General features: G+C 74.0%; 52 protein-coding genes and 1 pseudogene (1 of these 53 running past the window's edge). 29 read left to right on the forward strand and 24 right to left on the reverse strand.

Annotation, left to right across the window (positions count from 1 at the left end; translation table 11 throughout):
• Window positions 1–141: 141 nt before the first annotated feature.
• Window positions 142–504: a hypothetical protein gene (locus ACWEO5_RS08395; protein ID WP_452161327.1), complete on the reverse strand. Its 363-nt coding sequence runs from the start codon at window positions 502–504 to the stop codon at window positions 142–144.
• A gap of 317 nt (window positions 505–821) precedes the next feature.
• Window positions 822–1,157: pseudogene (locus tag ACWEO5_RS08400) on the reverse strand (transposase); the annotation flags it as partial.
• Between the two features lie 151 nt (window positions 1,158–1,308).
• Here ACWEO5_RS08400 and ACWEO5_RS08405 point away from each other — a divergent pair.
• From ACWEO5_RS08405 to ACWEO5_RS08430, 6 genes are all read left to right on the forward strand, one after another.
• Window positions 1,309–2,064, forward strand: coding sequence for a maleylpyruvate isomerase family mycothiol-dependent enzyme (locus ACWEO5_RS08405; RefSeq protein WP_452161329.1), 756 nt, complete (start codon window positions 1,309–1,311; stop codon window positions 2,062–2,064).
• Window positions 2,065–2,137: 73 nt separating this feature from the next.
• Window positions 2,138–2,968, forward strand: a complete 831-nt coding sequence (locus ACWEO5_RS08410; protein WP_452161331.1) for an inositol monophosphatase family protein — start codon at window positions 2,138–2,140, stop codon at window positions 2,966–2,968.
• A gap of 146 nt (window positions 2,969–3,114) precedes the next feature.
• Window positions 3,115–4,734 (forward strand): AMP-binding protein, encoded by a 1,620-nt coding sequence (locus tag ACWEO5_RS08415; RefSeq protein ID WP_452161333.1) that lies wholly within the window; start codon window positions 3,115–3,117, stop codon window positions 4,732–4,734.
• A gap of 200 nt (window positions 4,735–4,934) precedes the next feature.
• Entirely contained in the window at window positions 4,935–7,460 is a 2,526-nt protein-coding gene (locus ACWEO5_RS08420) for a SpoIIE family protein phosphatase (protein WP_452161335.1), read from the forward strand.
• 84 nt (window positions 7,461–7,544) lie between these two features.
• The gene (locus ACWEO5_RS08425; RefSeq protein ID WP_452161337.1) at window positions 7,545–8,186 is read left to right on the forward strand and encodes a hypothetical protein; all 642 of its coding nucleotides are present in this window, start codon (window positions 7,545–7,547) and stop codon (window positions 8,184–8,186) included.
• Between the two features lie 97 nt (window positions 8,187–8,283).
• Window positions 8,284–9,690 carry an MFS transporter gene (locus ACWEO5_RS08430; protein ID WP_452161339.1) on the forward strand — a complete coding sequence of 469 codons (1,407 nt, stop codon included), beginning with the start codon at window positions 8,284–8,286 and terminating at the stop codon, window positions 9,688–9,690.
• 181 nt (window positions 9,691–9,871) lie between these two features.
• On the opposite strand, the gene ACWEO5_RS08435 is transcribed toward ACWEO5_RS08430, so the two are convergent.
• Window positions 9,872–11,533, reverse strand: a complete 1,662-nt coding sequence (locus ACWEO5_RS08435; RefSeq protein ID WP_452161341.1) for an FAD-dependent oxidoreductase — start codon at window positions 11,531–11,533, stop codon at window positions 9,872–9,874.
• A gap of 238 nt (window positions 11,534–11,771) precedes the next feature.
• On the opposite strand from ACWEO5_RS08435, the gene ACWEO5_RS08440 reads away from it, so the two are divergent.
• From ACWEO5_RS08440 to ACWEO5_RS08475, 8 genes are all read left to right on the forward strand, one after another.
• Window positions 11,772–12,905 (forward strand): SchA/CurD-like domain-containing protein, encoded by a 1,134-nt coding sequence (locus tag ACWEO5_RS08440; RefSeq protein ID WP_452161343.1) that lies wholly within the window; start codon window positions 11,772–11,774, stop codon window positions 12,903–12,905.
• Between the two features lie 45 nt (window positions 12,906–12,950).
• Window positions 12,951–13,379: a cupin domain-containing protein gene (locus ACWEO5_RS08445; protein WP_452161345.1), complete on the forward strand. Its 429-nt coding sequence runs from the start codon at window positions 12,951–12,953 to the stop codon at window positions 13,377–13,379.
• Window positions 13,376–14,641 carry a beta-ketoacyl-[acyl-carrier-protein] synthase family protein gene (locus ACWEO5_RS08450; protein ID WP_344550336.1) on the forward strand — a complete coding sequence of 422 codons (1,266 nt, stop codon included), beginning with the start codon at window positions 13,376–13,378 and terminating at the stop codon, window positions 14,639–14,641. The genes ACWEO5_RS08445 and ACWEO5_RS08450 overlap by 4 nt, the downstream gene beginning before the upstream one ends.
• Window positions 14,638–15,858 (forward strand): beta-ketoacyl synthase N-terminal-like domain-containing protein, encoded by a 1,221-nt coding sequence (locus tag ACWEO5_RS08455; protein WP_452161348.1) that lies wholly within the window; start codon window positions 14,638–14,640, stop codon window positions 15,856–15,858. The genes ACWEO5_RS08450 and ACWEO5_RS08455 overlap by 4 nt, the downstream gene beginning before the upstream one ends.
• A 28-nt stretch (window positions 15,859–15,886) precedes the next feature.
• Window positions 15,887–16,141 carry an acyl carrier protein gene (locus ACWEO5_RS08460; protein ID WP_344550333.1) on the forward strand — a complete coding sequence of 85 codons (255 nt, stop codon included), beginning with the start codon at window positions 15,887–15,889 and terminating at the stop codon, window positions 16,139–16,141.
• A gap of 1 nt (window position 16,142) precedes the next feature.
• Window positions 16,143–16,601, forward strand: coding sequence for an SRPBCC family protein (locus tag ACWEO5_RS08465; RefSeq protein ID WP_344550332.1), 459 nt, complete (start codon window positions 16,143–16,145; stop codon window positions 16,599–16,601).
• A gap of 5 nt (window positions 16,602–16,606) precedes the next feature.
• Window positions 16,607–16,927: a TcmI family type II polyketide cyclase gene (locus tag ACWEO5_RS08470; RefSeq protein ID WP_452161449.1), complete on the forward strand. Its 321-nt coding sequence runs from the start codon at window positions 16,607–16,609 to the stop codon at window positions 16,925–16,927.
• Window positions 16,928–17,152: 225 nt separating this feature from the next.
• Complete coding sequence (locus ACWEO5_RS08475) at window positions 17,153–17,743, forward strand: carboxyl transferase domain-containing protein (RefSeq protein ID WP_452161351.1); 591 nt, start codon at window positions 17,153–17,155, stop codon at window positions 17,741–17,743.
• Between the two features lie 76 nt (window positions 17,744–17,819).
• Here ACWEO5_RS08475 and ACWEO5_RS08480 read toward each other — a convergent pair whose 3' ends face one another.
• Entirely contained in the window at window positions 17,820–18,920 is a 1,101-nt protein-coding gene (locus ACWEO5_RS08480) for a methyltransferase (protein ID WP_452161353.1), read from the reverse strand.
• Between the two features lie 44 nt (window positions 18,921–18,964).
• Complete coding sequence (locus tag ACWEO5_RS08485; protein ID WP_452161355.1) at window positions 18,965–20,077, reverse strand: right-handed parallel beta-helix repeat-containing protein; 1,113 nt, start codon at window positions 20,075–20,077, stop codon at window positions 18,965–18,967.
• Window positions 20,078–20,312: 235 nt separating this feature from the next.
• On the opposite strand from ACWEO5_RS08485, the gene ACWEO5_RS08490 reads away from it, so the two are divergent.
• Window positions 20,313–20,585 carry a hypothetical protein gene (locus ACWEO5_RS08490; RefSeq protein ID WP_452161357.1) on the forward strand — a complete coding sequence of 91 codons (273 nt, stop codon included), beginning with the start codon at window positions 20,313–20,315 and terminating at the stop codon, window positions 20,583–20,585.
• 91 nt (window positions 20,586–20,676) lie between these two features.
• Here ACWEO5_RS08490 and ACWEO5_RS08495 read toward each other — a convergent pair whose 3' ends face one another.
• Window positions 20,677–21,258, reverse strand: coding sequence for a hypothetical protein (locus tag ACWEO5_RS08495; RefSeq protein WP_452161359.1), 582 nt, complete (start codon window positions 21,256–21,258; stop codon window positions 20,677–20,679).
• A 392-nt stretch (window positions 21,259–21,650) separates the two neighbouring features.
• On the opposite strand from ACWEO5_RS08495, the gene ACWEO5_RS08500 reads away from it, so the two are divergent.
• Window positions 21,651–23,333, forward strand: a complete 1,683-nt coding sequence (locus tag ACWEO5_RS08500; RefSeq protein ID WP_452161361.1) for an alpha/beta hydrolase — start codon at window positions 21,651–21,653, stop codon at window positions 23,331–23,333.
• A 7-nt stretch (window positions 23,334–23,340) separates the two neighbouring features.
• Here the strand turns inward: ACWEO5_RS08500 and ACWEO5_RS08505 are convergent, their stop codons facing one another.
• The 4 genes from ACWEO5_RS08505 to ACWEO5_RS08520 all read right to left on the reverse strand — a co-directional run bounded on the left by ACWEO5_RS08505 (window position 23,341) and on the right by ACWEO5_RS08520 (window position 27,065).
• On the reverse strand, window positions 23,341–24,963 hold the full coding sequence (locus ACWEO5_RS08505) for an MFS transporter (RefSeq protein ID WP_452161363.1): 1,623 nt from the start codon (window positions 24,961–24,963) through the stop codon (window positions 23,341–23,343).
• Window positions 24,960–25,514 carry a TetR/AcrR family transcriptional regulator gene (locus ACWEO5_RS08510; RefSeq protein ID WP_030461201.1) on the reverse strand — a complete coding sequence of 185 codons (555 nt, stop codon included), beginning with the start codon at window positions 25,512–25,514 and terminating at the stop codon, window positions 24,960–24,962. The genes ACWEO5_RS08505 and ACWEO5_RS08510 overlap by 4 nt, the downstream gene beginning before the upstream one ends.
• Window positions 25,515–25,682: 168 nt before the next feature.
• The gene (locus tag ACWEO5_RS08515) at window positions 25,683–26,078 is read right to left on the reverse strand and encodes a cell division protein SepF (RefSeq protein ID WP_344550320.1); all 396 of its coding nucleotides are present in this window, start codon (window positions 26,076–26,078) and stop codon (window positions 25,683–25,685) included.
• A 459-nt stretch (window positions 26,079–26,537) separates the two neighbouring features.
• The gene (locus ACWEO5_RS08520; RefSeq protein ID WP_452161366.1) at window positions 26,538–27,065 is read right to left on the reverse strand and encodes a DinB family protein; all 528 of its coding nucleotides are present in this window, start codon (window positions 27,063–27,065) and stop codon (window positions 26,538–26,540) included.
• Window positions 27,066–27,264: 199 nt separating this feature from the next.
• Between ACWEO5_RS08520 and ACWEO5_RS08525 the strand changes: the two genes are divergently transcribed.
• Window positions 27,265–27,621 carry a YrdB family protein gene (locus ACWEO5_RS08525; protein WP_452161368.1) on the forward strand — a complete coding sequence of 119 codons (357 nt, stop codon included), beginning with the start codon at window positions 27,265–27,267 and terminating at the stop codon, window positions 27,619–27,621.
• 366 nt (window positions 27,622–27,987) lie between these two features.
• Here ACWEO5_RS08525 and ACWEO5_RS08530 read toward each other — a convergent pair whose 3' ends face one another.
• Both ACWEO5_RS08530 and ACWEO5_RS08535 read right to left on the reverse strand, forming a co-directional pair.
• Window positions 27,988–28,686 carry a TVP38/TMEM64 family protein gene (locus ACWEO5_RS08530; protein WP_452161370.1) on the reverse strand — a complete coding sequence of 233 codons (699 nt, stop codon included), beginning with the start codon at window positions 28,684–28,686 and terminating at the stop codon, window positions 27,988–27,990.
• A 145-nt stretch (window positions 28,687–28,831) separates the two neighbouring features.
• A complete protein-coding gene (locus ACWEO5_RS08535) occupies window positions 28,832–29,734 on the reverse strand; it encodes a deoxyribonuclease IV (protein WP_452161372.1) in 903 nt (300 codons plus the stop codon).
• Window positions 29,735–29,943: 209 nt separating this feature from the next.
• Between ACWEO5_RS08535 and ACWEO5_RS08540 the strand changes: the two genes are divergently transcribed.
• Entirely contained in the window at window positions 29,944–30,588 is a 645-nt protein-coding gene (locus ACWEO5_RS08540; protein WP_452161374.1) for a class I SAM-dependent methyltransferase, read from the forward strand.
• 259 nt (window positions 30,589–30,847) lie between these two features.
• Here ACWEO5_RS08540 and ACWEO5_RS08545 read toward each other — a convergent pair whose 3' ends face one another.
• On the reverse strand, window positions 30,848–32,044 hold the full coding sequence (locus ACWEO5_RS08545) for an MFS transporter (RefSeq protein WP_452161376.1): 1,197 nt from the start codon (window positions 32,042–32,044) through the stop codon (window positions 30,848–30,850).
• An 84-nt stretch (window positions 32,045–32,128) separates the two neighbouring features.
• Here ACWEO5_RS08545 and ACWEO5_RS08550 point away from each other — a divergent pair, with 84 nt between their 5' ends.
• From ACWEO5_RS08550 to ACWEO5_RS08565, 4 genes are all read left to right on the forward strand, one after another.
• Window positions 32,129–33,493: an ROK family transcriptional regulator gene (locus ACWEO5_RS08550; protein WP_452161378.1), complete on the forward strand. Its 1,365-nt coding sequence runs from the start codon at window positions 32,129–32,131 to the stop codon at window positions 33,491–33,493.
• A 202-nt stretch (window positions 33,494–33,695) separates the two neighbouring features.
• Window positions 33,696–34,109 (forward strand): TOBE domain-containing protein, encoded by a 414-nt coding sequence (locus tag ACWEO5_RS08555; RefSeq protein WP_344550307.1) that lies wholly within the window; start codon window positions 33,696–33,698, stop codon window positions 34,107–34,109.
• 230 nt (window positions 34,110–34,339) lie between these two features.
• Entirely contained in the window at window positions 34,340–35,041 is a 702-nt protein-coding gene (locus ACWEO5_RS08560) for a glycerophosphodiester phosphodiesterase (protein WP_452161380.1), read from the forward strand.
• Between the two features lie 479 nt (window positions 35,042–35,520).
• Window positions 35,521–36,642 carry an AI-2E family transporter gene (locus tag ACWEO5_RS08565; protein WP_452161382.1) on the forward strand — a complete coding sequence of 374 codons (1,122 nt, stop codon included), beginning with the start codon at window positions 35,521–35,523 and terminating at the stop codon, window positions 36,640–36,642.
• 90 nt (window positions 36,643–36,732) lie between these two features.
• On the opposite strand, the gene ACWEO5_RS08570 is transcribed toward ACWEO5_RS08565, so the two are convergent.
• Entirely contained in the window at window positions 36,733–37,686 is a 954-nt protein-coding gene (locus ACWEO5_RS08570; RefSeq protein WP_452161384.1) for an alpha/beta hydrolase, read from the reverse strand.
• 187 nt (window positions 37,687–37,873) lie between these two features.
• On the opposite strand from ACWEO5_RS08570, the gene ACWEO5_RS08575 reads away from it, so the two are divergent.
• The gene (locus tag ACWEO5_RS08575; RefSeq protein WP_452161386.1) at window positions 37,874–38,719 is read left to right on the forward strand and encodes a spermidine synthase; all 846 of its coding nucleotides are present in this window, start codon (window positions 37,874–37,876) and stop codon (window positions 38,717–38,719) included.
• An 83-nt stretch (window positions 38,720–38,802) separates the two neighbouring features.
• Here the strand turns inward: ACWEO5_RS08575 and ACWEO5_RS08580 are convergent, their stop codons facing one another.
• Entirely contained in the window at window positions 38,803–39,810 is a 1,008-nt protein-coding gene (locus ACWEO5_RS08580) for a GNAT family N-acetyltransferase (protein WP_452161388.1), read from the reverse strand.
• Window positions 39,811–40,472: 662 nt separating this feature from the next.
• Window positions 40,473–40,688: a heavy-metal-associated domain-containing protein gene (locus ACWEO5_RS08585; RefSeq protein ID WP_452161390.1), complete on the reverse strand. Its 216-nt coding sequence runs from the start codon at window positions 40,686–40,688 to the stop codon at window positions 40,473–40,475.
• A gap of 375 nt (window positions 40,689–41,063) precedes the next feature.
• Here ACWEO5_RS08585 and ACWEO5_RS08590 point away from each other — a divergent pair, with 375 nt between their 5' ends.
• Complete coding sequence (locus ACWEO5_RS08590; protein WP_452161392.1) at window positions 41,064–42,401, forward strand: MATE family efflux transporter; 1,338 nt, start codon at window positions 41,064–41,066, stop codon at window positions 42,399–42,401.
• Here ACWEO5_RS08590 and ACWEO5_RS08595 read toward each other — a convergent pair.
• Complete coding sequence (locus ACWEO5_RS08595; RefSeq protein WP_452161394.1) at window positions 42,370–42,993, reverse strand: GNAT family N-acetyltransferase; 624 nt, start codon at window positions 42,991–42,993, stop codon at window positions 42,370–42,372. The two genes, ACWEO5_RS08590 and ACWEO5_RS08595, sit on opposite strands and share 32 nt — an antisense overlap.
• 375 nt (window positions 42,994–43,368) lie before the next feature.
• Here ACWEO5_RS08595 and ACWEO5_RS08600 point away from each other — a divergent pair, with 375 nt between their 5' ends.
• Entirely contained in the window at window positions 43,369–45,591 is a 2,223-nt protein-coding gene (locus tag ACWEO5_RS08600; RefSeq protein ID WP_452161396.1) for an NB-ARC domain-containing protein, read from the forward strand.
• Between the two features lie 109 nt (window positions 45,592–45,700).
• Here ACWEO5_RS08600 and ACWEO5_RS08605 read toward each other — a convergent pair whose 3' ends face one another.
• Window positions 45,701–47,425, reverse strand: a complete 1,725-nt coding sequence (locus ACWEO5_RS08605) for a hypothetical protein (RefSeq protein ID WP_452161398.1) — start codon at window positions 47,423–47,425, stop codon at window positions 45,701–45,703.
• 255 nt (window positions 47,426–47,680) lie between these two features.
• A complete protein-coding gene (locus tag ACWEO5_RS08610) occupies window positions 47,681–48,085 on the reverse strand; it encodes an SAV_915 family protein (protein WP_452161400.1) in 405 nt (134 codons plus the stop codon).
• Between the two features lie 266 nt (window positions 48,086–48,351).
• Here ACWEO5_RS08610 and ACWEO5_RS08615 point away from each other — a divergent pair, with 266 nt between their 5' ends.
• Complete coding sequence (locus ACWEO5_RS08615; RefSeq protein WP_452161402.1) at window positions 48,352–49,068, forward strand: carbon-nitrogen hydrolase family protein; 717 nt, start codon at window positions 48,352–48,354, stop codon at window positions 49,066–49,068.
• 29 nt (window positions 49,069–49,097) lie between these two features.
• On the opposite strand, the gene ACWEO5_RS08620 is transcribed toward ACWEO5_RS08615, so the two are convergent.
• On the reverse strand, window positions 49,098–49,592 hold the full coding sequence (locus ACWEO5_RS08620) for a DUF5709 domain-containing protein (RefSeq protein ID WP_452161404.1): 495 nt from the start codon (window positions 49,590–49,592) through the stop codon (window positions 49,098–49,100).
• 494 nt (window positions 49,593–50,086) lie between these two features.
• Between ACWEO5_RS08620 and ACWEO5_RS08625 the strand changes: the two genes are divergently transcribed.
• The gene (locus ACWEO5_RS08625; RefSeq protein ID WP_452161406.1) at window positions 50,087–53,002 is read left to right on the forward strand and encodes an AAA family ATPase; all 2,916 of its coding nucleotides are present in this window, start codon (window positions 50,087–50,089) and stop codon (window positions 53,000–53,002) included.
• A gap of 439 nt (window positions 53,003–53,441) precedes the next feature.
• On the opposite strand, the gene ACWEO5_RS08630 is transcribed toward ACWEO5_RS08625, so the two are convergent.
• Window positions 53,442–53,714, reverse strand: a complete 273-nt coding sequence (locus ACWEO5_RS08630) for a hypothetical protein (RefSeq protein WP_452161408.1) — start codon at window positions 53,712–53,714, stop codon at window positions 53,442–53,444.
• Between the two features lie 14 nt (window positions 53,715–53,728).
• A complete protein-coding gene (locus ACWEO5_RS08635) occupies window positions 53,729–53,887 on the reverse strand; it encodes a hypothetical protein (RefSeq protein ID WP_344550288.1) in 159 nt (52 codons plus the stop codon).
• A 250-nt stretch (window positions 53,888–54,137) separates the two neighbouring features.
• On the opposite strand from ACWEO5_RS08635, the gene ACWEO5_RS08640 reads away from it, so the two are divergent.
• The gene (locus ACWEO5_RS08640) at window positions 54,138–54,425 is read left to right on the forward strand and encodes a hypothetical protein (RefSeq protein ID WP_452161410.1); all 288 of its coding nucleotides are present in this window, start codon (window positions 54,138–54,140) and stop codon (window positions 54,423–54,425) included.
• A gap of 88 nt (window positions 54,426–54,513) precedes the next feature.
• Here the strand turns inward: ACWEO5_RS08640 and ACWEO5_RS08645 are convergent, their stop codons facing one another.
• Complete coding sequence (locus ACWEO5_RS08645; RefSeq protein ID WP_452161412.1) at window positions 54,514–55,743, reverse strand: glutathionylspermidine synthase family protein; 1,230 nt, start codon at window positions 55,741–55,743, stop codon at window positions 54,514–54,516.
• A gap of 5 nt (window positions 55,744–55,748) precedes the next feature.
• The gene (locus ACWEO5_RS08650; RefSeq protein WP_452161414.1) at window positions 55,749–56,087 is read right to left on the reverse strand and encodes a hypothetical protein; all 339 of its coding nucleotides are present in this window, start codon (window positions 56,085–56,087) and stop codon (window positions 55,749–55,751) included.
• Between the two features lie 146 nt (window positions 56,088–56,233).
• Here ACWEO5_RS08650 and ACWEO5_RS08655 point away from each other — a divergent pair, with 146 nt between their 5' ends.
• Window positions 56,234–56,408: the beginning of a DUF350 domain-containing protein gene (locus ACWEO5_RS08655; protein WP_033256358.1), read on the forward strand. Its footprint extends 248 nt past the window's final position; only the first 175 of its 423 coding nucleotides appear in the window; its start codon is at window positions 56,234–56,236; its stop codon lies off the right edge, out of view.

Consider the following 56,408-nt stretch of genomic DNA (forward strand, 5'->3'; position numbering starts at 1 on the left):
ATGGCGGCGATCTTCGCGGACACCCGACCGCGAAGATCACAGCCACTGGATCACGCCACGCAGTTGATCAATTACCCCACACTTTCTGAGGCGCCCCGCCCGCCCCCGTCGGCCCCGCCCGCCCCGGACGGGGCCGCGCCCTCAGGCGCGGTCCGGGCCGTCCGAGGCGCCCTCCGGGCGGTGCCCGATGGCGGTCCAGTCGAACTCCGCCCGCCACGCCGTCCGGCCGGTCGACCAGCCGACCAGCGCGTCCACCACCTTGGCGAGGGAGAGCGTCAGGGTCCGGTAGTGCTCGGCGGGGACGCCGTCGCGGTACTCCAGCTCGTACACGCCGTTCTCCTGCAGGCGCACCCGCACGTACCAGTCGCCGGCCGGCTCGTCCGCGCCGAACCGTTCGACGGTCAGCCGGGACTCGCCGCGCTGCATGTTCGCCACCAGGCGGCTCAGGGCCGCCGGCCCGGGGTCGCGCATCGACAGGCCGCGCTCGGTCATCGCGTGAAGCATGCGTGGAGCATGCCGCACCTCACCGACGGGCGGGGCGCCGGGGTGCCCCGAGACCCCGCGCGTCGGCCGGCGGCCGGTCGGGGATCGACGACCGGTTCGGCGCTGTCCCGAGAGACGTGCAACTCCCTTCACGATCCCGCGAGTTCGTCAGGCGGACGGTGCGGGTGGCGCTCAGGGCCCGCACCGCGATCGCCACGTTGACCGCCGCCGCCGCGTGAGCCCCCCGGCCCCGTGCCGCCCTCTTGAGTCCCGCCCGACTGCCCGCCCGCAGACCCGGGCCGGACCCGGCCGGGGCGCCCAGCGGGTCACCGGACGCCGCGGCCGCGCTGCCGCGAGTCGTCGATCACCGTCCGGGACCAGTCCAACTCGCCCGCCCGGTACGACTCGTCCAGCAGCATCCGCTGCAGCCGGTCCCAGATCCCGGCCTCCTGCCAGTCCCGCAGCCGCCGCCAGCAGGTCATGCCCGACCCGAAGCCCAGCTCCTGCGGCAGCCACTCCCACTGGATCCCGGTGTGCAGCACGAACAGGATCCCCTGCAGGCAGCCGCGGTCCTTCGCCGACGGACGCCCGAGCCCCTGCCGCCGCACCGGCAGCAGCGGCTCGATCCGCTCCCACAAGTCGTCCGACACCAACCACGGCGGTCTCTTCCCCACGCACACCCCAACGAGCCGACCGCCGAACGGACATGGCCGGCCCCCCGCTCGGCCCAGCGGCCCGCGCCGCGCAACCCCGCCCGGCCCCCGCCGCCCCACCCGCTGAATATCCGCTTCCACTCGCCAGAAGCTTGATGATAGACAGTCAATCGTGTCCGCCGATCTCGACTTCCCGACCCTGCTGGGCCTGCTCGACGACCGCTCCGCGGCCTTCCGGGGCGTGCTCGCCGTCGCCCCCGACCTCGGCGCCGAGGTCCCGACCTGCCCCGGGTGGACGCTGCACGAGCTGGCCCAGCACCTCGGCCGGGGCCAGCTCTTCTGGGCCGCGATCGTCGCCGCGGGTCCCGCCGAGACGCCCCCGCCCCGGCCGGTCGAGGTGGCGCCCGCCGAGCGGGAGGCCCTGGTGGCCTGGTTCGCCGCCGCCACCGAGCAGCTCCTCGGGGCGCTCCGCACGGCGGGCCCGGGCGCCCCCTGCTGGGCGTGGTGGGAGCTCGCCCAGTCCCCGCGGGACACCACGGCCGCCGCCCGCCGCCGCCTCGACGAGACCGCCGTGCACACCTACGACGCCCAGCTCGCCGCCGGTCTGCCCGCCGCCGTCCCGGCCGAGGTCGCGCTCGACTCCGTCGAGGAGTTCCTGCTCACCTGCTGCTCCACCACCGTCCCCTGGCCGCACGCCCCCGCAACCCTCGCCTTCCGGGCCACCGAGGGCCCCAGCTGGCACCTCACCCTCTCCCCGGCCGGTGTCCGCGCGACCCGCACCGCCCCCGCCGCCCCGGACGCCACCCTCCGCGGCAGCGCCGCCGAACTGCTCGCGGTCCTCCACGGCCGCACCCCGATCGACGACCTCCGCCCCGAGGGCGACGCCGTGCTCCTCCACCAGCTCTACGACTGGGACCCGAACGCCTGATCCGGCCCCGCCCGTGCCCGCGCCCGCCCCGCCCGTGCCCGCCCACCCGTTCCACCCACCGGAAGGCCCGCCCGTGACCGACGCCGACCTCGCCCGCCGGGCAGCCGAACTCGGGGCGCGGGTGGTCCGCGACCGCCCCTGGGAGGACGTCGCCCGGCAGGACAAGGGCGGCGACGACTTCGCCACCGCCGTGGACGTCGAGGCCGAGCGGGCCGTCCTCGGCCTGCTCCGCCGGGAGCGGCCCGAGGACGCGTTCACGGGGGAGGAGAGCGGCAGCTCCGGCGCCGCGGGCGCGGCCCGCCGGTGGCTGGTGGATCCGCTGTGCGGGACGCTCAACTTCGCCGTGGGCACCCACCTGGTGGCGGTCAACGTCGCCCTGCGCGAGCACGGCCGGACCACCGCCGCGGCCACCGCCGACCCGTACACCGGCGAGACGTACTGGACCGACGGCACCGCCGCCCACCTGCGCCGCGACAGCCGCGACGGCCGTGACGGCCGTGACGGCCGCGACACCCCGCTGCGGCCGTCCGCCGATTCCCGGCTGGTCGACCTCAACCTGGACCCGCCCTACCCGAACGCCCCCGCGCTGCGCGTCGCCCGGCTGCTCACCGACCCGGAGTTCGAATCCGCCTTCCGCCCCCGCGTGGTGTCCAGCACCCTCGCGGTGGCCTGGGTCGCCGCCGGCCGCCGCGCCGCCTACCTGACGGACGGGCACCTGGCGGACAGCGTCCACTTCGCGGCGGGCATCGCGCTCTGCCAGGCCGCCGGCTGCACCGTCACCGACCTGCGGGGCGCCCCGGTGCACAGCGGCGGCGGCGGCCTGATCGCGGCGGCCGACCCGGAGACCCACGCCCGCCTGCTCGAACTGGTCACCCGCCAGGAGGGCGCACCCCCGCACGGGTAGGCCCGCCACCCCGTGCGCCGGTGGCACCGTGATCCCGTACGCCGGTAAGCCCGTCGCGCGCCCTGGTGGCGGCCCCGGCCCCCCGGCACGCTTGCGGTCGCGCCCGCGCCCCGCGGCCGCGACCGCCGAGCCGCCCGGAGGCCCGCATGGTGTTCCACAGCGACTACCCGCCCGTCACCCCGCTCGACCGGCCGCTGCACGAGGCGGTCCTGGGCGGCTGCGCGAACGGCGAGCACGCCGAACGCCCGGCCCTGGTCGACGGGTTGACCGGTCGCAGCGTCAGCTACCGGGAGCTGGACGCGGCGAGCCGCCGACTGTCCGCGGGGCTGGCCGAGGCCGGGGTGGCCAAGGGCGACGTGGTGGCGCTGCACAGCCCGAACTCGCTCGCCTATCCGCTGGCCCTCTACGGCGCCACCCGCACGGGGGCGGCCGTCGCCCCGGTCGACCCGCTGGTCGGCGCGGCCGAGTTCACCCGTCGGCTGCGCGACTGCGGCGCCCGCTGGATCATCACCACCGCCGAACTGCTGCCGGTCGCCCGGCTGGCCGCCGCCGGGCACCCGGTGGCCGGGATCTTCCTCTGCGACGAGCCGGCCGGCCCGCGGGGGGCCGGGGCGCCCCGCTCGCTCGCCGACCTGGCCGCCTCCTCCGCCCCGGAGCCCGAACCGGACCTCGACCCGGCCACCGACCCGGCCGTGCTGCCGTACTCCAGCGGGACGACCGGCCTGCCCAAGGGCGTGCTGCTCACCCACCGCGCGGTGGCCACCAACCTGGCCCAGGCCGACGCCCTGCTCGGCCCGCGCCCGGGCGAGCGCGTGCTGGCGGCGCTGCCGTTCTGGCACGCCCACGGCCTGGCCGCGCTGCTCAACCGCCCGCTGCGGGCCCGCGCCACCGTCGTCGTGCTGCCCCGCTTCGACCTGGAACAGTTCCTCACCGCGATCCAGCGCCACCGGATCGAGGCGGTGCACGTCTCCCCGCCGATCGTCCTCGCGCTGGCCAAGCACCCGCTGGTCGACCGCTTCGACCTCTCCTCGGTCCGCCACGTGCTGAGCACCACCGCCCCGCTGGACCCGGCCGCGGCCGCCGCCGCGGCCCGCCGACTGGGCCTGCCGCACCTGCTCCGGGGCTACGGCATGACCGAGCTCTCCCCGTTCACCCACCTCGTCCCGCCCGGCGAGCCCCACCCGCCGACCGGCACCGTCGGCCGCCTCCTGCCCGGCACCGAACTGCGGATCCGCTCCCTGGACGGGCCGCCCCGCGACCTCGGCCCCGGCGAGGACGGCGAACTGCTGTTCCGCGGCCCGCAGGTGATGGGCGGCTACCTCGACCAGGAGGCCGGGACCGCCGCCACCGTCGACGGGCACGGCTGGCTGCACAGCGGCGACGTCGGCCGGGTCGACGCCGAGGGCTGGCTGTTCGTGACCGGCCGGGTCGAGGAACTGCTCGGGCCGCCGGGGCACCGGTTCGCCCCGGCCGGACTGGAGGCCCTGCTGCGCACCCACCCGAGCATCGCCGACGCCGCCGTCGTCGGCGTCGCCGGCCCGCACGGCACCGAGCACCCGAAGGCGTACGTGGTCCCCGCGTTCGGCTGCGAACTGGCCGAGCAGGAGGTGGTCGAGTACGTGGCCCGCCGGGTCGCCCCGCCCGGGAGGCTGCGCGGGGTGGAGTTCCTGGGGGTGGTCCCGAGGTCCGCCGACGGCAAGGTCCTCCGCCGAGCCCTGCGGACCCGTGCCGCGCAGCGTGAGCACCGGGCCGGCGGCCCCGCATAGGATCGAGGGCCCCCGGGCCCCGGCCGCCGCCCTCGCGGACCGGCCCGATCGAGCGGACTGAGCGGACCGGAAGCCCGCCGGAACGCTCCGTGACCGGCAGTTGAAGGTCACGCCCTTGCCCGAACCGGTCCGAATCGAGCAGACTCGCATCTCCGGTCCGACCGCCCGCACGACCACCAGTCGCCAGCGCCCGGTGGGCCGTGCAGTCTGGTGGAAGCCGGAACGACCGGCGGAACCGGGGAAGGTACCGGGCAGGTGGCCAACTGAGCACGCACGGGTTCGAACGCAAGCCCGGCCGCGACGCGGCGGGCGCCCCTGCCGCGCGCCTGGCCGGACACCGCCTGGTCCCGCTGGCCACCGCGCTGGTCCAGGAGGACGGCCGGATCCTGCACTGGAGCCAGGAGGCCGAGGCGCTCACCGGCTGGTCCGCGGAACAGGCCATCGGCGCCCACCCGCTGCGGCTGCTGCTGCCCGAGCAGGAACGGGCCGCCGCCGAGAAGCTGTTCGACCGCCTGGTCGCGGGCCGCGGCTGGTCCGGCACCCACCCGGTGCGCCGCCGCGACGGCTCCACCGTCGAGCTGGAGTTCCACACCTACCCGGTGGCCGGCCCCGACGACCGCACCCTGCTGCTGGCCACCGCCTCCGACGCCGAGGCGCTGCACGAGGTCGAGTCCGACCTGGCGGTGCTGGACGGCTTCTTCGACCAGTCCCCGATCGGCCTCGCCGTCTACGACACCGAGCTGCGCTTCGTCCGGCTGAACGAGGCGCTGGCCCGGATCAACGGCCTCAGCGCCGAGCAGCACCTCGGCCGCCGGATCTCCGCCGTGCTGCCCGGCATCAACGCCCACGAGATCGAGAACGTGATGCGGCAGGTGATCGCCACCGGCAAGCCGGTGGTCGACGCCCGCTCGCACGGCCGGGTCCCCGGCGACCCGCGCCGCGACCGGGCCTGGTCGGCGTCCTACTTCCGGCTGGAGGACTCCACCGGCAAGGTGCTCGGCGTCTCCTCCTCGATCATCGACGTCACCGAGCGCTTCCAGGCCGAGGCCCGCGCCTCCCGCGCCCAGGAGCGGCTGACCCTGCTCGCCTCGGCCGGCGCCCGGATCGGCACCACCCTCGACCTCAAGCGCACCGCCGAGGAGATGGTCGAGGCGATCGTCCCCAAGTTCGCCGACTTCGCCACCGTCGACCTGCTGGAACCCGTGCTGCGCGGCGAGGAGCCCGCCCCGATCCAGCCGGAGCGGGCCATCCAGGTCCGCGCCGTCGCGGTCGGCGAGGCGTACGGCTCCGGATTGACCGGCGCGGCCGACGTGGTCGGCGGCACCACCGAGTACGGTCCGCACCGGATCTACACCCAGTGCCTGCGCAGCGGCCGCCCGCTGCTCAAGCCGCACGTCGACGAGGAGGTGCTGCGCGGCCTGGTCCCCGACCCCGAGCGGGTCGCCCCCGGCATCGCGGCCGGCATCCACTCCTACCTGCTGGTGCCGCTGATCGCCCGCGGCATGGTGCTCGGCGGCGCCGAGTTCGTCCGCACCCGCAACCCCGAGCCGTTCGGCGCCGCCGACGTCTCGCTCGCCGAGGAGCTCGTCGCCCGCACCGCGCTGGCCATCGACAACGCCCGGCTCTACCGGCGCGAGCGGGAGACCGCCCTCACCCTGCAGCGCAGCCTGCTGCCGCAGGAGATCCACCGCACCCTGGGCCTGGAGATCGCCCACCGCTACCTGCCCTCCAGCGTGGTCAGCGAGGTCGGCGGCGACTGGTTCGACGTCGTCCCGCTGTCCTGCGGACGCGTCGCCCTGGTGGTCGGCGACGTGATGGGCCACGGCATCCGGGCCGCCGCCACGATGGGTCAACTGCGCACCGTGGCCCGCACCCTGGCCACCCTCGACCTGCCGCCCGAACAGGTCCTCGGCCGGCTCGACGAGACCGCCTCGGCGATCGGCGAGGGCCAGTTCGCCACCTGCGTGTGCGCCGTCTACGACCCGGTCGACCGCAGCGTGGTGGTCTGCTCGGCCGGCCACCTGCCGCCGGTCCGGGTCGACCCCGACGGCACCGCGCACGTCGTCGACCTGCCGCCCGGCGTCCCGCTCGGCATCGGCGGCGGCGCCTTCGAGTCGATCGAGTTCACCCTGCCCCCCGGCGCCACCTTCGCGCTCTACACCGACGGCCTGGTCGAGCGCCGCGGCCGCGACCTGGACGAGGGCATCGACCTGCTCGCCCGCACCCTCGCCACCCCCGGCCGCACCCTGGAGGAGAGCTGCGACGCCGCGCTCTCCGCCCTGGTCACCGACGGCACCGAGGACGACATCGCCATGATCATGGCCCGCGTCCTGCCCGTCCCCGCCGACCGGATCGCCACCCTGCTGCTGCCCAGCGAGGGCCCGCTGCCCGCCCGCGCCCGCCGCTTCACCCGCACCACCCTGGACGCCTGGGGCCTGTCCGGCCTCACCGACTACGCCGAACTCGTGGTCAGCGAACTCGTCACCAACGCCCTGCTGCACGCCGACGCCCCGCGCCGGCTGCGGATCTTCCGGGACCGCACCCTCACCCTGGAGGTCTCCGACGCCGGCGGCCAGCCGCCCCGGCTGCGCAGCTCCGCCGAGGAGGACGAGGGCGGCCGCGGCATCCACCTGATCAGCGAGCTCGCGCACCGCTGGGGCAGCCGCCCCACCAAGCACGGCAAGGTGGTCTGGGCGGAGATCGAACTCCCGTACCGCCCGGGCTGACACCCGCCCGGGCGCGACCGCTCGCCCGGGACGCCGCGCTGACGGAGAGTCGGAGCAACCACGCCGCCGACCGAAAGGCCCGCCGTGCACCTCCGCCTCCTCTCCGCCGCCGGCCTGCTCGCCCTCGCCGCCGGTGCGGCCGCCCTCGCCCCCGCCCTCGCCGACGGGCCCGCGCCGCAGCCCTCCCCGTCCCCGTCGCCCTCCCCGGCCGGAACGGGACAGCCCGAGGAGAACCCCTCGCCCTCGTCCGGGCCCTCGTCCCCGCCCTCCTCGCCCTCCTCGCCCTCCGCGCCGTCGCCGTCGCCGTCGCCGAGCGGAACCGGCGCCGGGACCGGGCAGCCCGCGGAGAGCCCGGCACCGGCCGCCCGGACCTCCGTCACGATCACCGGGGCCGTCATCGACCCCAGGGTCCCCAGCCGGTCCCGGGTCACCCTCGCCTACACCTGCGCGCCCACCGACCAGCCGCGCTCCTTGAACACCTCGGTCGAGCAGAGCGACCCCGAGGACCCCGCCGGCATCGCCTTCGGCGCCACCCGCACCTCCCCGACCCTGGTCGTCTGCGACGGCGCCCCGCAGGTCCAGACCGTCACCGTCCAGTCCAAGACCAGCAACTGGCTCCCCGGCCCCGACGCCGTCGTCGTCACCACCCTCACCGACCTCGGCGCCGCCCCGCCCGCCGCCGCCGACGCCCGCCGGATCCCGCTCGACCTGCCGCCCGCCGCCTGACCCGCCGTCAGCCGACCGGCCCCCGCCCCCGGCGCGCCGCCCGCCCGCCGCCGCCGGCGCCTCCGAGACTGGACGCCGGACGGAAGGGAACCCCGCATTGGCCACCCAGCCCACCACCACCGGCGTCCCCGCTCCCGAGGAGGCGCGCCGCTGGCGGGCCCTCGCGGTGTGCCTGGTCGCCGGGTTCATGACCCTGCTCGACGTGTCGATCGTCAACGTCGCCCTGCCGTCCGTGCGCGCCGGACTGCACATGTCCGAAGCCGGACTCCAATGGGTGCTCTCCGGCTACTCGCTGGCCTTCGGGCTGGTGCTGGTCCCGGCCGGACGGCTCGGCGACGCGATCGGCCGCCGCCCGGTCCTGCTCACCGGCCTCGCCCTGTTCACCGCCACCAGCGCGCTGGCCGGCGCCGCCCAGGGCGAGACCTGGCTGGTCGTCGCCCGGCTGCTCCAGGGCATGTCCGGCGGACTGCTGGTCCCGCAGGTCTCCGGCTTCATCCAGCAGCTCTTCCGCGGCGCCGAACGGGCCCGAGCGTTCGGCCTGCTCGGCACCACCATCGGCTTTTCCACCGCGGTCGGCCCGCTGCTCGGCGGCCTGCTGATCGCCGCGTTCGGCACCGCGGAGGGCTGGCGCTGGGTCTTCTACGTCAACCTCCCGATCGGCCTCGTCGCCCTCCCCGTCGCCCACCGGCTGCTGCCCGCGCCCACCCCCGACACCTGCGCCCGCCGCGACTTCGACCCGGTCGGCGTACTGCTGCTCGGCACCGGCACCGTCCTGCTGCTGCTCCCGCTGGTCCAGGCCCAGTGGCACGACGCCCGCAAGTGGCTGCTGCTGGCGGGCTCCGCGCTCGTCCTGGCCGCCTTCGCCCGCTGGGAGCACCACTACGCTCGGCGGCGCGAACCGCTGGTCCACCCGGAGCTGTTCCGCACCCCCTCCTTCACCGGCGGCGCACTGGTCTCGCTGCTCTACTTCGCCGGGTTCACCGCGGTCTTCTTCGTCTTCACCCTCTACCTGCAGTCCGGCCGCCACTACACCGCGCTCCAGGCCGGCCTGGCCATCACCCCCTTCGCGCTGGCCTCCGCGGTCGCCTCGACCGCCGGCGGACGCCTGGTCACCCGGTACGGCCGCCGGCTGATCGTCCTCGGCCTCGGCACCGTCGCCGTCGGCCTGGCCCTGGCCGCCCTCGCCGTCCACCTCTTCGACGGCCCCGAGGTCGGCTGGGCCACCGCCCTCCCGTTGCTGCTGGCCGGCCTCGGCAGCGGCCTGGTCGTCTCCCCGAACCAGGCCCTCACCCTCAACGAGGTCCCCGTCGCCCGGGCCGGCTCCGCCGGAGGCGTCCTGCAGACCGCCCAGCGGATCGGCTCCGCCGCCGGCATCGCCACCGTCGGAGCCACCTTCTTCTCCCACCTGCACACCCCCGCCGACTACCCCGCCGCCTTCCAGCTCAGCCTCGCGGTCGTCCTCGCCTTCGTCCTGCTCGCCCTCCTGGCCGCGATCCGCCACTGAGCGGGGAGGGCCCCGACAGTGGCCCGGGGAACGGCGGGTCGATGCTGCCGGCGGCCGGAGCCCGTCGAAGGTCCGTGCTGCTGCGTGCCGTGAACAGAACCGAAAGCCAATGGCGCGCAACGGCGGTGAACCGTCAGCGGCCACGGCCCCGCCGTTCCCCGAGCCCCTGTCGGTGCTCCTCCTACAGCCCCGCGACCCCGCGCACCGCGACCCGCAGCGCCGCCACCGGGTCCCCGACCGGGCTGCTCGCGCGCCAGCCGACGAAGCCGTCCGGACGGACCAGCGCCGCGCCGCCCTCGCGCAGCCCGTAGACCGCGGGCCAGCCGCTCGGTCCGGTGGGGCGGGGCCCGGCCGCGGGCAGGTCGGGGACGGGCTCGGGGACGAGGTCGCCGCCCTCGCCGACCAGCAGGCACCTGATCGGCACCCCGGTCAGCCCGGACACCTCCCGGGCCGCCTCCGCCCACCGCGCGCCGCCCGCCGCGGGCGCCAGCAGCACCGGCTCGCGCTCGAACAGGTCGAGGGTGGAGATCCGGGTGCCCGCGCGGTCGCGCAGCCACAGGTGCGGGGCCCGGGTGCCGACCTCCCCGGTCGCGGCGAAGCGCTCCGGGACGACCCCGGCGGTGGCGTCCGCGCCGACCAGCGCGCCCTCGGGGTAGCGGTAGCCGAGCGCCACCGCCAGCACGTTGGTGCGCGGCCCGCCGACCGGCGCCGCGTCGAAGCCGGGGTGCTGGTGCTCCACCGAGCGGGCCGCGGCCCGGGCCGCGGTCTGCACGGCCACCGGCCGCCGCTCGGCCTCGTACGACTCCAGCAGGCGCGGGCCGCCCCAGCCGTCGAGGACGGCGGCGAGCTTCCAGGCCAGGTTGTGCGCGTCCTGGATGCCGGTGTTGGAGCCGAACGCCCCGGTGGGCGGCATCTCGTGGGCGGAGTCGCCGCACAGCAGGACCCGCCCGGCCGCGTACCGGTCGGCGACGCGCTCGGCGGCGTGCCAGGGGGCGCGGCCGGTGATCTCCACGTCCAGGTCGGGCACGCCGGCCGCGGCCCGGATGTGCGCCGTGCAGCGGGTGTCGGTGAAGTCCTCGACCCGTTCGCCGCGCTCGGGGTGCCAGGGCAGGTGGAAGACCCACAGCTCGTGGTTGTCGACGGGCAGCAGCGCGCCCGCGCCGGCCGGGTCGGTCAGGTAGCAGGCGATGAAGCGCCGGTCGCCGACCACCTCGGCCAGCCGCTTGGCGCGGAAGGTGACCGAGACGTTGTGGAACAGGTCGCCGCGCCCGGACTGCCCGATGCCCAGGCGCTCCCGGACGGGGCTGCGCGGCCCGTCCGCGGCGACCAGGTAGTCGGCCCGGACGGTGCGCTCCTCGCCGGTGGCCCGGTCGCGCAGCAGTGCGCTCACCCCGTCGGCGTCCTGCTCGAAGGAGACCAGTTCGGTGTTGAAGCGCAGGTCGCCGCGGGCGGCGGCGTGCCGCAGCAGCACCGGTTCGAGGTCGTTCTGGCTGCACAGGCACCACCCGGACGGGCTGAACCTGGCCAGCCCGCCGCCCGGGTCGATCTCCCGGAACAGCCACTCCTGCTCGCCGCCGGAGAGCGTCTCGGCCTGCAGGATGCCGTGGTTGTCGGCCAGCACCGAGGCGGCGGCCCGGACGTCCTCCTCCACCCCGGCGACCCGGAACAGCTCCATGGTGCGGAGGTTGTTGCCGCGGCCGCGCGGGTGCCGGGAGGTCTCGGCGTGCCGCTCCACCAGCAGGTGCGGGACGCCGAGCCGACCGAGGAAGAGCGAGGCCGACAGCCCCACCAGCGATCCGCCCGCGATCAGGACCGGCACCCGGTCCGCCATCTGTGTGTTCATCGACTCTGCTCCATCCGTGCGGGGCGCGGGGCGCGCCAGACCGGACATCCATCCCCCGTCGCTGACGGCCACTCAGGGTGCTTCGCCCGGATGGCCCCGAAGTCTCGCGCCGCACCCGTTCCCGCCCTGACGATCGAGGGCGAACCGTTGCCCCGCCCGGCCGCCCCGAGCCCGAGCCCGGAGCCGGACGGGGACCCTTCGGGAACGAACCGCGAACCGACGACAGGATTCCGCCGCCATGACCCTGCTCTCCGCCCCCGAGGAGACCACCACCGCGACCCGGCCGACCCCCGGCCGGCTCCGCGTCATCCTGATGCTGGAGGTCTACGACGGCGCCCAGGACCGCTTCCTGGACGCCTACGAGCTGCTGCGCTACCAGGTCTCGGCCGTCCCCGGCCACGTCAGCGACCAGCTCTGCCAGTCCATCGACGACCCGTCCCGCTGGCTGATCACCAGCGAGTGGGAGAGCGCCGAACCGTTCCTGGCCTGGGTCGACAGCCCCGCCCACCGCGAGATGGTCAAGCCGATGCACGGCTGCGTCCGCGACAACCGCTCGCTGCGCTACACCGTGCTGCGCGAGACCCGCGGCACCACCGCCACCGACACCACCACCCCGCCGCTGCGCCCCGGCGAGCACCACCCCGGCGTGCCCGGGGCCGTCCGCCCCGGCCCGGACGGCGTGGTCCGGCACGCGCTCAGCTTCACCGTCAAGCCCGGCGCCGAGGCCAGGGCCGCCGAACTGCTGGCCGGCTACCGCTCCCCGGACGCCCGGGTCGACGACACCACCCGCCTGCTGCGCACCTCGCTGTTCATGCGCGGCAACCGGGTGGTGCGCTGCGTCGAGGTGGCCGGCGACCTGACCGCCGCGCTGCGGCACGTCGCCCGGCAGCCCGGGGTGCGGGCCGTCGAGGAGGCGCTCAACCCGTACCTGGAGGAGGACCGCGACCTGGACGACCCGCTGTCCGCCCGCGACTTCTTCCAGCGCGCCGCCCTGCCCGCCGTCCACCACCACGCCGGGCTGAAGACCGGCCCGGTGCAGCGGCACGCCTACCTGTACCCGGTGCGCCCCGGCGCCGGCGCCGCGCTCGCCGAGCTGCTCTCCGAGGAGGACGAGCACGCCGTCGCCGACCCCGGCGGCCCGCTGGTGCGCGCCACCGTCTACCGGCACGACGACCTGGTGGTGCGGCTGGTCGACCTGCTCGGCGACCCCGCCGACGACCCGGCCGCCGCCCTCGGCCTGGCCGGCCCGCGCGCCGCCGCCGTCCTCGGCAAGCTCGCCGAACCCGCCGAGCGCACCCGCGACGGCCTGCGCCGCCTGCTCGCCGAGTGCGCCACCACCCCCGTCACCGACCGCACCTCGGCCGAGGACTGACCACCCCCCCGACCCAGCACGCCCCGCCACGAGAGGAAGACCACCGTGACCACCGAGATGCCACGCATCATCCACGTCGACGACGCGCCCCCCAACCGCAAGCGCGGCGGGGACCTGCGGGCCATGCTGACCCCGCCGGCGGTCGGCGCGACCAGCGGATTCATGGGAGTGGCGATCGTCGAACCGGGGGAGCGGATCGGCGAGCACTACCACCCGTACTCCGAGGAGTTCGTGTTCGTGATCTCCGGCGAGCTGGAGGTCGACCTGGACGGCGTGCCGCAGCGGCTGCAGCCCGACCAGGGGCTGATGATCCCGATCGGGATGCGGCACCGCTTCCGCAACGTCGGCAGCACCGAGGCCCGGATGGTCTTCCACCTCGGCCCGCTGGCGCCGCGCCCCGAGCTCGGGCACGTCGACACCGAGGAGAGCGCCACCGAGGCGGGCCCGCCGGAACCGGCCGGGGCGGCCTCGTGACGCGCCGGGTCGCGGTGACCGGGATCGGGGTGGTCGCCCCCGGCGGCACCGGCGTCCCCCGGTTCTGGTCACTGCTCACCGAGGGCCGCACCGCCACCCGCGGCATCACCCTGTTCGACCCGGAGGGCTTCCGCTCCCGGATCGCCGCCGAGTGCGACTTCGACCCCGCCGCCCACGGCCTCACCGCCGAACAGGTCGCCCGCAACGACCGGTACGTGCAGTTCGCGCTGGTCGCGGCCGCCGAGGCGGTCGCCGACGCCGGGCTCGACCCGGCGAGCGAGGACCCCTGGCGGATCGGCGTCTCGCTCGGCACCGCCGTCGGCGGCACCACCCGGCTGGAACGCGACTACGTGCTGGTCAGCGGCCGCGGCGAACACTGGGACGTCGACCACCGACCCGCACAGCCGCACCTGGAGCGGGCGTTCTCCCCCTCCACCCTGGCCTCCGCCGTCGCCGAACAGGTCGGCGCGCACGGCCCGGTGCAGACCGTCTCCACCGGCTGCACCTCCGGCCTGGACGCCGTCGGCTACGCCGCCCTCGCCATCGAGGAGGGCCGCGCCGACGTGATCCTCGCCGGGGCCTGCGACTCGCCGATCTCCCCGATCACCGTCGCCTGCTTCGACGCCATCAAGGCCACCTCGGCCCGCAACGACGACGCCGAACACGCCTCCCGCCCCTTCGACGCCGGCCGCGACGGTTTCGTGCTCGGCGAGGGCGGCGCCGTCCTGGTGCTGGAGGAGTGGGAGCACGCCCAGCGGCGCGGTGCCCGGATCTACGCCGAACTCGGCGGCTTCGCCACCTTCGGCAACGCCTACCACATGACCGGCCTCACCCAGGAGGGCCTGGAGATGTCCCGGGCCATCGACCGGGCCCTGGCCCACGCCGGACTCCCCGGCGACGCCGTCGACTACGTCAACGCGCACGGCTCCGGCACCAAGCAGAACGACCGGCACGAGACCGCTGCCGTCAAGCGCTCGCTCGGCGAGCACGCCCGGCGTACCCCGATGAGCTCCATCAAGTCGATGGTCGGGCACTCGCTCGGCGCGATCGGCGCCATCGAACTCGTCGCCTGCACCCTCGCCCTGCACCACGGTGTCGTCCCGCCCACCGCGAACTACACCGAGCGCGACCCGGAGTGCGACCTCGACTACGTCCCCCGCACCGCCCGCGAACTGCCGCTGCGCCACGTGCTGTCGGTCGGCAGCGGCTTCGGCGGCTTCCAGTCCGCGGTGGTGCTGAGCAGGGTGGAGGCGGCCGCATGAGCGCACGCTGCGCGGTGATCACCGGGGTCGGCGTGGTCGCGCCCAACGGCATCGGCGCCGACGACTACTGGAAGGCCCTGCGCGAGGGCCGCTCGGCGCTCGGCCCGATCGACCGGGAGGGCTGCGAGCACCTGCCGCTCAAGGTCGCCGGACTGGTCCGCGGCTTCGACGCCGAGCAGTACGTCGAGCCGCGCTACCTGGTCCAGACCGACCGGTTCACCCACTTCGCGATGGCCGCCGCCGAACTCGCCACGGCCGACGCCGACCTGGCCGACCACCCCGACGACCCGTACGCCGTCGCCGTGGTCACCGCGGCCGGCTCCGGCGGCGGCGAGTTCGGCCAGCGCGAACTCCAGCACCTGTGGGCGGAGGGGCCGCACCACGTCGGCCCCTACCAGTCGATCGCCTGGTTCTACGCCGCCTCCACCGGCCAGATCTCCATCCGCGGCGGCTTCAAGGGCCCCTGCGGCGTGGTCGCCTCCGACGAGGCCGGCGGCCTCGACGCCCTGGCGCACGCCGCCCGGGCCGTCGCCCGCGGCACCGACGCCGTCCTGGCCGGCGCCGCCGAGGCCCCCGTCGCCCCGTACTCGATGGTCTGCCAGCTCGGCTACCCCGGGCTGTCCACCACCGAGGACCCCGAACGCGCCTACCGCCCGTTCGGCAGCGACGCGGCCGGGTTCGTCCCGGCCGAGGGCGGCGCCATGTTCGTCGTCGAGGACGAGCACACCGCCCGGCTGCGCGGCGCCCGCCCCCGGGCCCGGATCGCCGGGCACGGCGCGACCTTCACCGGCGCCGCCCGCTGGAGCGAGAGCCGCGCAGGACTCGCCCACGCGGTCCGCGGCGCCCTCGCCGAGGCGCGCTGCGCCCCCGACGAGGTCGACGTGGTCTTCGCCGACGCCCTCGGCGTCCCCGAGGCCGACCGCGCCGAAGCGCTCGCCCTCGCCGACGTGCTCGGCGAACACGTCGAACGCGTCCCCGTCACCGCCCCCAAGGCCGGCCTCGGCCGCGCCCACTGCGGGGCCCCCGCCCTGGACGTCGCCGCCGCCGTGCTCGCCCTCGAACACGGCCTGGTCCCGCCCACCCCGCACACCGCGGACTGCCCGCACGGCCTCGACCTGGTCACCGGCTACCCGCGCGCCGCCGAACTGCGCACCGCCCTGGTGCTCAGCCGCGGCCTGATGGGCTCCAACAGCGCCCTGCTGCTGCGCCGCCCCTGACCGCCACCGAACCCCGAAGGAGCACGACATGGCTTCCGAGATCACCTACGAGGAACTCGCCGTCCTGATCAAGACCCGGGCCGGCGTCGCCGTCACCGTCGACGAACTCGCCGACCCCGGCTGCATGTTCCTCGACCTGGGCGTCGACTCGCTCGGCGTGCTCGGCGTCCTCGCCGACGTGGAGAACCGCTACGGCGTCTCCATCGACTCCTCCGACCTGCTCGGCCGCCCCGTCGCCGAGTTCCTGCAGACCGTCAACTCCTCCGTGAAGGCTGGTGCCTGAGATGCCCGGACACACCGACAACACGATCGTCATCAACGCCCCCGTCGACCTGGTCTGGGACGTCACCAACGACCTGGAGAACTGGCCGCAGCTGTTCAGCGAGTACGCCTCCGTCGAGGTCCTCGACCGGCAGGGCCAGCTGGTCCGCTTCCGCCTCACCATGCACCCCGACGAGAACGGCCAGGTCTGGAGCTGGGTCTCCGAGCGCGAGGCCGACCGCGACAAGCTCACCGTCCGGGCCCGCCGGGTCGAACCCGGCCCGTTCGAGTTCATGGAGATCCGCTGGGAGTACGAGGAGCACCCGCAGGGCACCAGCATGCGCTGGATCCAGGACTTCGCGATGAAGCCCACCGCCCCGATCGACGACCAGGGCATGACCGACCGGATCAACCAGAACTCCAAGGTCCAGATGGAGCTGATCCGCGCCAAGGTCGAGCACCGCGCCGGAGCGGTCGGATGAACGACGTGCACCGCGCCCTGATCGTCGCCCGGATGAAGCCCGGCACCGCCGACCACATCGCCGGCGTCTTCGCCGACTCCGACCGCGGCGAGCTGCCTGGCCTGATCGGCGTCACCAGCCGCAGCCTGTTCCAGTTCGGCGACGTCTACCTGCACCTCATCGAGTCCGAGCGCCCCGCCGGACCCGAGGTCGCCAGGTACGCCGCGCACCCCGAGTTCCGCGACGTCAGCGAACGCCTCGCCGTCTACGTCGACGCCTACGACCCGGCGACCTGGCGCAGCCCCAAGGACGCCATGGCACACGAGTTCTACCGCTGGAACCGCTGAACCCGTACGCACCGCGTACGCAGCAGGGCAGGGAGAGCCGCCGTGGCCGAGCGGACCGAACCGGCGGACCGGACGCGCTGCACGGGCTGCGGCGCCCCGGCCCACGGCGAACGCTGAACGCGCACCCGGCGCGCGTGCCCCGACTGCGGGCACCACGGGCGGCTCACCGCCCCCGAGCGGCTCGACCAACTGCTCGACCCGGGCACCGCCGAGACCATCGGACCGGTGCCCGCCCTGCACGACCCGCTCGGCTTCGTCGACAGCCGCCCCCACGCCGAACGCCCGGGGCGGGCCCGCGCCGACACCGGCCTCCACGAGGCCGTGCTGTGCGCCGCCGCGACGGTCGAGGGCCAGCCCCGCGTCGCCGCCGTGACGGACTTCCGCTTCCTCGGCGGCAGCCTCGGCTGCGCCGTCGGCGCCCTGATCACCCACGCCGCCCGCACCGGCCCGGAACGCCGCGCCCCGCTCGTCCTGGTCACCGCCAGCGGCGGCGCCCGGATGCAGGAGGGCGTGCTGCCGCTGATGCAGATGGCCAAGACCGCCCGGGCGACGGCCGAACCCGACGGGGCTGGGATCCGCACCGTCTCGATCGTCATCGACCCCGCCTACGACTCGCCGCCCGCCAGGGCGATCGCCCGGGCGCCCGACCGCGAACAGGCGATCGCCCGGCTCGACCGCGCCCTCGGCGAGTTCCGGATCGACGGCCCCGGGGTCCGCACCACCAGCGGCTACCTGCGGCGCACCCTCGCCGACCCGCGCTTCCGGGCCGGCCGGCACACCACCGCGCTGGTCGCCGAGACGGCCGCGGTCGGCTGACCCCGCGCCCGCAGGGGCGGGCGCGCACGCGGAAGGGGAGGCCCGTCCCGGACGGGCCTCCCCTTCCGCGCACCCGCTACGGCACGGTGCAGGAGAAGGCGTGCAGGTACGGGTTGACCGGGTCGACCGCGTCCAGGACTAGCCCCGACTCGGCGATCAGCGCGGTCAGGCTGCCCAGGGTGTGCTTGGCGCCGCCGACGTTCAGCAGCAGCAGCAGGTCCATCGCGGTGGTGAACCGCATCGAGGGGGAGTCGTCCACCAGGTTCTCCACGATCACCACCCGGGCCCCCGGACGGGCCACCCCGCGCAGGTTGCGCAGCGTCCGGCGGGTCGAGTCGTCGTCCCACTCCAGGATGTTCTTCACCAGGTACAGGTCCGCCTGCACCGGCACGGCGGCCCGGCAGTCACCCGGCACCAGCCGGGCCCGGTCGGCCAGCGACCCGCCGGGCAGCAGCCGCCCGTCCGCGTGCTCCACCACCTTCGGCAGGTCCAGCAGGGTGCCGTGCAGGCCGGGGTGGCGCTCCATCAGCTCGGCCAGCACCTGGCCCTGGCCGCCGCCGACGTCGGCCACCGAGGCGACGCCCGACAGGTCCAGGAAGTCGGCCAGGTCCTGCGCGGACTGCCGGCTGGACTGGGTCATCGCCCGGTTGAACAGCGCCGCGGACTCCGGCGCGTCGTCGTGCAGGTACTGGAAGAACTCCTTGCCGAAGGCGTCGCCGAACACGCTGCGCCCGGTGCGCACCGCGTCGTCCAGCCGGGACCAGGACTGCCAGGTCCACGGCTCGGTGCACCACAACGCGATGTCGCGCAGGCTGCCCGGCTCATCGGCGCGCAGCAGGCGCGACAGCGGGGTGTGCCGGTAGCGGCCGTCGGCGTCCTCGGCGAACACCCCGTAGCAGGCCAGCGCGCGCAGCAGCCGCCGCAGCGGGCCGGGCTCGACGCCCAGCCGTTCGGCCAGCGCCCCGGCGTCGGCGGGCTCCTCCTGCAGGGCGTCCGGCAGCCGCAGGCTGGCGGCGGCGCGGACCGCGCCCGCGCAGGCGGCGCCGAACACCAGCTCGCGCAGCAGCATCCCGGGCGGGACAGCCGGGGCGGCCGGGTCGGCCGGCGGCGCGACGGCGGACGCGGACGCGCCGGGTGCGGTGGGTGCGGCGGTCGGGGCGGTCGGTGCGGAGGTCATGGGCACGTGCCTTTCGTCGGAAGGGTGGAACAGGGGAGGGCCCGTCAGCAGTGGCCGGCGGGTTCGGAGGCGCCGCAGGCGTTCTCGGTGAACGCGTTGCCGGTACCGCGCGGGTCCCGGTCGGCGAGGTCGGCGGGCAGGTTGTCGCGCAGCGCGTTGCCGGTGACGGAGGCCCGGGCGTTGGGCGCGCCGACCGCGCTCGGGTAGAGCACGACGCCGCCCGACATCGGGGACGTCCCGGTGTGGTCGGTGACCTGGTTGCCGGAGACCGTGACGTCCTCGGTGCCGGTCAGCAGGATCCCGGTGCCCTGGACGGAGTCGAGCCGCGGGATCGGCGGGCAGTAGCGGTTGTTCGCCCGCACCACGTTGTCCCGGACGGTCAGCGCCCCGGCCCGCGGCACCCCGTCGTCACCGACCACGAACACGCCGCCGCAGTTCCCGAACGCCAGGTTGGCCTCCACCGTCAGACCGCGGACCCGGCGCAGCTGCAGGCCGATCCGGTTGCCGGTCAGCCGGTTCTCGGACACCTCGGTGCCCAGGGTCTCCAGCGCGCCGCCCTTGCGGTCGTACCAGTTGGCGACGAAGATCCCGGCCTGGCCGTTGTCCCGGGCCTCGTTGTCGGTCAGCGCGGTGCGCGTCGACATCTCGACGCTGATGCCCTGGCGCCCGTTGTCGTGCACGGTCACCCGGCGCACCGTCAGCCGGTCGGTGACGGCCGCGCCGATGCCGTTGCGCGGGAAGCCCGCCACCGTCAGCGACTCCACCACCGCGCCGGACAGCGTCCGCACCGGCACGCCCCGCTCGTCCGCGCTGCCCGTCACGCAGACGCCGTCGCCGGCCTGCGCGCAGCTGCTCCGGTCGGCCGGGTCGGGCACCAGGACGGTGGCGGCGCCCCGGCCGCGCAGGGTCACGCCGTCGGTGGCGAGGGTCACGCTGCCCGGGTAGCGGCCCGCGGCCAGCTCCACCACGTCGCCCGGGGCGGCCGCGTCCAGCGCGGCCTGCACGGACGAGCCGGGTGCGACCCGGTACACGGTCGGACCGGTGGGTGCGGCCGCCGCCGGGGCGGCGGCCAGCGCGGCGGGCACCGAGGCGGCGCAGGACAGCAGGACGGCGGCCACCCGCACCAGCGGGCGGGTCGGAGCGAGGAGAGCAGTCATCGAAGAGGAGCCGGCTTCCGGACGTCGCGGTCACGGACGGCATGCGGCACGTCCGCCGCCTCGAAGCTATGGGCGCGCCCCCGCCCCGGCCAGCCGGGTTCGCGCGCACGGGTTGCCCGCACCCGCCGACCGGGTGGCGGCCGCCGACCGGGGCCGGCCCCACCCGTACACCCGATCGGGGGGCTCTGCGGCCGGGCACCGGGCCGCCACCGGCGGCCCGAACCACTATGGACCCATGGACACCCACACTGGACGAACCGCCGAGCGGGCCGGGTTCCGGACCGCCGACCTCCTCCCCGACGAGGCCGCCGACGCCTTCGCGGAGGCCCTCGCCGACGCCCTGGCCACCCCGTCCGGCCCCGGCCCCGACCCGGGCGCCGACGCCGACGCCGGCACCCGCACCGACGCCGGCACCCGCACCGACGCCGGCACCGGACCGGACGGGCCGGACGGCGCGGACGACCCCGGCTGGGACTACGAGGACGTCATCCTCCGGTCCGTCAACTGAACACCCGCGGCGCGGCGGAGGGCCGCGACAGCAAGGCGCCCGCGCGCTCGGTACTGGCTGAGCGTGCGGGCGCCTCGACGTGCGGGGCGGGTCAGTAGCGGTACGCCTTCACCACCACCGGGATCAGGTTCAGCTCCTTGCCCATCTTGCTGAACACCACCGGGTTGGCGGTCGCGCCCGCGGCCAACTGCTCCACACCGACCACCTGACTGTCCACGCTCTTGCCGGTGTTGTCGGTGAAGTCGACCTGGACCGCGTAGGAACGGGTCTCCTGGGTGCTGTTGGTGATCGTGACGATCGCCGCGGTCAGGTCGCCGGAGACCGAGTTCGGCACGCCGGTCAGCGTCACGTCCGCCGTCGCGTTGCCCGCGTCCGGGACGGCCGCCAGCACCTCCGCCGCCTTCGCCCGGGTCGCCTGCAACTGGGCGTTGGCCGAAGCCTCGAAGGAGGCGGCCCGCTCCGAGGCGGACGCCTCCGCCGCCGACACCGAGGCCAGCGCCGACTCGTGCGCGGACGCGAAGGCGGACGGCGGCTCCCCGAAGAAGCTCGCCGTCTCCGGCGGCCCGACCGTGAACGTCGACATCGCCGCCTGCACCGGGTCCTCGCCCGAGGTGCCGCCGCAGGCCGCGACCACCGTGATCCCGGCGACCGCCCCGGCCACCGCCAGCGACACCCGTAGGCCCCGCCGCACCGGACGCCGCGCCGGGCGCGGCGGCTCCACCGGCCCCTGCCGGACCACCCCACGGCCCGAACCGTTCCGCTCCGCGTCTCGCATCGCGATGCACCCTTTCGCTCAGAACCGCGCCGGGCCCGTGCGCGCCGCGGTCGTTCCGGCAGGCCCACGGCCCGCGTCCGGACATGCGTCCGCCCTACGCCCCCATCGTCGGAGTCCGGCGCCACCCGGGGCCAGCGGCACTGCGCCATTGGGGGGAGCCCGACGCCGCGTCAGATCGGCGGTGCGAGCGGCGAGATACGTATGCACCGGTGCGCGGCAACGGTCACGGGGACGACGACGGGGACGGCCACGGGGATGGTCATGGGAGCGGTCACGGGGAGGGGAGGGCGGTGGCGGTGCGGGAACAGCGGATCGTACGGCGGTGGCCGGGCTGGGGCGCGTCGGTCGGGGCGGTGCTGTTCTACTGCCTGTCCTTCACCCCCTCGCTGCTGCCCCGGCCCTGGTACCTGCAGGCCGCCGCCGGGGCGGTCACCGCCGCGGTCGGCTACGGCCTCGGCGCGTTCTCCGGGTTCCTCGGCGGGGTGTGCGGCCTGCTGCCCGCGCAACGGGTGCGGCGGGCCGGGTGGTGGGCGCTGGCCGCGATCGGCGGCGGGGCGGTGGTGACGACCACCGCGTGGAGCGTGCGCTGGCAGGGCGACCTGCGGCGGGCCGTCGGCATGGACCCGCGGATCTCCTGGTGGCAGTGGGCCCTGGTGCTGCCGGTCGCGCTGCTGCTCGGCGCGCTGCTGGTGCTGTGCGCCCGGGCGGTCCGGCTCGGTACCCGCTGGCTGCGCCGGATCCTCGGCCGGGCCGTCCCCCACTGGGCGGCCGCCGCCGGGGCCGCCGCGCTCGCCGTCGTGCTGGTGGTCGGCTTCGTCGAGGGCTTCCTGCTGCGCGGCCTGCTCGACCTGGCCGAGCGCGGCGCCGCCCTGGCCGACCGCTCCACCACGCCCGGCACCGTCCGGCCCACCTCGCCGACGCTCTCCGGCAGCCCCGCCTCGTACGAGAGCTGGGCCGGCCTCGGCGCGAAGGGCCGCGACTTCGTCGCCGGCGCCCCCACCGCCGCGCAGATCTCCGGCTTCACCGGCCGCCCCGCCAAGGACCCGGTGCGGGCCTACGTCGGACTGCGCTCGGTCGACGGCACCACCTTCGCCGAGGGCGCCCGCACCGACGCCGGCCTGCGCGAACGCGCCCGGCGTGCGGTCGCCGAACTCGAACGGGCCGGCGGCTTCGAACGGAAGGTCCTGGTGGTGCTCGGCACCACCGGTAGCGGCTGGGTCAACGAGAAGATCGCCACGCCGGTGGAGTACCTGTACGGCGGGGACAGCGCCGAGGTCGCCTTCCAGTACTCGTACCTGCCGAGCTGGATCTCCTTCCTCACCGAGGGCGAGGCCACGGACGCCGGCCGGGCCCTGTACGACGCGGTGCACGCGCGCTGGTCGCAGCTGCCCGCAGACTCCCGGCCCCGGCTGATGGTGGCCGGCGAGAGCCTCGGCTCGTACGCCACCGAACTGGCCTTCCCCGGCGGCGTCGAGCAGCTGACCGGACAGACCGGGGGAGCGCTGCTGGTCGGGCCCACCCCCGACAACCCGCTGCGGGAGACGATCACCGACCGGCGGCAGCCCGGCAGCCCCGTCTGGCGCCCGGTCCACCAGGACGGACGGAACGTGCGCTTCGCCCAGCGGCCCTCCGACTTCGCGGTGCCGGACGCGCCCTGGGACCAGCCCCGGGTGGTCTACCTGCAGAACGGCAGCGACCCGGTGGTGTGGTGGGAGCCCGCGCTGGTCTGGCGCCGGCCCGAGTGGCTGGAGGGGCAGCGCGCCCACGACGTCTCCCCGACCATGCGGTGGTACCCGCTGGTGACGTTCTGGCAGGTCACCTGCGACCTGGCCGCCTCCGAGGCGGTGCCCGAGGGGCACGGGCACCGCTACGGGCTGATGCCCGCCGAGGCGTGGGCGCGGATCGCCCCGCCTGAGGGGTGGACCCGGCAGGACACCGACCGGCTGGTGGCATACCTGGCGGACCGCCCCTGACCGGGCGTCAGCGGTGCGCGTGCTCCCCGGCCCGTTCCCCGCCGGGGAGCCCGGGGGGTGTCGCGGCGGGGGTCCCGGTGGGTGTCGCCGTGGGGGTTCCGGCGGTCCCCGTGGCAGGGCCGGTCGTCCGCCGGTCGCGCAGCAGGTGGTGGGCGAGGGCGGCGGCGGCCAGCAGCAGGGCCGCCGAGAGCCAGGCCGCGACCGTGACGCCGTGCACGAACGCGCTGTTCGCGCCGGCGAGCAACTGCCCGGCCGGGCCCGCCGGAAGGGCGGCCGCGGCCTCCTGGGCGCCGCCCAAGGACTGGGCCGCCTGCTCGGCCAGCGCCGGGCCGACACCCGCCGGGACGGACAGCGACCCCGCGTACAGGGCCGTCACGACCGAGCCGACCAGGGCGATGCCGAGCGCCGCGCCCAACTCGTACGCCGTCTCCGACACGGCCGAGGCGGCACCCGCCTTGGCGGCCGGCGCGGCGCCCAGCACCAGGTCGGAGGAGAGCGTGTACACCACGCCCTCGGCGGTGCCCAGCGCCAGGAAGGACGAGCCGAGCAGCAGGTAGGCGCTGTCCACCCGGACGAAGCCCAGCACGCCGATGCCCAGGCCCATCACGAACAGGCTTACCGTCAGCACCCGGCGGGCGCCCGCCCGCCGCACCAGGCGGGCCGTCAGCAGACCGCCCGCCACCGAGCCGACGAAGGCCGGCAGCTCGGCGAAGCCCGCGTGCAGCGGCGAGTAGCCGCGGACCAGCTGGAGGTACTGCGACATGAAGAAGATCACACCGGACAGGCCGATCAGGCAGATCAGCGAGGACAGCACCGCCGCCGTGAACCGCGGATCGCGGAACAGCCGGACGTCGAGCAGCGGCGTCTCCAGACGGAGCTGGCGCCGGACGAACAGCGCGAGCGCGGCCGCGCCCAGGGCGAACACCAGCGGGGCCGTCCACCGCTCCAGGCCGTGCACGGCGAACTCCTTGACGCCGTACACCGCGCCGATCACACCGGCCATCGACAGCAGCACGCTCAGCACGTCCCACCGGCCCGGGCGCGGATCGCGGGACTCCGGGAGCAGCCAGACGCCGGACACCAGCAGCAGCACCATCACCGGTAGGTTCAGCAGGAACACCGAACCCCACCAGAAGTGCTCCAGCAGCACGCCGCCCACCAGCGGGCCCAGCGCGGCACCGGCCGCGGCACCCGCGCCCCAGACGCCGATCGCGGTGGCCCGCTCCTTCGCGTCCGGGAACAGCGTGCGGATCAGCGACAGCGTGGACGGCATGATCGTCGCGCCCGCCACGCCGAGCAGCGCCCGGGCCACGATCAGCCACCCCGGGCCCGGGGCGTACGCCGCCAGCAGCGAGGCCGCGCCGAACGCGGCCGAACCCGCCAGCAGCACCCGCTTGCGCCCCAGCCGGTCGCTGAGCGCGCCCATCGACACCAGCAGGCCGGCCAGCACGAAGGAGTAGACGTCGCCGATCCACAGCAGTTGGGTGCCGGACGGGCGGAGGGTCTCGGTGATCGAGGGGATGGCGAGGGAGAGCACCGTCGCGTCGACCGCCACCAGCGTGACGGCGAGCACGAGGACGCCGAGACCGGCCCAGCGGTGGCCGGACCGGACGACGGGGGTGGAACTCATGGGGTATCAGATCTCCGTAGAGCACCGCCGAGGAACAGCTCGGCGAGCGAGAACGCGCTTTCGCGGGGGGCGAGCCGGCCTTCCTGCACGGCCCAGCCGATGCCGGCCACCAGGTCGAAGAACGCCTCGCTCAGCCAGGCGGCCGAGAGCTCGACGCGGAACACCCCCTCCTGCTGGCCGCGCAGGAACAGCGCGCGGACCCGGGCGTCCTGGAGCTCCCAGAGGTCGTTGATCTCCTCGTGGTCGTACAGCTGGTTCTCCCCGGCCAGGAAGGCGCACAGCGCGGCATCCGGCACCACCGCGTCCACCAGGCGGCGCAGCGCGGCCTCGGCGTTGCCCTCCTCGACGCGCGCGGTGTCGAGCGCGGCGGAGAAGCGGCGCAGGCCGAGGGCGCCCACCTCCAGGATCAGCGCCTCCCGGCCCGGGAAGATCCGGTGCAGCGTGGCGCGGCTGATGCCGGCGGCGCGGGCGATCTCGTCGAGATGGGCCGTCGGGCGCCGGGACAGGATGCCCACGGCTGCCTCCAGGACGGAGTCGCGGTCGGTTGCCATGAGATGAGGATAGCGCAAATGAGACATCAATGTCTCAGAATTTCTCTGGTCGTCCCAGATGCATCGTTGGTGTTTCGGGTCTTTCAGGTGTTTCGGGGAGTCGCCGGGAACGCCGAAGGACCCCGCGCGGGGCGCGGGGTCCTTCGGTAGGCGGTGTGCGGCGGGCCGTCAGCTCTGGTTGTAGAAGCCCGATTCGTCCAGCGGGCGGTCGATGACCATCACCTCGACGTCGGCCGGGGTGAGCAGGAACACCCGGCGGGCGATCCGCTCGATGCCGCCGCGGGTGCCGAAGATCAGGCCGGAGGCGAAGTCGACCATCCGCTTGGCCTCGGCGTCGTCCATCTCCGTGAGGTCCATGACCACCGGGGTGGCGGCGCGGATGTGCTCGCCGACCGTGCGGGCGGCCTCGAAGCCCGTCGGGCGGAGCGAGACGATCCGGGAGGGGGCGGCCTGGACGCTCGGCAGCGTCTCCTCGCCCTCCCAGGGTTCTTCGTACATCGCGGCCGGGTAGCTGCCGGAAGGCATCAGCCACCCGTTGTGGTGCTCGTCGCGAAGTGCTCCCATTAGCCGCGCCTCCCTGTCTCGTTCCGTACTCGTCCCCCGGGGGACGACGGGTCGTTTTGACACGTCATCCACTTGTTGGAACTGTCCGAGTATCGCACTGATCACCGCAGATGTGCCCGCTTGCACCCACCGGACGGGTTGTGGCGCGAGGGAAGATCCGTGCTTGCCCGGATATCCGCAAGGACGCCACCGACCGGTGAACGGTTGCGCGCGACGACCCTACCGGTGCCACCCGGACGCTAGTTGACTCACTGTCAACAATCATGTAACGGCTTCACCCGTGCGGTGGCGGGTCGCGAGTGAGGGGCGCGCGACCCGGGGGTGGCGCGGGGGCGTTGCGGACCGCGTGCCGGGCTGCGGGCTGCGGGGCGCTGGCTGCGGGGCGCGGGCGCTGGAGTGGCGCGGGGTGCTGGCTGCGGGGCGCGGGCGCTGGAGTGGCGCGGGGTGCGGCTGCCGCGGTCACTCGCCGGTGGAGCCGTCGATCCGCTCCCGGAGCAGGTCGGCGTGACCGTTGTGACGGGCGTACTCCTCGATCATGTGCACCAGGATCCAACGCAGCGTCACCTCGTTGCCGCGCCACCGGCCCCTGCCGACCGCGTCCAGCGGCACGCCCTCGACGGCGGACCTGGCGAACGCCACCTCCGCCTGCCAGGCGGCGGTGTCGACGACCGGGTCGGCCCCGTCCACCAGGTCGAAGTCGCCGTCCGGGAACTCCGCCGACCAGTGGCCGCCGGACGGGTCGAGGTCCTGGCCGTCCAGCACCTGGCGGAACCAGTGGCGCTCCACCTCCGTCAGGTGCCGCACCAGCCCGAGCAGGGACATCGAGGACGGCGGACAGGCGCGTTCGCGCAACTGCTCGGGCGCCAGGCCCTCGCACTTGAGGGCGAGCGTGGCGCGGTGGAAGTCCAGCCAGGCGCCGAGCATCACCGCCTCGTCGGCGGCGAAGGGCGGGCTGGTGCGGAGGGTGGCCGGGCTGCTGTCCGTCATGTGGACATGGTGGGACAGAGCGGCCCGGACGGGCGAACCGTTTTCCGCTTCGGCGAGTGGCGGGTGGCTGGGAGGTGGGGGCTGGCGGGTGGGGGCGGGGCGGGCGCAGTGGGTCGGTTTCGGCGGGCAGCGTGGTAGGAAGAACCGATCATCGGGCGGTACGGCGGGGGAACGGACGGGTGCGGACGTGCGCAAGGGGATGACGGGGGCTCAGTTGGCGCTGCGCTTCCTGCTGGAACTGGCCTCGCTGGTGGCCCTGGCGGTCGGCGGTTACGGGGCCCGGCCGGACGGCCCGGTCGTCCTCCGGGTGCTGATCGCGCTCGCGCTGCCGGTGCTCGCGGTCGTGCTCTGGGGACGCTACGCGGCGCCCCGGCGGCCGGTGCGGGGCCCGGCGGTGCTCTGGTACGGCGTGCAACTGCTGGTCTGGGGCGGTTCGGTCGCGCTGCTGGCGGTCGGCGGACACCCCTGCTGGGCGTTCGGGCTCGGCGCCGCGATGGCCGTCAACACGGTGGCGCTGCGTTCACTCGGAGAGTGGTCGCCCGAGGTGGAGCGCTAGCCGGCCGCCCCCGTCGGCCCGGAGCCGCCCGCGCGCCTGCGCCGCTCGGTCCGTGCGACCGTCCTCGACGAGGCGGGCCGCGTCCTGCTGCGCCGCCGTGCCGTTCCCGGCGAGACCCCGGGGGCCGCGCTGCGCCGGGAACTGCGCGCGGAGGCGGACCTGGCGGTCGACGCCGATCCGCCGCACGTGTGGCCCCAGGAAGCGGCCGCCCCCCGGGGCCGTGCTGCTGGGTTGCTGAGCGACTTCGGTGGCGGAGTCTCGGTGGCGGAGCGTCTCGGTGGCGGGTGGCGGGTGGCGGGTGGCGGGTGGCGGGTGGCGGGTGGCGGGTGGCGGGTGGCGCGGTGGTTGGCGTTGCGGCGGTGGGTGTCAGCCGGAGCGGCGCGGGCGGGCGCGCCACAGCGAGAGGGCGCTGAACACGCACATCGCGGCGATCACCGCGGCGGAGACCAGGAAGGCCGGCGAGGTGGGCGAACCCGCGCTCGCCCCCGCCACCACGTACGCGGCGGTGGTCGGCACCACGCCGAGGACGGTGCCCGCGAGGTACGGCCAGAACCGGACGCCCGAGAACGCGCACGCGAAGTTGCCGGCCTGGAAGGGTGCGCCCGGGAACAGCCGGACCAGCAGCACGCTGCGGAAACCCTGTTCGGACAGGCGCCGGTCGATCTCCGTCAGCACCTTCCCGCGCACCAGCGGCCGCAGCGCCTCGCGGCCCAGCCCGCGGCCGAGGGCGAACGCCACCGCCGCGCCGACCGCCGATCCCGCGACCGCCAGCGGCACGCCCCACAGCGAACCGAACAGCACTCCCATGCCCGCGTTCAGCGCCGGACGCGGCAGGAAGGCCACCGTGCCGAAGGCGTACACCGAGAGCGCGATCGGCATCCGCCACGGTCCGGCGGCGGCGGACAGGACGGCGGACGGGTCCCACAGCAGCAGCGAGGCCGCGGCCGCGGCGAGCACCGCGAGCAGCGCGCCGAGCCGCAGCAGCGCCCCGCGGTGCGGGCGGCGCGCGGAAGGGCGCGGCCGCGTTCCGGCGGTCCCGGTGGATTCGGTGCTCCCGGTGGACACGGGAGGCTTGGGTGTCGTGGGCATCGCGGGCGTCTCGGTGGTCCCGGGCGTCCCGGGGGAGACGGCTGGGGTGGGTGCGGCTATCGGCTGCGGGACGGGCACCCGGGGAGCTTAACCGGCACCGGGCGGGCGCGGGGGCGGCGGCTCAGGGTGCGGGCCGGCGCAGCCGTTTGAGCAGGTCGATGTCGGCGGTGTGGCGGGCGCCCTCCACCCTGGCCGGGTCGTGGCGGCCGTCCGGGGTCTCGATGATCAGGGGGACGCCCGCGGTGGCGGGGTGCGCGAGCAGCGCCTCGAACGCGGCCGCGCCGATGTGGCCGGCGCCGATGTTCTCGTGCCGGTCCTTGCAGGCCCCCGCGACGTCCTGCGAGTCGTTGGCGTGGATCAGCCGCAGCCGGTCCGGGCCGACCGCTCGGTGCAGGGCGTCGAAGAGCTCTTCCACCCCGTCCGGGGCGGCCAGGTCGTGTCCGGCCGCGAAGGCGTGGCAGGTGTCCAGACAGACCCCGACCAGTGGGTGGTGGTCGAGTGCCTCCAGGTAGGCGGCCAGGTCCTCCATCCGCGAACAGAGCGAACTGCCCTGGCCCGCGGTCGGCTCCAGCAGCAGCCAGGGGGCGTCGGCGCCGTAGCGGTCGAGACCGTCCAGGATCGGCAGCACCTGGGCGCGGACCTGGGCGAGCGCCTCCGCGCGGGTGCCGCAGAGCGCGGAACCGGTGTGCACGACCGTACCGAGCGCGCCGATCGCGGCCGAGCGGTGCAGCGAGTGCGTCAGCGATTCGGCGGACTTCTCCCTGGTCGCGGGCGAGTCCGAGCCGAAATTGATCAGGTAGGGCGCGTGCACGTACGCCGGGACGCCCCGTTCGGCACAGGCCGTCCGGAAGGCCAGGTCGTGCGCCGGGTTCCCGGCCGGGGTGGCCCACCCGCGCGGGTTGGCCACGAACACCTGCACCGCCTCCGCCCCCACCTTCTCGGCGTAGGCCAGCCCCGTGCCCGCCAACCCCTTCCCGGCGACGGGGACGTGGGCACCGATCGGGTTGCGCGGGGCGGAATCCATGAGCAGGAGGATCCCACGGCAGGATGGAAGCGCAGATCACCGGGGTCGGGGCCAGGGCCCGACGCACGCGGGTGCGGGTGCGGGTGCGGGTGCGGGTGCGGGTGCGGGTGTGGGCGGGCGTGCGCACCGCTGGCCCCGCGGTGCCCGGCGGAGGTGCCGGAACGGAAGCACGGGGGAACCCGTGGGACAGGCGGAGGAAGCGGAGCCGGATGAGCGAGTCACTGGCGCAGGCCCAGCGCGAGCACTGGGAGCGGACGTACCGGGCCAACCCCGGCATGTACGGCGAGCGGCCGTCGGAGTCGGCCGAACACGCGGCGGCGGTGTTCCGCCCCGGCGGCACGGTACTGGAACTCGGCGCCGGACACGGACGCGACGCACTCTTCTTCGCCCGCAGCGGTTTCACGGTTGTCGCGGCCGACTTCAGCCCCGTCGGACTGGCTCAGCTCGCCGAACGCGCCGCTGCCGAAGGGCTGGAGGTGCGCACCGTCGTCCAGGACGTCCGTCGGCCGCTCGGCCTGCCGGACGGGTCGGTCGACGCGGTGTACGCGCACATGCTGTTCTGCATGGCCCTGTCCACCGGCGAACTGGAGGCCCTGGTGGGCGAGGCGCGCAGGGTCCTGCGCCCCGGCGGCACCCTGGTGTATACCGCGCGGCACACCGGCGACGCGCACTACGGGGCCGGGACGGGGCACGGCGACGACATCTGGGAGCACGGGGGCTTCGCGGTGCACTTCTTCCCGCCCGAGCTGGTCGACCGCCTCGCGACCGGGTGGACGCCGCCGCAGGTCGAACCGTTCGAGGAGGGCGAGCTGCCGCGCCGGCTCTGGCGGGTGGCCCAGCAGCGGCCGGACTGACGGCGGCGCGGTCCACCGCCGGGTTCTGACGGCGAGCCGCTCGCTGCGACCAGGTCGCCGCTGTGGCTTGGCCGCTACGGTCCGGCTGCTGCGGCACGACGAGGGGAGCCGGGGAGGGCACTGGTGGCCGGGTCGGACGGCAGGCGGGTTGTGGGCGGGCTGTGGGCGGGAAGGGGCTCGGGGGAAATGCCGAGGGGCGCGGAGGTGGATCCCCCGCGCCCCTCGACGGACGTCCGCCCGCCCATTGTCCGGCCGTCCGTCAGTGGGTCGGCTCCAAGGAGCCGGAGGCTGCGACGGGGGAGACGGCCGACTTGCGGTGCCGCATCGCCGTCGCGAAGGGGATCAGTGCGGCCGCCAGCAGGGTGACCGCGATGAAGGAGACGGTCAGCGAACTGGCCTGCGCGATGCCGCCGACCACGGCCGGGGCGACCAGGCCCGAGGTGTAGGTGATGGTGGCGACACCGGCGATGGACTGGCTCGGGTTGCTGCCCGTCCGGCCGGCGGCGGCGAATGCGAGCGGAACCACCACGGCGATGCCGATGCCGATCAGCGCGAAGCCCGGGATAGCCACGTACGGGCTGCTCGCGAACACCACCAGCAGACCGCCGGCGGTGGCGACCGCGCCGCTCAGCCGGACGGCACGCACCGGACCGAGCCTGCGGACGACGGCGTCGCCGGCCAGGCGGGCCGCCGCCATGGTGGCCGCGAAGGCCGTGAAGCAGGCGGCGGCGATGGAGGAGGAGGCGCCGGTGATGTCCTTGAGGTAGACCCCGCTCCAGTCCATCGACGCGCCCTCGGCGAACACCGCGCAGAACCCGACCAGGCCGATGACCAGCGCTTCCTTCGGCGGCAGGGCGAAACGCGGCGGAGCCTCCTCGTCCGCGGCTGGCCGGACGTCCAGCACCCCGCGGGTGACCAGCTGGGCGAGCACCACCAGGATCGCGGCGGTCACCGCGTACTGGACGCGGGCGTCGACGTGCTGGTGGGCCGCCAGGACACCGAAGGCCGAGGCGACCAGGCCGCCGACGCTCCACATGCCGTGCAGACCGGACATGATCGACCGGCCGAGCCGCTTCTCGACCTCCACGCCCTGCGCGTTCATCGCGACGTCGGACATGCCGGCCGAGGCGCCGTAGAGGAACAGGGACAGGCAGAACACCACCAAGTGGGGGGAGAGCGCGGGCAGCGCCAAGGACAGGCACCACAGCGTCAGCAGACCCTGCAGCGCCGTCCGGGCACCCAGGCGGTGCACGATCCGACCGGCCAGCGGCATCGCCACCGACGCGCCGATCGCCGGGAACACCAGAGCCAGGCCGAGCTGACCGGGGCTCAGACCGAGGTGGTCCTTGATCCACGGGATGCGGGTGACGAAGGTGCCGGTGACGGCACCGTGAACGGCGAAGACCAGCGCCACGCTCACCCTTGCGCGCTGGACGTCCTTGAGAGTCTCGCCCATGCCGGGCTCCCCCTTGGGTCGGTCGGATGGCAATAAACTATCAGGGACCCTGCCTGATAGAAACCTCTGGAAGGATGCAGGCTCATGACGACCGCTCGCACTGCCACGCCGAGCACCGCCCGGGCCATCAACGACCGGCTTGCCCTCGACCTGCTGCTCGAACGGGGCCCGCTCACCGCATCCGACCTGCGCACACTGACCGGGCTCTCCCGGCCGACCGTCGCCGACCTGCTCGAACGACTCCAACGCAGCGGCCTGGTCGCCCACGCCGGGGAGAGTGCCGCGCTGCGCCGAGGTCCCAACGCCCGCCTGTACGGACTGGTCGCCGACCGGGCCCACCTCGCCGGGATCGACATCCGCTCCAGCGGCGTCAGCCTGGTGGTGGCCGACCTGACCGGTCGGACCCTCGGCACAGCCACCATCACCGCCTTCGATCCCGCCCCCGGCCTGGGGGACGCGAGCGGTGCGCCGACCGCGGACGGCGTGCCGGTCGTGGAGGGCACGGGAGGTGTGGACGGTGTGGACGGTGCGTGCGGCGGGCCGGAGACCGGAACGCTGGACGGCGACCTGTTGGTTGAGCGCACCGTCGAGGCGCTGCTCGCCACCGCGGCCGAAGCCGGGGCGGGGGAACTGCACACCGTGGCCGTCGGCGCTCCGGGGCTGGTCGACCCGGCGACGGGCACGCTCAACAACTCCGGCAAGCTGCCCGAGTGGCACAGCAAGCTGCTCGCCGCCCTGCGCGCCCGCCCCGGGACGGAGGTGATCCTGGAGAACGAGGTCAACCTGGCCGGGATCGCCGAGCACCGCATCGGCGCGGCCCGGGGCAGGCGGGACTTCGCACTGATCTGGCTGGGACACGGCGTCGGCGCCTCCGTGGTGCTGGACGGCCGCCTGCGTCGCGGCGCCTCCGGCGGCACCGGCGAGATCGGCTTCCTGCCCGTACCCGGGACCATCGGGCTGCCCGAATCCACGAAGTGCGACGGCGGTTTCCACTCCATGGTGTCGAGCGCCGCGATCTGCGAGCTCGCCGCCCGCCACGGGCTCACGACGGAACCCGGCGCCGACGCCGGTGCTGTGGGTGCTGCCGGTGCCGGTGCCGGTGCGGTGGGCGCGGCCGGGGTTGGGGAGCAGGAACCCGCTGCCGCGGCCGTGGTGCGGCAGGCCGTCGAGGACGGTGCCGACGGCTTCCTGGACGAACTGGCGCTGCGGATCGCGGTCGGGGCCTCCGCGATCTGCGTCGTGCTCGACCCGGGCTGCCTGGTGCTGGGTGGTGAGATCGGACAGGCCGGAGGCCCGGAACTGGCCGGCAGGGTGGAGCGCCACCTCACCCGGCTCTCGCCGCTCGCCACCGAGGTCAGGGCCGGTACCGCAGGGGGCGGTGCCGTACTGGCCGGGGCAGTGCTGACCGCCGGAGACGCGGCGCGGCGGGAGCTGTTCGGCGGAGACTGAGCCCACGGCGTGCCGCGATGTGACGCGGCGGGGTGCGGCGCGCGGCTCACGGCGCGCCGTGCCGGAGGCTTCGTGGCTGTCGTGTCGGCGGGTCGGCGGGTCGGCGGGTCGGGGATGGTGGGGCGCGCGTGGGGAGGGGTGCCGGTACGGCAGGATGGCGGGGTCCGCCAATCCTTCCTCGAATCGCCCGGGAGCCGCATCGATGGTCACGTCCGACCGGCCCGTCCACCCGTACCGCATCGGCGAGGCTGCCTCGATGCTCGGGGTGAGCGCCGACACCATGCGGCGATGGGTGGACGCGGGCCGACTGCCGGCGATGCGCGACGAACACGGCCACCGGATCATCGCGGGGGCGGAACTCGCGGCGTTCGCCCGGGAACTGGCCCGTCCGGAGAACGGTGAGGTGGAAGGGCGTTCCTCGGCCCGGAACCGCTTCCCCGGGATCGTGACCGCCGTCGTCCTGGGGGACGTCGCCGCGCAGGTGGAGATCCAGGCCGGCCCGTTCCGGGTGGTCTCCCTGATCAGCCGTGACTCCGCCGAGGAACTCGGTCTCGTCCCCGGGGCGCCCGCCACCGCGGTGATCAAATCGACCAACGTCGTGGTCGAGCGACGCTGAGGCGCGACCGGGCCGGACGGACCCCTCTGCCGTCCTGAGCGAGGCTCCGTCGCACCGCCCGGACCCGGTTCCAGATCCGGCCCCGGTCCCGGCGCCCGGCCGCACGGTGGACACCGGCAGCCGGACTCCGGGCGTGAACTGACGCCGCCTAGGATGCGGAGGTCGACGGCCGACCGGTGGCGGAGCGGCCAGTGCTGTGAGTATTCCGACCGTGCGAGAGGAAGATCCCGTTGAAGAGCCGCGTGCGTGCCGTCGCCCACCGTGGTGACCCGTACCTGCACCGCGAGAACACCCTGCCGGCGGTCAGCGCGGCGCTCGCTGCAGGAGCCGACGCCGTCGAGGTCGACGTGCAGCTCACCCGGGACGGGGTACCCGTGCTGTTGCACGACCACACCCTCGAACGGTTGTGGAACGACCGGCGCCGGATCGACCGCGTGACGCTCGCCGAGTTGGAGGAAGTGGCCGCTCCCGGACTCCGCATCCCCACCCTCGACGAGGCCCTCCGATCCATCGCCGCCGCAGGCCGTGCACGACTGATGATCGACCTCGACGAGGACGGCCCGGTCGCCGCCACCTGGCAGGCCGTCAGCGAACTCGGACTCCAGGACCGGGTCGCCTTCTGCGGACCGGTCACGGCCATGCTCGCCGTGCGCGAACTGGCACCCGGGGCGGAGATCTCCCTGACCTGGAAGCGCCTTCAGCTGCCCAAGCAGCGGCTGCTCGCGGAACTGCGCCCCAGCTTCCTCAATCCGCCCTTCGGCCTGGTCGACGAACGGCTGGTGGCCTCCGTCCACGACGCCGGAATGGGCCTGGCGACCTGGACCGTGGACCTGCGCCGCACCATGCGGCGGATGCTCGCCCTCGGAGTCGACTCGCTCACCTCCAACCGGATCGCCCTGCTGCGCCGGACGATCGACCAGTACCAGCCCTGACCCGACGCAGGAAGTGCCGTTGGCGCCGGACCGGGCGAGCGGACGGGTGGTTCCGGCAGGTCCGGCCGCCGCTCCGTCCGAAGAGGGCCGATCGGCCGGGGAGGCACGCCACGCCGTCGGTCCTTGCCCACTGACATGACCGTTATCTGTTGAAATAAGACGATCATGACGGTGTGTTGGCTGCGGAGGTGGCGGTGACGGCAGAGGGCTCCCCGAACCCGCAGGACCCCGGTGACGGCCCGGACCCGTTGGCATCCCCAACTGCCGGAGACAGTGGCGAAGACGGCGGAGGACGGCAGGGAGAGACGGGGCCGGACGCGCCGACCCGAGGCGAACGTGCGCAGACGGAGCCGCAGGCACCGGTCGTCGGCCGTCGAGCGGATGGTCCGGCGGGGCGTGGCGGTACTTCGAACGGGACGGCAGGAAGCACGACAACACGGGGGAATCCCTCCTCGGGGAACGGTGGAGCGTCCGGGGCGGTGTCCGCGGTCGTTCCGGGCGAAGTCCGGTTGGACGACCGGCGGCCGTTCCAGATGCTCCCTGCAGCGATCCGGTCGGCTGCCGCTTGGTCTGCGGCGGTGATCCTCTTCATCACCGTGGCGGGGTTCGCGGTCTTCGTGATGGTGGAACTGCGAGCCGCGACGATTCCGATGCTGGTCGCCCTGTTGGCGACGGCCCTGCTCTACCCGGTGATGCCCTGGTTGGTGCGCCACGGCGTCAAACGGGGCGTGGCGGCCGGGCTGACCTGCACGATCCTGGTGCTCGCGGTCACCGGCGGGATCGCTCTGCTGGTCAACTCCCTGGTGAACAGCGCACCGCAGATCGCTTCAGGCCTCCAGCAGGCGGGCGACCGCATCGCTTCCTGGCTGGGTCCGTTCGGCGACAAGATCCAGTACGCGCTCAAGGAGAGTTCCGGCTCCGGGAGCACCCTGGTGGACTCGCTCGCCAACGGCGTCCTGTCCGGGCTCGGACTGGTCACCCAACTGCTGACCGGTGGAGTGCTCTCCCTCGCACTGGTCTTCTTCTTCCTGCGGGACGGCCACCGGTTCGGCGACGCGATGCACGACCTGATTCCCGGTCGGCACTCCGAGACGGTCATCGCGTGCGGTCAGCAGGCTTTCACCGCCATGGCCGGCTTCATGCGGGGCACCACCCTGATCGCACTGATCGACGCCACCTTCATCTCCATCGGGTTGCTGGTCCTGGGCGTCCCGGGCGCGGCCGGGCTCGGTGCGCTCGTCTTCATGGGGGCTTACATTCCTTTCGTCGGCGCCTTCCTCTCGGGGACGGTGGCCGTCCTCGTGGCCCTGGCGAACGGCGGGCTCGGTACCGCGCTGTGGGCCCTCGGGGTGGTGCTGGCGGTGCAGGCGATCGAGGGGAACATCCTGCAGCCCCTCATCCAGAGCCGGACGGTCGAACTCCACCCCGCCACCATCATGATCGCGGTGGTGGCCGGGTCCGGGATCGCCGGAATCATCGGTGCTCTGCTCGCCGTGCCGGTCAGCGCCGCCGGGCTCGGCGTGGTGTCCGTCCTCCGGGGAGAGGCGGACAGCCCGGGGTTGCCGGGCGGCCGCCGCAAGCGCCACCGTCTTGAGTCCTGAGGCATTTGTGGGACCGGATCACCGGATGCACCGGCCCGGGCCCGACCCGCAGCGGCTGCTCCACTCCTACCTCCACTTCGGGCCGGACGGTCAGGGAGCGGGGAAGTACGCGGCCATCCAGCGGTCCAACTCGGCGAACACCTCGGCACGGACCGGATCGGCGGACAGAACCAGATCGTGCACCCCACCCCGGATCCGGACGGTGGTGACGTGCCGGCCGAGGCGCGGCGCGAGCGCGGCGATGTCGTCGGCGCGGAGCACCGCGTCGGTGTGCATCAGTGCCGGGTCCCACCGGTTGGTGACGGTGGAGGCGGTTGAGGCCATCAGCAGGACCGGGCAGTCGATCGAGAGCCCGCGGCGCACCTGCCGGTGGCCGTGCTGGATCGCCGCCAGCCATCCGGCGAACAGCGGGAAGCCCTCGGCGGGCTTCAGAGCGAGGTCGAACTCCCAACTGCCGCGGTGGCTCCGGTGGAGGCTGTGGACGTAGTGCGGGTTGAGCGGCGCCGGCAGCTTCCGTGTCGGCGAGGCCCGCCCGACCACGTCGAGCGCGGGGGCGCCGAAGGTCCGTACGGCCGGAGCCGCGGGCATCGAAAGGAACGGGCTGTTCAGGAAGAGGCCGTCGACCAGGCCGCGGTCGGCCCGGCGGGCCGACCACAGCGCGGCGACCAGCCCGCCCGTCGAGTGCCCGTTCACCAGGAGCCGGGTGTGGCCGTCGAGTTCTCGGATGATCCGGACCGCCTCGTCCAGCTCCTCGTCGTAGGCGAGGAGGTTCCTCACGAAGTTGGGGGAATGGTGCGGGCGGAGCGACCTGCCGTACTTGCGGAGGTCCAGTGCGTAGAAGGAGAAACCGCGGGCCGTGAAATGGTCCGCCAGGTGGGTCTGGAAGAAGTAGTCGTTGTAGCCGTGCAGGTACAGCACCGCCTGACGGGAGCCCTCGACCAGCCGGCGGACCAGAGTGGCGCTGACCTCGCCCTCCTCGTCCGGGAGCAGCGGAAGCTCTGCCGCCTCGTACGGGGCCCCCAGGATGTCTTCACGGAATTCCACGCCAGCCACGTCCGTTTCCCGCTCCGCCGCGCCGCCCGGGACCACCCCGGGCGGTACCACCCCAGCGACCATACCGGTCGGTAGTCGCCTCCGTTTGGGAAGAGTGCCCTGGTGGGGCCTAAGCTGCCCGCATGGCTGTCCCTTCGTCGATCGTTCTTCGTCCCGTCATCCTCCGGAACCCGGTTCGATGAGCGGCGTGCCCGCTGACGGGGCGGATCCGCGACCGGTGGAGTGCCAGGTTGCGCTGGGCACCGCCAAGCTGATGCCCGACATCGATCTCGACGGCGGCTGGCTGCTCACCCTCGACGGGACTCCGCAGTCGTACGTCGACCTCCAGGACCCGACGCACCTTGAGTTCGAGTACGTGCAGCGGATCGCTCACCTGCTGGACGTGGCCGAGAACCCCGGCGAGCCGTTGGACGTGCTGCACCTGGGCGGTGGAGCGCTCACCCTGCCCCGCTACCTGGCGGAGACCCGTCCCGGTTCGCGGCAGCAGGTGGTCGAACTGGACGGACCGCTGACCGAGTTCATCGCCGAACACCTTCCCTGGCCGTCCGGCATCGAGGTGACGGTCGGTGACGCCCGGGCGGCACTGGAATCCGTGGCGCCCGCCAGCGTCGACGTGGTGGTCGCCGACGTGTTCCGTGGATCGAGGACACCGGCGCACCTCACCAGCGTCGAGTTCGTGAGGTTGGCCGCCGCCGCGATCCGGCCGGGTGGCTGCTACGCGGCGAACCTGGCCGACGGTCCGCCGCTCGCGTTCGCCAAGGCCCAGACCGCCACGGTCGCGGCCGTGTTCACCCATGTCTGCTTGGTCGCCGAACCTGCGGTTCTGCGGGGTCGGCGCTACGGGAACGTGCTGCTGATCGGCTCCGACGAGCCGTTGCCCGCCGGAGAGTTGGCCCGGTTGCTCGCTTCCGACCCGTTCCCCGCCCGACTGACGGAAGCGCCGGAGCAGGCGGCAGAACCGGTCACGGACGCGACGGCCGAGGACTCGCCCCCTCCGCCCAACGGAGCGTTCTCGATCGGCTGAGCCGAGTCGGCGGGACGGTGGAGTGCTGTGCTGGAAGTCGTACCTGATGGGAGGTTCCCCTTTCGGAGGCGGGGCGTGACCGGTCAAGCGGCGGAGAAGACCAGTCGGCGGATGCGGTCGCGGTAGCCGACCAGTTCCAGGGCGGCGACCATGGGGTGGTTGGTGAGGTTGGTTTCCGCCCGGACCACCTCGGAATGGGTTTCGGCGACCAGGATCCGTGTCGCTTCGGCGAGGAGTTCCGCGGCGTAGCCCCGGCCCCGGAACTCGGGCAGGATCCCGAGGTACCCCACCATCGGGACGACGGAGTTGTGGGTGGGGATGACGAAGCCGACCACCTGCCCCGTCGCCGTCCGCGCTGTCCGCCACCAGGAACGTCGACCGCGCATCTCCCGCTGGTAGAAGGCGACTTCACTCCGGGCGTGAGCTGCCGCACCGGTGCGCAGCACTTCCCGGGTGGAGGTGGTGTCCAGGCTCCTCAGCAGTGACCGACGGAAGAGGTCCACGAAGACTTCGTCGTCGGACTCCGGAGCGAAGAGCAGCCGGTCGGACAGGGAAGGGACGGGGCGCCCCGTCGACCGTTCGAAACGGAGCCGTTCGGCACTGAGTCGCAGGCCGGCGGCTTCGGCCGCTCTGCGGCGCCATGCAACCGATGCGGCGACTTCGGGCCGGTCGCGCCAACCGGACGGTAGGAGGAGGTGGTAGTCGGGGGGTGGAGCCAGCCCTTCGGCGGCGAACACCCGGTGGGCGGCGACGAGCAGCGCGGCGGCGACCGCACTGCGCGGGTCTGTGGTCGGCCCGGGAACCGAAGGCGTTCGCCGGCGCGGTGCGGCAGGCGCCCACATGGGATCGGACCGGGCGAACAGGGCGTCCAGATGGCTCGGACGGGTGTCGGTGGGGCTGCCCCACCAGATGGCGACGGCCAGCGGTGCCCGGCCGGGGCAAGGTTCCGCCACCCAGATCCAGTTGAGTCGGTACTCGCCGTCGGCCAGTCGCGCACGCACCATCTCCGCTGAGACCGCGGTGGACGGGTCGGGCCGCACTTGGGCCAGTACGGTGTTGATTTCCTGCGGGACGATCGGACGGAAGATCACAGTGCCTCCGGGAAAGGGAAGAGGAGGCGCGAAACCCGATCATGGCGATCTGCTGCGATTACTGCGCGGGGACGAACCTGCCGCAAAGAGCGATGACCGGGAGCGCCGTGGAACGGCTGCGGATTCTCGGAACCATCACTGAACTCCTCTCGGAACACGGCACTACAGGACCTCGGCACCGGGGACGGTGAACACCCGGTTTCCTGACAGCGGGACTCGGCTCGCTGTCAGTGATGGCCAAGAGTAGGAGCACGCCTGATCGCTTGCAAATTATTATTCGGGCCGTGATTTCGAGGTCGTGCCACCAGGGTCGAGGGAGGACGCCTCGGGGGGAACGGTCGCGCTTCAAACAGCAGGAGCCTCAAAATATCATGATGTGAATATCGTTCTTATCTGATGCAGCGTGGTGCGGCTCGCTGAACTGCTGCCCGGGCGGCCGGCTTGGCCGCCCGGGCGATTCGTCTGGGGCACGGGTGGTTGCGCGGAATTACCCGAATGAGTGAATTCGGGAAATCTCTACCGGAAAGGGATTGTTCCGATCCGGGCGACGGTAACTGGACGTGGACGACAGGAATCGTGGGGGAGGAACGCCGTGGGACGGCGAGACCGTGTGAGATCCGCAGCCGCAACGGCGTTCCGGGGCCGCCGGCCTGCCAACGGCCTCAGATTCGACCGACCAGGGCGAAGCCGGCATCGGTGACGGCCGAGCGGATCTGGTCGTCCTGAAGGGGTTCGGCCGATTCGACGGTCACCTGGCCGGACTTCGCGTCGGCGGTGACGTTGGTGACCCCGTCCAGGGCGGTCAGTCCCGCAGTGACGGTCCGTTCGCAGTGGCCGCAGCTCATTCCCTCGACGCTGAAGACGGCAGTGGTGGACATGGGGACCTCCGTTGGACGGGCAGGAGTGGGGCGGCCGCGAAGGGCCGAAGGACGCCGTACAGCACAACGCACCTGGCCGAGGCGGGGTATCGGGACACGCCGGTGGGTGCCTCCAACGAGTGGCGCTCTGCACGTGAGTCCGCCACGGTCCGGGCGGTCGACCACCGATGGGGTGGACGCGGGACGGAGCGAGCGCCGGCCGTGCCGTCCGGCGGCTGTGCTTTCGGCTCGGCCGCCGTCGAAATTTCCGGGTCACCTACCCCGAGGAGTGGAGGGATTTTATTTGTTGAATTGTTGAAAATATCCCGCTACGGTCAGCCGCATCGATATCGCCGGTGCCCCTGGACGGTCACCGACGCGAGGGGAGGGGTCCCGATGGGGGAGAGCGCAACAACGGTTGAGGAGCGGGAAGAAGCGCGAGAACCCATGCTCGCCGCGTTGGCCGTTTCGGCCCGGCGGTTCGCCGGGTCCATTCTGCTCGGGCTGGTGGCGGGCTTGGTACTGCAAGCCTGGACAGTGGCTTTTCTCGGCCGGTTGGGACCTGAAGCGCTCTATGTCCGTTCGGTGTACACCCCGATCGGTTATCTCGTCCTCGCGGTGACCGAGGGGCTGGTGGTCGCTTCTCAAGTGTCCGCAGGCATCGCGGCCCGGAACGGCAGGAGCAGGGAAGCGCTCAAATCCCTGCCGACGTTCTTCGCGGTCGGCGCCGGGCTGCTGGTGCTGCAAGCCGTGGCCGTACTGACGGCGTCGGGCCCGGTCCTGGACGCTCTCGGGGTCGTCCCGGGCGCACGGCACTCGGTGCTGGTCTTCGTCGTCGCCTTCGCCCTGACCAGTGCGGTCGGGTTGCTTCCCTACCTCGGCGCGGGCGTTCTGCGCGGCCTGGGGCACACCGGTCCGGCCGCCTGGCTCGGAGTGTTGTTCACCGCGCTGTCCATCGTCGGAACGGTCGTGCTCCACGCGGTCACGGGGCTCGGCGTGCTGGCGGTGCCGATCGGAGGACTGCCCGCCACCCTGGTGGTCGGCACGGCTGTCGTGGTCGTCCTCCGGCGCAAGCAGGTGGCCCGACCCGCGCTGGTCGGTGACCGGGCCGCAGTGCGCGAACTCCTGGGCCTCGGTGCGCCGGTGGCCGGCACGTTCCTGCTGCTGTCCACCGTGACCTTCGGGTACCTACGGGTGCTGCGCGAAGCCGGGCCGATCGAGGTCGCCGGCTTCTCCCTCGGGCAGATGGCGGTAGGGCTGCTGATGGTCGTCGCGATGGCCGTCGGATCCGGTACGGCGATCGCCGTCACCCTGCGACCCGGCGGGAACCGGAGAAGGATCAACCACGCGGGTCTGGTCACCGTCCTGCGACTCTCGCTGCCCCCGTACCTGCTGCTCGGTGCGGCGGCCTTCCTGCTGCGGCAGCCGCTCGCCCAGGCCCTGACCACGGATCGGGCCGCGGCCGCGGTAACGGCCGGGTACTTCGCCTGGGTCGGCCCGACCCTCGTCCTCTTCGGCGGAACACTCGCGCTGCTCAGCTACCTGGAACAGATAGGCCGCGCGGGAGCGGCCTTCCTGCTGAACGTCGTGTACTTCGCCCTGATGCTGGCCGCCGCCCTCCTCATGCCCGCGCCCGTGAACGCCGAAGAGCTGTCCAAGTTGATGGCGGTGGGCAACGTCCTCGGGTTCATCACGCTCTGGTTCAGCGTGCGCCACCTCGTTCTGCGTCGGTGACGGGGGTGCCCAACGGCTCCGGTTCCGCTTCTCGGCTTCGCGCCAGGTCGTCGGGGACGAGGGAGAAGACGACCAGGTCGACCCGGCCGTCGTGGACGTGACCCGCGTTCCGGAGCACACCCTCCTTGTGGAACCCTGCCTTCTCGGCGACCCGCCGGGAAGCGGTGTTGCCGGTGGCGGCGAACAACTGCAGGCGCTGGAAGCCCTGCTCACCCAGCAGCCACTCACCGAGCGTGCGCGTCGCCTCGGTCATCACGCCGCGGCCGCGGGCCCACGGGGCGCTCCAGTAACCGACCTCGCTCACCCGCGCCGGCCAGTCGGTCTTCTTCAGACCCACCGTGCCGAGCAGCCTCCCGGAGCCGAGGGCGGTGATGGCGAAGTGCACGCCGTCACCGGAGGTGCGCAGGCGGTGCGACACGTCGGTGCACCACGACGCCGCGTGCTCGGTGGAGTACGGGCGGGGGAGCGGGAGCCACTGCTGGGTCAATTCGTCCGAGCAGGCCGCCCTGGTGTCCTCCACGTCCTCGGCGGTGAACGGGCGGAGCAGCAGCCGATCGGTGCGCAGCACGGTTTCGGGGAAGATCGGCGGCACGGTGGACTCCTGGTCGGATGGCGGACTGCACGCGAGGCGGTCGCTGGTGGCCGGTCCGGGCCGGTCGGGCGCGCTCGCGGTCGGATATCGGCAGGCCCCGGCACCCGGAGGCTTCGGATGCGTCCTGCTGCCGAATTGTCGGGGCGGCCTGTCGCCCACGGGTTCGCAGGCCACGGCAGTGCTCGTGACCGCTCACTCTACTGGGTGCCGAAAGCGATTTCCGTCGAGGGCGAACCAAAGCTCCCTCTCGCCGAATTCAACGTTCGGCAGGTCGGTTTCCAGTACCGTGGCAGTCTGCTGACAACCGCGAGGCCCGTGCGGCCGGGGTGCGGTGGCCCGTGGGGCACACGGCAGTCGGGAGCCGGTGCGGAGAGAGTGGGGACGATCGGCGTGGCGGACGGCGCGGACAGCTCGGCGATGCGGGTCGACAACACCATGTCGGGCACCGTGCACGGCACGTCGATGCAGGTCGGCAGCGTCCACGGGGGCATCGCCTTCCACTACGCGGCAGCTCCGGCGCCCGGTACCAGGCCCGATCAGGTGCCCAGGCCGCCACGGCGCTTCGTCAACCGCCGTGCCGACCTGGCTCGACTGGACGGGCTGCTCGCCGAAGGTGCCAGTGCCGTGCTCAACGGCATGCCCGGCATCGGCAAGACCTCCACGCTCTACCGCTGGGCGCACGACAACCAGCAGCACTTCCCGGACGGCCAACTCTTCGTCGACTTCGCCGAACTGCGTTCCGCGGCCGGTGCCGACCTTTCCGAGGCGCTCACGATGTGCCTGCGCGCCCTGGGAGTGCCGGACGAGCGGCTCGGCAGCGGAACGGCTGAACTGGAGAGCACGTTCCGCAGCGAATCCGCGAAACGCCGACTGCTGGTGGTGCTCGACGAGGTCACCGAACCCAGCCACGTCCGAAGCCTCACTCCCAAGGGTGAAGGCAGCATCGTCCTGGCGACCTCCAAGCGGCGACTCGGCGAGCTGGCCCTGCACGACGTCGAGTTGGTCGAACTCGACGTCTTCGACCCGGACGCCGCCAAGGAACTGCTCGGCGAACTCTGCGGACGCGCGGCCCTCGACGCCGACCCGGACGCGGCGGACCGGCTCGCCGAACTCTGCGGCGGTCTCCCGATCGCGCTGCGCATCGTCGCGGCCCGTCTGCAGAGCGACCGGCTGACCCTCGCCCAGCTGGCCGACGAACTCGCCGACGAGCGCCAGCGACTCGGCCGGCTCACCCTCCAGGGGACCGACGCCACCGGCGTCTCCGCCACCCTGAGCCTGGCCTACCGCGACCAGAGCGAGCCCGCCGCTCGGCTGTACCGGACCCTCGGAGACCTGCCCGGGGTCAGTTTCGATTCCGGCGTCGTTGCCGCCGCGGCCGGGCTCGACGCCGCGACCAGCGCCGGGCTGCTGGCCGACCTCGCCGACGCGCACCTCGTCCACCGCACCGACGACGGACGCTACCAACTGCACAGCCTGGTCCGGTTGCACGCCCAGGAGACCGCCCGGGAGACCGATCCGCCGGAGACCGAGCGGCAGATCGTCCAGCGGGTGACCACCCACTACCTGGCACTCACGACGCTCGCCGACCTGGCAGTCCGAGCCGGTCGACTGCGCATCCTCAAGCTCGACGAAGTCCTGCGACAGCCCGTCGACCAGGTCGACGCGTTCGTGGAGCGTTCCCCCTTCGCGGCCTCCGCCACACCGGGCCGGGACGCCGTCGAATGGCTGGAGGCCGAGCGGCCGAACCTGATGGCGGTGCTGCGCGCGGCGGTCCGGTTCGGTTTCGACCGTCAGGCGTGGCAGCTCGCCGAGGTCCTGACCGTGCTCTTCCTGCACCACCGCCACCTCGCGGACTGGCGAGAATCCCTGGCCCTCGGGGCGGACGCGGCCCACCGCGATCACCAACCCGCGGCCGAGGCACGACTGCGGAGCATGCTCTCCCGCCCGTTGATGGACCTGCGCCAGGACGACCGCGCACTGGCGGAACTGGAGACGGCGATCGAGCTGGCGGACGCGTCCGGACACCCGGTGCTGCCCGGTTCGGTCCGCGAACTCCTCGGACGCTACTGGGACCGGCGGGATCCGGAACGGGCCGCCGCCGTCTACCGGGAGTCGCTGGAGATCAACGAACGGGCCGGGGAAGCGCGCGGCGCGGCCCTCGCCCGCTACTTCCTCGGCAGGGCCCTGCTGGTCGCCGCAGACGGGGAGGGCCGGCCCGCGCTCGGAGGGACCGGCGAGTCGATGGAGGTCGAGGCGGAACGGCAACTTCGTGCCGTGTACGCGGAGTTCCTCGGCCTGGTCAGGGAGGACGGTACACCGGAACCGGACCGGCGGATGGCAGCCCGGGCCCTGGCCGACCTGGGGCGAGCCCAGGCCCGGTGCGGTGCGGCGGTGGACGCCACGGCGACGCTCGGGCGCGCGGTGGGGGAGCTCAGGGAGCAGCAGGCGTTCCACTACGAGGCCGAGGCACTCGAATCCCTCGCAGAACTGACCGAGAACGCTGGCGAACGGCGCGGGCTGCTTGAGCGAGCCGTGGAGATCTACCGGGAGAGCGGCAATCCGAGGGCGGCGGAAGTACAGGCGCTGCTCGCGGAGTGAAACCCGCGGTCCGCTCGTCCGCCAGGAAATCGTGCCGACGGCGGACAACAGGGTCGACCGAACGGGAGCCGGGAAATGTCCAATTGGTTGGTTTGGCGGCTATTAGGCCTTAATCGGGTGTGGGCTCGGTCAGTTCGGGCACCTTCTGGATCGTCAGTTCGCGGCAGTGCGAGCCCAGATCCAGCAGGAGGCCCGAATGATCGAGCAGTTCGGTGCGGAGCGTGTCACGCAGCACGGTGTAGAAAGCCGCGGCCGCCGTTCCAGGAGCCAGTGGTTGCCCGTCGACGGGGCGGACCGCGAACCGCGGTCCGCCCGCCAGATCGATGAGCACACCGTCGGGCAGTGGCACGGCGATCAGGAGGGCGGCGTAGTGGGCCCGGAGCGCGGTGACCTGCCGGTGGGCCGCGTCGAGCGAGGCGGACGGGCGCCCACAGGTCAGGACGGAAGCACTGTCGGTGAGGTGCGGGTCGGGTTCCTCGGTATCACTCGCCAGATGCCAGAAGACTCCACCGGATTCCTCATCAGGTTCGCGCACCGATGCCGGGTAGCGCTGCACCGATACGCGCGGGAACGGAGTACCGGAGGCGACGAGTACCGTCTCCACCTGGAAGGAGGTGGGGAGCGGTGTGCCAGCCCGGGGGACGGGCGGGAAGGCACGCGCCCGCCCGCCCGAGCCGGAATCCGGAAGGGGATCCAAGTCCAGCAGTTGGTAGAGCAACCGGCGGAGTTTCGGGAACGCCGATCCCCGTTCCGTGAACGCGCGGTCGGTGGCGGCCGCGAGCAGATCGGGACGGTGATCGGAGACCGCCGCGTCGATCTGCGGGCGCAGCGGGGCGGACCGGTCGAGCGGCGGAGCGGAACGGCGGAGGAGGTGGCCGGCGGTGCCGGGCACCGCCTCCTCCCCGAAGGCCGCCAGCAGGACGGGCTTGCCGAGCGCGGCTCCGTAGAGGGTCACCGAACCGTGGTCCCCGACCACCACGTCGGAAGCGGTCAGCGCCTGTTGCCAGCCCTCCGTCGGATCGATCAGCAGAGCGCCCGCGGCCAGCGCCGCGCGCTGCAGCACCCGCACCTGCCAGGCCCCGTGGCCGGACCAGACGTTCGGATGCAGCACCAGGGCGAGCCGGTACCCGTCGGAGGGGAGTTCCGCCAGCAGCCGGGCGGGAAGATCCGGATGGCGGCCGATCAGCGAACCCTGGCCCCAGGTCGAGGAGACGAAGAGCAACTTTTGCCCAGGCGCGACCCCGAGCGAGGAACGGTAGCGATCCCGCCAGCGCGAGCTTGCGTGCAACCGGTCCAGACACGGGTCGCCCACCAGCACGGTCCGGCCGACGGTGGCCGGGTGCACGGCGGCGAGTTGGCTCTCCTGATCGGGGTGCGACACGGCGAGCCAAGCCCGACGTGCCGTCAGCAGTTGATCGGGGACCAGTCCGGAAAGCCGTGTTCCCGAGGAAGCCGAGTCCGGAACGAACTTCTGGAAGCCCACGCCGTGCGGAAGGACGAGTACCGGATAGTCGCCGGCCGGGACGCCGATGTTCTCGCTCGCCGAAACCATCAGGTCGGGCTTCGCCTCGGCGAGTTGATCCCACGGCAGGGTGCGACAGCGCAGCGAACGGAGCAGCTCCGGAACGCCTTCGCCGAAGGCGGAGGTGGGATCGTGGGCGAATACGACCGCCAAACGGTGGTCGTCGCCCACCAGGTCCGGCAGGACCTCCAGGACGCGGACGAGGGAAGTCACCGTCCGGGCCGCGACCACCACGGTGCGCTCGCTGTCGAAGGTGCGCCAGCGCCAGGCGTCCGGGCCGACTGGGACGAGGATGCGCCTATCGAAGTCCACCGGACACCTCCGCCCCCGGGAGCGATGGTACCGAGCCGGTCAGCTCAGCCCGCCCGGTTCGCGGTTCGCGGTTCGCGGTTCGCGGTTCGCGGTTCGCGGTTCGCGGTTCGCGGTTCGCGGAAGGGTCCGTAGCGGATCGGAGGAGGTGTGACAAGACGTTCAGCACCTGCTTCTCCGTATCCGTCGAGTTCTCCCAGAAGGCTACTGGAGGACGTTGAGCAGCGGTGACAGGGCCCGTCATCGGGTGAGCGGGGATCAGTCTGTGGGGAGGGGCACGGTCTGCGAGGGGGCGGGGGTTCGAACCGGGCGGGTGGCGGCGGAAGGTTCGAGGAGGGAGGCGGCGAACGCGGCATCGAGCTGTGGACGGCTCCTCGGCGCCGCAGCCACGAGTTGGGGGTCAACGGTGAGGAGGGTGATGTCCAGCGGAGCGACCAGCGTGCGCAGGGCCGGTTCGGAGAGTTCGGCCCAGGGCTGGGCGGCCCCGCACACACGAGCCAGGAGGACGACGGAGGTGAAAGCCACCGCGGTCCGATCACCGAGCGGGGTGCGGAAGAGCCGAGCGGTGCAGCCCAGCGGGCCGACCTTGACCGGCACCAGGAGAACACCGGCCGGGGCAGGTTCGGCGGGCTCCGGATCCACGGCGTCGTAGCGCTGCTGCACGGGATGCCTCCACGTGGATGGTGGTCGCGGGAACGGGCCGGTGGCCGTCCGGCACCGCGATGTCGTGGCATCGACGCTACGCCGGAAGTCTCGGCGAGGTACGGCGTCCTGACGGCTTCTTGATCCTCACGAGGGTCGGGCCGACGGGCCGCAGCGGCCGGGGAGCACGGAGAAGCAGGCGGAGGTATGCAGCAGGGTGAGGACACGACCGGTAGCGTCCGGACGGTCGGTGTGGAGGGAAGGGGAACGCTTTGGTGCGGGTACGGGTGGCAGCGGCGCAGTTCGAGTGCGCCCGGAGAGACGTGAACGCCAACGTGCGGCTGATCGCAGCTCTGGCAGCTGAGGCACGGGAGGCCGGTAGCGCGGTGATGGTCTGCCCGGAACTGGCGCTCACCGGGTACGAGCCCGGTCTGATCGGTGCGGACCGGGCGCTGTGGACCGAGGCGGAGGACGTGCGCCTCGACCCGCTGCGCACCACCGGGATCGCGATCGTGGTCAACGGCGCCGCAGCGGGGCCCGGCGGCCGACCGCAGATCGTCAGCACCGTGTACGCCCCGGACGGCACCGTGGCGGCGGTGTACGCGAAGGAGCACCTGTACGAGAACGAGCAGGAGGTGTTCGAGCCCGGAAACGGTGGTGGCCGCTTCTGGCTGGACGGTGTCGGGTACTCACTGGGGACGTGCTTCGACAACCATTTCCCCGAGGTGCCCGCGAGGAACGCCGCCCGGGGCTGCCAGGTCCACCTCGCGAGTTCGTTGTACGGGACGGGAGGCGGACGGGAGGAGCGCAGCGCCCTCCACCCGGCGATCGCCAAGGCCACCGGGATGTACGTGGTGCTCGCCAACCACGTCGGCCCCGCCGGGCCGTGGACGGGCTGCGGGGGCAGCGCCGCGTGGGCACCGGACGGGGCCGTGGTGGTCGAGGCCGATGAGAGCGGACCCCGGCTGCTGGTGGCCGACCTGGAGGTGGAGAAGCGCGGCTGAAGGCGGGGACCCGGAGCGTCGGGCGGGGTTCAGCGATAGTCGTCATCGGGGACGCGGTCGGCCAGATCGTCGAGCACGGTGAACCGGACCGCCTCGCGCAGCGGCTCGTCCGGCTCGGCGTCGTCGAGTTCGGCCTCGGCGTCCTCGTCCGGGTACACCAGGTGCACGGCGGCTTCTTCCGCGGTCGCGGCGCCGGCATCCGGTCCGACGTCGGTGCCCTCGGTGTCGATCCCGTCCTCGACCAGGCGGCCGGCCCGTGGCGAGGGCCCGTCGGCCCAGCGGTCGTCGACGGCCTCGGGGTTGTTGTCGGGTTCCTCCTCCGCCAACAGCTGATCCAGGGACTCGCCGCGTTCGGCCTCCTCGGGCGTGGTGCCGTACGCGGTGGCGCCCCGGTAGCCGTCCGGCGGGATGACTCCGGTGTCGAGAGGGTCGTCGTCCAGCCGGTCCGTGAGCAGGGAATCGGCAGGTTCGAGAACGCCGTCGTCCTCGGCGGGGTCCGGCTCCTGGGCGTCCCAGTCGGTCATGACAGCACCTGTCCTCGTCACTCGGGGTGAGGTCACACGCAGTTTCTTCATGCTCGCCAGGGAGCCACCCGGCCCGCAACACGGCGCGGTGGCGAGGAGCCCGGCGCGACAGCGGAGCGAGCGGCTCGCGGAAGGAGCGAGCGGAGACGGGTAGTGGCGGCCCCGTGCGGCGGGGACCGGGTGGAACGCGCGGAGCGGGGGCTGGGGCGGGGCGGGCAACGACCGTCCGGTGCCGGTACGAGCCAGGGCGCGGTGTGTGGGGCTGGCCGGTGGTGGCAGCGCGGAAGTCGTCGGATGTCTCAGGAGGGATCCCGGTCGGGAGAAGCGGAAAGGAGGTAGCGGTGAAGGGGTTCGACGGTACGGCGGCCGGGCCCCGGGTTCCGCTCGGAGAAAGGGCGGCGGCCGGGCGTCGGGGCGCCAGGGTGGCACGGCATGATGGGGCGCATGGAACGTACGTGCTCTCGCCGGTTTGTGCGGTCGGGTCGGGTGTGCGGATGGGGTGCGCGGTGATCGGTCGGGCCGGTGGAGCGCCGGGTTTCGTCGGGCGGCGCCGCGAAGTGGCACAGCTGGTCGGGGCAGTGCGGGCCGCCCCGGCGGTGGTGCTGGTGGAGGGCGAGGCGGGGGCGGGGAAGTCCGCGCTGGTCGGGAAGGCGCTGGCGGAGTGCGGGACACCGGGAGAGCGGGTGCTGACCGGCCGGTGCCACCCGGTGGCCGCGCCGACCTGCTACGGTCCGCTGCTGGACGCGCTACGACGCGGCCGCCCGGTACTGGCGGCGGCCCAGTTGCCGCCGAGCGCCGGCGCCCTCCGGGCCTGGTTGCCGGACCTGGCCGACCTGCTGCCGGAGGAGGACACCGCCGGCGCGGGCGGCGACGAGCGGTACCGGCTGGCCCAGGGTCTGCTGGCGCTGCTCGGTGCGCTGGGCGAGGTGGTGCTGCTGGTCGAGGACGCGCAGTGGGCCGATCGGGGTACCAGGGAGCTGTTGCTGCTGCTGGCCAGGGACCCGCATCCCGGCCTGTCACTGGTGGTGACCTACCGGGCGGAGGAACTGCCGGACGGGGCACCCGTGCTGGGAGCGGCCTACCGCTGCCCGCCCGGCGTCTCCGGGGGGCCGCTCCGGGTCGGGCCCCTGGAGCGGGCCGAGGTACTGGAACTGGTCCGCACTGCGCTCGGCAGCGGCTCGGCCGGCCCCGCCGCAGGCCCTGTCCCGGGCTCCGGGGCGGGCCCCGGCCCCGGTACGGCATCCGCACTCGCCGCCCTGCTGTACGACCGCTCCGGCGGGCTCCCGGCCGCGATCGTCGAAGACCTGGCCCTCCTGCAGGAGGACGGCCACCGTGCCGACCCGGTAGCGGCTCTGTCCGGCGCGGAACCGCCGCGCGGCCTGCGGGAGGCGGTGACCGAACGGCTGGCCGGCCTCGACGGGCAGGCGCGCACGGTGACGGAGGCGGTCGCCGTGCTGGACGAACCGGCCGGTGAGGAGCTGATCGCCGAGGTCGCCGCGCTGTCCGCCGAGCAGGTCTCCGCGGGGCTGGTGGAGGCCCTGCGCGCGGCAGTGCTGGACGAACCCGCCCCGGCCCGGTACGCGTTCCGCCGGGAAACCGCCCGGCAGGTGGCATACCGGCGGATACCGGGCCCGACCCGGTCCGCGCTGCACCGCCGGGCCGTCGAAGCACTGCGCGCCAGGGAACCGCAGCCGCTCGCCCGGATCGCCGCGCACACCCGTGCTCTCGGAGACCGGAACGCCTGGCCGCAGGCCGCCGAAGCCGCGGCCGAGCAGGCCGTGGAGCAGGGCGACACCGCGGCGGCCGGATCGCTGCTGCGCGAACTGCTCGCCGAGGCCGACCTCACCCCCGAGCGCCGGGGACGGGCCGCCCGGGCGCTCTCCGGACTCGCCGCGAACGCCGCCTACGACGCCGCCAGCACCGAGGTGCTGGCCGACATCATCGCCGACCCCCGGTTGCCGGTCGCCGACCGGGGCGAGGTCCGGCTGACCCTAGGGCTGCGGGTGGCGGTCCAGGGCGGTGACCGGGACGGCTTCGCCCTGATCGAACAGGCCGCCGACGAACTCATCGCCGAACGGCCGGCCCGCGCCGCCCGGGCCCTGGTCGCGCTCGCGATGAACGAGCGCGACGGCGAGGGCGCGGCCGCCTGGGAGCGGATGGCCAAGGCCGCAGCCGCCCTGGAGGGCGAACCCGACGAGGAGGTGGCCGCCGCCTACCGGGCCACCCGGCTCACCTTCCAGGCCCGCGAGGGCGACCCCGAACTGTGGCCCGAACTCGACCGGCTGCCGCGCGACGCCTCCAGCCCCGAACTCGTCCGGCAGACCACCCGGGCCCTGTTCAACGTCGGTGACATCGCGATGGAGACCGGTCACGACCGGCGGGCCGGGCGGCTGCTCACCGAGAGCCGCGCCCTGGCCCGGCAGGCCGCCATCTCCTACCTGGAGTGCTACAGCAGGATCGCCCTGCTGCGCCTGGACGGCCTGGCGGGGCGCTGGCAAGGGCTGGAGGAGCGGTTCGAGGCGCTCGGCACCGAGTACCCGGACGTGGCGATGGCCCGGGTGGAACGGGCCATGCTGTTCGGTCGGCTGGCCGCCTCACGGGGCCGGCTGGCGGTGGCGCGGGCCGAGTTCGAGTCCGCCGCCAGGTACGGGGAGCGGGAGTCGCAGGTCACCGCGGCGATCAGGGCCGCCGCCGGGCTGGGCGCGGTGGAACTGCTGGAGCGCGGTGCGGAGGCCGCCGCCGTCGTGCTGGGGCCCGCGGTCGCGATCCTGCGCCAGGCCGGGGCGTGGGCCCGCGGCGGGGAGCTGCTGCCGATCGCGGTGGAGGTCGCGCGGGGCGTCGGTGACGAGGGCGCGGCCCGGCACCTCACCGAGGAGGCGGCGGAGGCGCTCGGCGGGGCGGACGCGCCCGCCGCGCACGCGGGGCTCCACCAGGCGCGGGGCGTGCTGCTGGAGGGCACGGACCCGGGCGGTGCGATCGAGTCCTTCCACCGGGCCAGGGACGCCTGGCGGGAGATCGGCCGCCCCTACGAGGCGGCGAAGGCGGAGGAACGGCTGGCCCGGGCGCTCGCCGAGCGGGACCCGCAGACCGCGGCCGAGCGGCTGGCCGCCGCCGAAGCCACCTACAACACCCTCGGAGCGGCCTCCGACGCCGCCCGCTGCCAGCACGTCCGGCGTGATCTTGGACTGGGGCGGATGGCCTCGCCCGGGCGGCGCGGATACGGCGAGGCGCTGTCGCCACGCGAGCGGCAGGTCGCGGAACTGGTGGGCCAGGGGGTCAGCAACCAGGACATCGCCCAGGCCCTGTTCCTGTCGCCGCGCACGGTCGAGCACCACGTGGCCAGTGTGCTGCGGAAGCTGGGGGTGGGGCGGAAGGACGTGGCGGAGGCGCTGGCCGAGAGCGAGGGCTGAGGGAACGGGCACCGGTGTGAGCCAATGGAGTGACGCCGGAGCGGAGCGGCGGGCCTCTGGCTACGGGCAGCGGCGCTGGGGCCGACGCGCCACCAGGGACCGGCTGGCTCGGCGGCGGGTGCGGTGTGGGGCGGGCACGGTGGCATCGGTTCCGGTGGCGTCGGGTGGGCCTCAGGGCGCGGCGGGGAGGCGGCAGGGTGCAATCGGGAGGACAACCGGTGGGTGTCCTCCCGGGCCGTCCCCACCGGTGCGCAGTGGGGCGGCGGTCGAGCGGGTCGAGCCGGTGGTGCGGGTTCGCGCGAGCGGGGGCGGGCCTACCGGCGGGTCGCGTCGGTGGGCGCCTCGGACGTCGCCCCGTCGGTCGCGCCGTCGGTCGCGCCGGGAGCCTCCGGGCGCGACGGCCGCTCGGGCGCGGGCGGTCGGGGTGGGTGACGGGACGTCAGTGGTGGAGGGTGGCGTACGCGGCGGCGGTGTCGATGTGGGCGCCGTGGCGGTGGCGGAGGGCGGGGTCGGTGTACGCGGTGGTGGCGGCCGTGGTGAGGGCCTCGGTGCGGGTGAGGGCGCGGACGGCGAAGGTCTGTTCGCCGCGGGCGCCGGCGGGGCTAGTGGTGGGCATGGTGACCAGCCAGAGCGGCAGGTCCAGCGAGAGGAGGAACCGCAGCGCGGGGGCCGGGACGCTGGCGGTGGCGGTGGCGGTGGCGGTGAGGGTCATGGTGGCGGTCGGTGTCAGGGACGGGGGTGGTGGGAGAGCCGGGCGAGTCGGGTGAGGGTGGCGCGGCGGGTCTGGCGTTCGACGGTGCCGCGGCGCGAACCGGTCGCGGGCTGGTCGGTGAGGGCGGTGAAGTGCTCGCTGGCGTACAGGCGGAAGCGCTCGCGACGGGTCATCCGGACCTCCGGGTCGAGGGTGGGAGGGAACGGGTACCAGCTAAGCGGGGGCCGGGTGCGGTGATCAATGCGTAGCGGTACCCATCGCGGTGGGCGAAGGGTGGGTAGTGGTCGGGCGGGAGCGGGGGTACCCAGGGTTCGGGTCGGATGTTGGGTAGGGGATACGCATTGTTCGGCCACTGGGGCGGGGCTTTGCTTGGTGCTCCCGATGACGGCCGCCAGTCGGCCCCCGGCCGCCCAGGAGGTTTCGATGACCCGCCGTGAACTCTTCCGCCGTTACGCCGCCGAGCACTTCACCGCCCCGGACGTGTCGGCCGGCCACCGGGCCCGGTGCCGGGGGGCGGTCGAGCGGCAGACCAGCCGGGCCCGGCTGGCCACGCTGGCGCGGATCACCCCCAGGTACCCGGTCCCGGAGGCGGGGGCCGCGGTGCCCGGTCAGCGCCGGGGGCTGCAACCGCTGTCCGGGGAGGGCCGGGCGTCCGTGCGGATCCCCGCGCAGCGCCCGCACGGGGGCCGGCCCGCCGCCTCGGAGGGCTGAGGGAGGGCAGGGAGCCGGTGGGGGAACGGGCGGCGGGGGAACGGGGGCCGCCCCCTGACGGGGAGTCAGGGGGCGGGCGGGGCGGGGCTCAGCGGATCAGGTGGGGGAGGAAGCGGGCGCCCTGGTGGGTGATGGGGCTGTCGTCCGTCTCGCGGATGCCCAGGCCGGCTGACTCGCCGTCGACGACCCAGGTCCCCAGGACGGGCCGGTTGCCGTCGAAGTCGGGCAGTGGGTGGTACTGCTGGTAGCAGTGGCCCTCGGCGCCGTAGCGGTCGGGGTCGCCGGCCCAGTCGGCGAGCCGGGTCTGGCTGCCGTCGGGCCCGACGATGCGGATGCCGGCGCCCTCCCGGCCGAGCAGCGGCTTGGCGGCGTAGCCGGGGCCGCCCGGGTCGGCGAGTTCGCGCGGGCCGTCTAGGTAGGCGGGTAGCAGGTTGGGGTGCCCGGGGTTGAGCTCCCACAGGACGGCCAGCAGGGCCTTGTTGGAGAGCAGCATCTTCCAGGCGGGCTCGATCCACAGCGTGGAGCCGGTGCCGCCGCCGAGGTCGATGACGTTCAGCAGGTGGTCGGCGAACTCGTCGTCGACCAGCCACTCCCAGGGGTAGAGCTTGAACGCGGAGCGGATGAAGCGGTGCTCCAGGTCGACGAAGCGGCCGGACATCTCGTCCCAGCCGATGTCCTCCATCGCGATGCCGACGGTCCGCAGGCCGGCCTGCTCGGCGCACTCCTGCAGGTAGAGGGTGGTGAGCCAGTCCTCGCCCTCGGTGTCGCCGCGGGAGTGGGCGAAGTGGACGGGGCCGGGCGGAAGGAGGTGCTTCTGGCCCGCCCAGGACTCGACCAGCCGCTCGTGCAGTGAGTTCCACTGGTCGGCCTCGGGGAAGCGCTCCTCCATCCAGAACCACTGCGGCCCGGCGGCCTCGATCAGCGAGGTGGGGGTGTCGGCGTTGTACTCGAACAGCTTGGCCGGCCCGGTGCCGTCGTAGGCGAGGTCGAAGCGGCCGTACACGCTGGGCTGCTCCTCGCGGCGGCGCCAGGACTCGGCGACGACGGCGGCCAGCCGTGGGTCGGTGATGCCGAAGTCGGCGAAGCGGCCGGTGCGCACCACGTGTTCGGCGGCGGCCAGCGAGAGTTCGTGGAGCTCCTCGACGACCTCCTCCAGGGCCTCGACCTCGGGCAGCGAGAACTCGTAGTAGGCGCTCTCGTCCCAGTAGGCGTGCGGGCCGCCCTGGTTGCACGGGTCGGAGCACATCGCGTACACAAGGCCCTGGGACTCGACGGTGGCCAGCCAGTCGGGGCGCGGGGTGATGGTGTGGCGGCGCAACCGGATCAGCCCCCGCCCGAACCGCTGCTGCTGCCCTTGGGGCAACCGAAGCCGCCGCGCTTGGCCGCGGACTTGCTGAAGGTCCCGCCGCTCGCGGTGGCACTGCCGTAGCCGCAGTAGTACCACTGGCCCGCGCCCGAGCCGCCCGCCGAGCAGGAGTGCGAATCGAGGACCTTGAGGGTGCTCGGGTCGACGCAGCGGCTCGGCGTCCTGGTGGACGAGGAGCAGCCGGAGAGGGTCAGCGCGAGGGTGCCGACCATGCCCAGGGCGACGAAGCCCGAGCGGCGGCGGGCACCGGGCGTCGGCCGGTCCGGTCCGGTGGTCGAGGAGGGCGGCGGTGTCATGGCGGATCATCGTACGCGGGTCGTCGGATGATAGGGGAGGTGCCCCGGGGAACTGACGGGACACCAGGTGCATGGGATATCTTTTGCCGATCCTTGACCGAGTTGTGGCCCGTGCGGCCGTCCGACCCTCCGGAGAGTCCCCGCAGATGAACGACATACTCCACGGCCTCGGCGCGGCCGCCGTCTACGGCTTGGTCGGCCTGCTCCTGCTGCTGCTCGGCTACCTGCTGATCGACGTCCTCACCCCCGGCAAGCTGGGCCGGCTGATCTGGGCCGAGGGCAACCGCAACGCGGCGGTGCTGCTCAGCTCGGCGCTGCTCG

Source organism: Kitasatospora sp. NPDC004272, from assembly GCF_053603035.1.

Excerpts from the sequence above, each read along its gene's own strand:
- ACWEO5_RS08415 (WP_452161333.1), top strand. The coding sequence starts at position 3,115 with ATGGTGTTCCACAGCGACTACCCGCCCGTCACCCCGCTCGACCGGCCG.
- ACWEO5_RS08520 (WP_452161366.1), bottom strand. The coding sequence starts at position 27,065 with ATGACGGACAGCAGCCCGGCCACCCTCCGCACCAGCCCGCCCTTCGCC.
- ACWEO5_RS08485 (WP_452161355.1), bottom strand. The coding sequence starts at position 20,077 with ATGACTGCTCTCCTCGCTCCGACCCGCCCGCTGGTGCGGGTGGCCGCC.
- ACWEO5_RS08640 (WP_452161410.1), top strand. The coding sequence starts at position 54,138 with ATGACCCGCCGTGAACTCTTCCGCCGTTACGCCGCCGAGCACTTCACC.
- ACWEO5_RS08440 (WP_452161343.1), top strand. The coding sequence starts at position 11,772 with ATGACCCTGCTCTCCGCCCCCGAGGAGACCACCACCGCGACCCGGCCG.
- ACWEO5_RS08545 (WP_452161376.1), bottom strand. The coding sequence starts at position 32,044 with ATGGGCGAGACTCTCAAGGACGTCCAGCGCGCAAGGGTGAGCGTGGCG.
- ACWEO5_RS08540 (WP_452161374.1), top strand. The coding sequence starts at position 29,944 with ATGAGCGAGTCACTGGCGCAGGCCCAGCGCGAGCACTGGGAGCGGACG.
- ACWEO5_RS08490 (WP_452161357.1), top strand. The coding sequence starts at position 20,313 with ATGGACACCCACACTGGACGAACCGCCGAGCGGGCCGGGTTCCGGACC.
- ACWEO5_RS08480 (WP_452161353.1), bottom strand. The coding sequence starts at position 18,920 with ATGACCTCCGCACCGACCGCCCCGACCGCCGCACCCACCGCACCCGGC.
- ACWEO5_RS08555 (WP_344550307.1), top strand. The coding sequence starts at position 33,696 with ATGGTCACGTCCGACCGGCCCGTCCACCCGTACCGCATCGGCGAGGCT.
- ACWEO5_RS08510 (WP_030461201.1), bottom strand. The coding sequence starts at position 25,514 with ATGGCAACCGACCGCGACTCCGTCCTGGAGGCAGCCGTGGGCATCCTG.
- ACWEO5_RS08590 (WP_452161392.1), top strand. The coding sequence starts at position 41,064 with ATGGGGGAGAGCGCAACAACGGTTGAGGAGCGGGAAGAAGCGCGAGAA.
- ACWEO5_RS08395 (WP_452161327.1), bottom strand. The coding sequence starts at position 504 with ATGCTTCACGCGATGACCGAGCGCGGCCTGTCGATGCGCGACCCCGGG.
- ACWEO5_RS08635 (WP_344550288.1), bottom strand. The coding sequence starts at position 53,887 with ATGACCCGTCGCGAGCGCTTCCGCCTGTACGCCAGCGAGCACTTCACC.
- ACWEO5_RS08455 (WP_452161348.1), top strand. The coding sequence starts at position 14,638 with ATGAGCGCACGCTGCGCGGTGATCACCGGGGTCGGCGTGGTCGCGCCC.
- ACWEO5_RS08650 (WP_452161414.1), bottom strand. The coding sequence starts at position 56,087 with ATGACACCGCCGCCCTCCTCGACCACCGGACCGGACCGGCCGACGCCC.
- ACWEO5_RS08620 (WP_452161404.1), bottom strand. The coding sequence starts at position 49,592 with ATGACCGACTGGGACGCCCAGGAGCCGGACCCCGCCGAGGACGACGGC.
- ACWEO5_RS08515 (WP_344550320.1), bottom strand. The coding sequence starts at position 26,078 with ATGGGAGCACTTCGCGACGAGCACCACAACGGGTGGCTGATGCCTTCC.
- ACWEO5_RS08460 (WP_344550333.1), top strand. The coding sequence starts at position 15,887 with ATGGCTTCCGAGATCACCTACGAGGAACTCGCCGTCCTGATCAAGACC.
- ACWEO5_RS08505 (WP_452161363.1), bottom strand. The coding sequence starts at position 24,963 with ATGAGTTCCACCCCCGTCGTCCGGTCCGGCCACCGCTGGGCCGGTCTC.
- ACWEO5_RS08575 (WP_452161386.1), top strand. The coding sequence starts at position 37,874 with ATGAGCGGCGTGCCCGCTGACGGGGCGGATCCGCGACCGGTGGAGTGC.
- ACWEO5_RS08630 (WP_452161408.1), bottom strand. The coding sequence starts at position 53,714 with ATGACCCTCACCGCCACCGCCACCGCCACCGCCAGCGTCCCGGCCCCC.
- ACWEO5_RS08525 (WP_452161368.1), top strand. The coding sequence starts at position 27,265 with ATGACGGGGGCTCAGTTGGCGCTGCGCTTCCTGCTGGAACTGGCCTCG.
- ACWEO5_RS08535 (WP_452161372.1), bottom strand. The coding sequence starts at position 29,734 with ATGGATTCCGCCCCGCGCAACCCGATCGGTGCCCACGTCCCCGTCGCC.
- ACWEO5_RS08585 (WP_452161390.1), bottom strand. The coding sequence starts at position 40,688 with ATGTCCACCACTGCCGTCTTCAGCGTCGAGGGAATGAGCTGCGGCCAC.
- ACWEO5_RS08550 (WP_452161378.1), top strand. The coding sequence starts at position 32,129 with ATGACGACCGCTCGCACTGCCACGCCGAGCACCGCCCGGGCCATCAAC.
- ACWEO5_RS08625 (WP_452161406.1), top strand. The coding sequence starts at position 50,087 with ATGGGGTGCGCGGTGATCGGTCGGGCCGGTGGAGCGCCGGGTTTCGTC.
- ACWEO5_RS08465 (WP_344550332.1), top strand. The coding sequence starts at position 16,143 with ATGCCCGGACACACCGACAACACGATCGTCATCAACGCCCCCGTCGAC.
- ACWEO5_RS08435 (WP_452161341.1), bottom strand. The coding sequence starts at position 11,533 with ATGAACACACAGATGGCGGACCGGGTGCCGGTCCTGATCGCGGGCGGA.